This window comes from Streptomyces longisporoflavus (assembly GCF_014649775.1).
Lineage (GTDB): Bacteria > Actinomycetota > Actinomycetes > Streptomycetales > Streptomycetaceae > Streptomyces > Streptomyces longisporoflavus.
Map to the genome: position 1 here is coordinate 1 of NZ_BMTR01000005.1, position 56,145 is coordinate 56,145.

General features: G+C 71.3%; 54 protein-coding genes (1 of these 54 only partly in view). 27 read left to right on the forward strand and 27 right to left on the reverse strand.

Annotated elements, in window-relative coordinates; translation table 11 throughout:
* Positions 1–1,954: 1,954 nt before the first annotated feature.
* Positions 1,955–2,155 carry a DUF397 domain-containing protein gene (locus IE226_RS11460; protein WP_190081022.1) on the reverse strand — a complete coding sequence of 67 codons (201 nt, stop codon included), beginning with the start codon at positions 2,153–2,155 and terminating at the stop codon, positions 1,955–1,957.
* Positions 2,137–2,970 carry a helix-turn-helix domain-containing protein gene (locus IE226_RS11465; protein ID WP_190081023.1) on the reverse strand — a complete coding sequence of 278 codons (834 nt, stop codon included), beginning with the start codon at positions 2,968–2,970 and terminating at the stop codon, positions 2,137–2,139. Before IE226_RS11465 ends, IE226_RS11460 begins: the two co-directional genes overlap by 19 nt.
* A 118-nt stretch (positions 2,971–3,088) precedes the next feature.
* Here IE226_RS11465 and IE226_RS11470 point away from each other — a divergent pair, with 118 nt between their 5' ends.
* Genes IE226_RS11470 through IE226_RS11480 form a run of 3 tightly spaced genes read left to right on the forward strand, consistent with a single transcriptional unit; the run spans position 3,089 to position 4,219 of the window.
* Positions 3,089–3,340, forward strand: a complete 252-nt coding sequence (locus tag IE226_RS11470; RefSeq protein WP_190081024.1) for a hypothetical protein — start codon at positions 3,089–3,091, stop codon at positions 3,338–3,340.
* Positions 3,337–3,573 carry a hypothetical protein gene (locus IE226_RS11475; RefSeq protein ID WP_190081413.1) on the forward strand — a complete coding sequence of 79 codons (237 nt, stop codon included), beginning with the start codon at positions 3,337–3,339 and terminating at the stop codon, positions 3,571–3,573. The genes IE226_RS11470 and IE226_RS11475 overlap by 4 nt, the downstream gene beginning before the upstream one ends.
* A 16-nt stretch (positions 3,574–3,589) precedes the next feature.
* Positions 3,590–4,219, forward strand: coding sequence for a DUF1266 domain-containing protein (locus IE226_RS11480; RefSeq protein ID WP_190081025.1), 630 nt, complete (start codon positions 3,590–3,592; stop codon positions 4,217–4,219).
* Here the strand turns inward: IE226_RS11480 and IE226_RS11485 are convergent.
* Entirely contained in the window at positions 4,216–4,893 is a 678-nt protein-coding gene (locus IE226_RS11485) for an AIM24 family protein (protein ID WP_190081026.1), read from the reverse strand. The genes IE226_RS11480 and IE226_RS11485 overlap by 4 nt on opposite strands.
* 131 nt (positions 4,894–5,024) lie before the next feature.
* Here IE226_RS11485 and recO point away from each other — a divergent pair, with 131 nt between their 5' ends.
* Entirely contained in the window at positions 5,025–5,777 is a 753-nt protein-coding gene (gene recO / locus IE226_RS11490; protein ID WP_190081027.1) for a DNA repair protein RecO, read from the forward strand.
* A 43-nt stretch (positions 5,778–5,820) separates the two neighbouring features.
* A complete protein-coding gene (locus IE226_RS11495) occupies positions 5,821–6,642 on the forward strand; it encodes an isoprenyl transferase (RefSeq protein ID WP_190081028.1) in 822 nt (273 codons plus the stop codon).
* Positions 6,643–6,703: 61 nt separating this feature from the next.
* Here the strand turns inward: IE226_RS11495 and IE226_RS11500 are convergent, their stop codons facing one another.
* The 4 genes from IE226_RS11500 to IE226_RS11515 are packed head-to-tail and all read right to left on the reverse strand — an operon-like array spanning position 6,704 to position 9,976.
* Positions 6,704–7,159 (reverse strand): Fur family transcriptional regulator, encoded by a 456-nt coding sequence (locus IE226_RS11500; protein ID WP_229870779.1) that lies wholly within the window; start codon positions 7,157–7,159, stop codon positions 6,704–6,706.
* 47 nt (positions 7,160–7,206) lie between these two features.
* Positions 7,207–8,124 (reverse strand): metal ABC transporter permease, encoded by a 918-nt coding sequence (locus IE226_RS11505; RefSeq protein WP_190081414.1) that lies wholly within the window; start codon positions 8,122–8,124, stop codon positions 7,207–7,209.
* 5 nt (positions 8,125–8,129) lie between these two features.
* Positions 8,130–8,939 (reverse strand): metal ABC transporter ATP-binding protein, encoded by an 810-nt coding sequence (locus IE226_RS11510; protein WP_190081030.1) that lies wholly within the window; start codon positions 8,937–8,939, stop codon positions 8,130–8,132.
* A gap of 35 nt (positions 8,940–8,974) precedes the next feature.
* Entirely contained in the window at positions 8,975–9,976 is a 1,002-nt protein-coding gene (locus IE226_RS11515) for a metal ABC transporter substrate-binding protein (protein ID WP_190081031.1), read from the reverse strand.
* 144 nt (positions 9,977–10,120) lie between these two features.
* Here IE226_RS11515 and IE226_RS11520 point away from each other — a divergent pair, with 144 nt between their 5' ends.
* Together IE226_RS11520 and IE226_RS11525 are read left to right on the forward strand one after the other, a co-directional pair.
* Positions 10,121–11,500 (forward strand): glycine--tRNA ligase, encoded by a 1,380-nt coding sequence (locus tag IE226_RS11520; RefSeq protein ID WP_190081032.1) that lies wholly within the window; start codon positions 10,121–10,123, stop codon positions 11,498–11,500.
* 97 nt (positions 11,501–11,597) lie between these two features.
* Positions 11,598–11,804: a hypothetical protein gene (locus tag IE226_RS11525; protein ID WP_190081033.1), complete on the forward strand. Its 207-nt coding sequence runs from the start codon at positions 11,598–11,600 to the stop codon at positions 11,802–11,804.
* Positions 11,805–11,857: 53 nt separating this feature from the next.
* On the opposite strand, the gene IE226_RS11530 is transcribed toward IE226_RS11525, so the two are convergent.
* From IE226_RS11530 to IE226_RS11540, 3 genes are all read right to left on the reverse strand, one after another.
* A complete protein-coding gene (locus IE226_RS11530; RefSeq protein WP_190081034.1) occupies positions 11,858–12,286 on the reverse strand; it encodes a protein-tyrosine phosphatase family protein in 429 nt (142 codons plus the stop codon).
* A 19-nt stretch (positions 12,287–12,305) separates the two neighbouring features.
* The gene (locus IE226_RS11535; protein WP_190081035.1) at positions 12,306–13,787 is read right to left on the reverse strand and encodes an MFS transporter; all 1,482 of its coding nucleotides are present in this window, start codon (positions 13,785–13,787) and stop codon (positions 12,306–12,308) included.
* Positions 13,788–13,967: 180 nt separating this feature from the next.
* Entirely contained in the window at positions 13,968–15,440 is a 1,473-nt protein-coding gene (locus tag IE226_RS11540; protein WP_373306929.1) for an MFS transporter, read from the reverse strand.
* Positions 15,441–15,541: 101 nt separating this feature from the next.
* Between IE226_RS11540 and IE226_RS11545 the strand changes: the two genes are divergently transcribed.
* Both IE226_RS11545 and dusB read left to right on the forward strand, forming a co-directional pair.
* A complete protein-coding gene (locus IE226_RS11545) occupies positions 15,542–16,528 on the forward strand; it encodes a helix-turn-helix transcriptional regulator (protein ID WP_190081036.1) in 987 nt (328 codons plus the stop codon).
* A 59-nt stretch (positions 16,529–16,587) separates the two neighbouring features.
* Positions 16,588–17,718, forward strand: coding sequence for a tRNA dihydrouridine synthase DusB (dusB, locus tag IE226_RS11550; RefSeq protein ID WP_190081037.1), 1,131 nt, complete (start codon positions 16,588–16,590; stop codon positions 17,716–17,718).
* 29 nt (positions 17,719–17,747) lie between these two features.
* Here dusB and IE226_RS11555 read toward each other — a convergent pair whose 3' ends face one another.
* Positions 17,748–19,022: a cytochrome P450 gene (locus IE226_RS11555; protein ID WP_190081038.1), complete on the reverse strand. Its 1,275-nt coding sequence runs from the start codon at positions 19,020–19,022 to the stop codon at positions 17,748–17,750.
* Between the two features lie 63 nt (positions 19,023–19,085).
* On the reverse strand, positions 19,086–20,384 hold the full coding sequence (locus tag IE226_RS11560) for a glutamine synthetase family protein (protein ID WP_229870784.1): 1,299 nt from the start codon (positions 20,382–20,384) through the stop codon (positions 19,086–19,088).
* 505 nt (positions 20,385–20,889) lie between these two features.
* Here IE226_RS11560 and IE226_RS11565 point away from each other — a divergent pair.
* Together IE226_RS11565 and IE226_RS11570 are read left to right on the forward strand one after the other, a co-directional pair.
* Positions 20,890–21,681: an acetoacetate decarboxylase family protein gene (locus IE226_RS11565; protein ID WP_190081040.1), complete on the forward strand. Its 792-nt coding sequence runs from the start codon at positions 20,890–20,892 to the stop codon at positions 21,679–21,681.
* A 188-nt stretch (positions 21,682–21,869) separates the two neighbouring features.
* Positions 21,870–22,442, forward strand: coding sequence for a MarR family winged helix-turn-helix transcriptional regulator (locus tag IE226_RS11570; RefSeq protein ID WP_190081041.1), 573 nt, complete (start codon positions 21,870–21,872; stop codon positions 22,440–22,442).
* Between the two features lie 92 nt (positions 22,443–22,534).
* On the opposite strand, the gene IE226_RS11575 is transcribed toward IE226_RS11570, so the two are convergent.
* Together IE226_RS11575 and IE226_RS11580 are read right to left on the reverse strand one after the other, a co-directional pair.
* Positions 22,535–23,362, reverse strand: a complete 828-nt coding sequence (locus tag IE226_RS11575) for a gamma-glutamyl-gamma-aminobutyrate hydrolase family protein (protein ID WP_190081042.1) — start codon at positions 23,360–23,362, stop codon at positions 22,535–22,537.
* The gene (locus IE226_RS11580; protein ID WP_190081043.1) at positions 23,347–24,849 is read right to left on the reverse strand and encodes an aldehyde dehydrogenase; all 1,503 of its coding nucleotides are present in this window, start codon (positions 24,847–24,849) and stop codon (positions 23,347–23,349) included. The genes IE226_RS11575 and IE226_RS11580 overlap by 16 nt, the downstream gene beginning before the upstream one ends.
* 131 nt (positions 24,850–24,980) lie before the next feature.
* Here IE226_RS11580 and IE226_RS11585 point away from each other — a divergent pair, with 131 nt between their 5' ends.
* From IE226_RS11585 to ppdK, 6 genes are all read left to right on the forward strand, one after another.
* Positions 24,981–26,531 carry an aldehyde dehydrogenase gene (locus IE226_RS11585; RefSeq protein WP_190081044.1) on the forward strand — a complete coding sequence of 517 codons (1,551 nt, stop codon included), beginning with the start codon at positions 24,981–24,983 and terminating at the stop codon, positions 26,529–26,531.
* Complete coding sequence (locus IE226_RS11590) at positions 26,524–27,486, forward strand: 3,4-dihydroxyphenylacetate 2,3-dioxygenase (protein ID WP_190081045.1); 963 nt, start codon at positions 26,524–26,526, stop codon at positions 27,484–27,486. The genes IE226_RS11585 and IE226_RS11590 overlap by 8 nt, the downstream gene beginning before the upstream one ends.
* The gene (locus IE226_RS11595) at positions 27,483–28,337 is read left to right on the forward strand and encodes a fumarylacetoacetate hydrolase family protein (RefSeq protein ID WP_190081046.1); all 855 of its coding nucleotides are present in this window, start codon (positions 27,483–27,485) and stop codon (positions 28,335–28,337) included. Before IE226_RS11590 ends, IE226_RS11595 begins: the two co-directional genes overlap by 4 nt.
* 45 nt (positions 28,338–28,382) lie before the next feature.
* Positions 28,383–28,574: a ferredoxin gene (locus IE226_RS11600; protein WP_190081047.1), complete on the forward strand. Its 192-nt coding sequence runs from the start codon at positions 28,383–28,385 to the stop codon at positions 28,572–28,574.
* Positions 28,575–28,580: 6 nt separating this feature from the next.
* A complete protein-coding gene (locus IE226_RS11605) occupies positions 28,581–29,900 on the forward strand; it encodes an NAD(P)/FAD-dependent oxidoreductase (protein ID WP_229870786.1) in 1,320 nt (439 codons plus the stop codon).
* 505 nt (positions 29,901–30,405) lie between these two features.
* Positions 30,406–33,171 carry a pyruvate, phosphate dikinase gene (ppdK, locus tag IE226_RS11610; protein WP_373306930.1) on the forward strand — a complete coding sequence of 922 codons (2,766 nt, stop codon included), beginning with the start codon at positions 30,406–30,408 and terminating at the stop codon, positions 33,169–33,171.
* A 195-nt stretch (positions 33,172–33,366) separates the two neighbouring features.
* Here the strand turns inward: ppdK and IE226_RS11615 are convergent, their stop codons facing one another.
* Positions 33,367–33,729 carry a hypothetical protein gene (locus tag IE226_RS11615; RefSeq protein ID WP_190081048.1) on the reverse strand — a complete coding sequence of 121 codons (363 nt, stop codon included), beginning with the start codon at positions 33,727–33,729 and terminating at the stop codon, positions 33,367–33,369.
* A 122-nt stretch (positions 33,730–33,851) separates the two neighbouring features.
* Positions 33,852–35,099 (reverse strand): helix-turn-helix domain-containing protein, encoded by a 1,248-nt coding sequence (locus tag IE226_RS11620; protein ID WP_190081049.1) that lies wholly within the window; start codon positions 35,097–35,099, stop codon positions 33,852–33,854.
* A gap of 121 nt (positions 35,100–35,220) precedes the next feature.
* Between IE226_RS11620 and IE226_RS11625 the strand changes: the two genes are divergently transcribed.
* Complete coding sequence (locus tag IE226_RS11625; protein WP_190081050.1) at positions 35,221–35,730, forward strand: DinB family protein; 510 nt, start codon at positions 35,221–35,223, stop codon at positions 35,728–35,730.
* Between the two features lie 40 nt (positions 35,731–35,770).
* Here the strand turns inward: IE226_RS11625 and IE226_RS11630 are convergent, their stop codons facing one another.
* A complete protein-coding gene (locus tag IE226_RS11630; RefSeq protein WP_373306948.1) occupies positions 35,771–37,642 on the reverse strand; it encodes an APC family permease in 1,872 nt (623 codons plus the stop codon).
* 315 nt (positions 37,643–37,957) lie between these two features.
* On the opposite strand from IE226_RS11630, the gene IE226_RS11635 reads away from it, so the two are divergent.
* A complete protein-coding gene (locus tag IE226_RS11635; protein ID WP_190081051.1) occupies positions 37,958–38,494 on the forward strand; it encodes a hypothetical protein in 537 nt (178 codons plus the stop codon).
* Between the two features lie 79 nt (positions 38,495–38,573).
* Here the strand turns inward: IE226_RS11635 and IE226_RS11640 are convergent, their stop codons facing one another.
* From IE226_RS11640 to IE226_RS11665, 6 genes are all read right to left on the reverse strand, one after another.
* On the reverse strand, positions 38,574–39,512 hold the full coding sequence (locus IE226_RS11640) for an oxidoreductase (protein ID WP_190081052.1): 939 nt from the start codon (positions 39,510–39,512) through the stop codon (positions 38,574–38,576).
* Positions 39,513–39,616: 104 nt separating this feature from the next.
* Positions 39,617–40,411: an SDR family NAD(P)-dependent oxidoreductase gene (locus IE226_RS11645; RefSeq protein WP_190081053.1), complete on the reverse strand. Its 795-nt coding sequence runs from the start codon at positions 40,409–40,411 to the stop codon at positions 39,617–39,619.
* 84 nt (positions 40,412–40,495) lie between these two features.
* Positions 40,496–41,080, reverse strand: a complete 585-nt coding sequence (locus tag IE226_RS11650) for a TetR/AcrR family transcriptional regulator (protein ID WP_190081054.1) — start codon at positions 41,078–41,080, stop codon at positions 40,496–40,498.
* A 53-nt stretch (positions 41,081–41,133) separates the two neighbouring features.
* Complete coding sequence (gene nirD / locus IE226_RS11655; RefSeq protein WP_190081055.1) at positions 41,134–41,457, reverse strand: nitrite reductase small subunit NirD; 324 nt, start codon at positions 41,455–41,457, stop codon at positions 41,134–41,136.
* Positions 41,454–44,063 carry a nitrite reductase large subunit NirB gene (gene nirB, locus IE226_RS11660; RefSeq protein WP_190081056.1) on the reverse strand — a complete coding sequence of 870 codons (2,610 nt, stop codon included), beginning with the start codon at positions 44,061–44,063 and terminating at the stop codon, positions 41,454–41,456. The genes nirD and nirB overlap by 4 nt, the downstream gene beginning before the upstream one ends.
* 1 nt (position 44,064) lies before the next feature.
* Positions 44,065–45,336, reverse strand: coding sequence for an NAD(P)/FAD-dependent oxidoreductase (locus tag IE226_RS11665; protein WP_190081057.1), 1,272 nt, complete (start codon positions 45,334–45,336; stop codon positions 44,065–44,067).
* A gap of 365 nt (positions 45,337–45,701) precedes the next feature.
* Here IE226_RS11665 and IE226_RS11670 point away from each other — a divergent pair, with 365 nt between their 5' ends.
* The 3 genes from IE226_RS11670 (at position 45,702) to IE226_RS11680 (ending at position 48,298) form a co-directional block, all read left to right on the forward strand.
* Positions 45,702–47,183, forward strand: coding sequence for a ferredoxin reductase family protein (locus IE226_RS11670; RefSeq protein WP_229870787.1), 1,482 nt, complete (start codon positions 45,702–45,704; stop codon positions 47,181–47,183).
* A gap of 16 nt (positions 47,184–47,199) precedes the next feature.
* Complete coding sequence (locus tag IE226_RS11675) at positions 47,200–47,394, forward strand: hypothetical protein (protein ID WP_190081058.1); 195 nt, start codon at positions 47,200–47,202, stop codon at positions 47,392–47,394.
* 121 nt (positions 47,395–47,515) lie between these two features.
* A complete protein-coding gene (locus IE226_RS11680; protein ID WP_190081059.1) occupies positions 47,516–48,298 on the forward strand; it encodes a sulfite exporter TauE/SafE family protein in 783 nt (260 codons plus the stop codon).
* Positions 48,299–48,371: 73 nt separating this feature from the next.
* On the opposite strand, the gene IE226_RS11685 is transcribed toward IE226_RS11680, so the two are convergent.
* Complete coding sequence (locus IE226_RS11685) at positions 48,372–48,974, reverse strand: class F sortase (RefSeq protein WP_229870861.1); 603 nt, start codon at positions 48,972–48,974, stop codon at positions 48,372–48,374.
* A 204-nt stretch (positions 48,975–49,178) separates the two neighbouring features.
* On the reverse strand, positions 49,179–49,736 hold the full coding sequence (locus IE226_RS11690; protein WP_190081060.1) for a GVDTG sorting domain-containing protein: 558 nt from the start codon (positions 49,734–49,736) through the stop codon (positions 49,179–49,181).
* Between the two features lie 463 nt (positions 49,737–50,199).
* Between IE226_RS11690 and IE226_RS11695 the strand changes: the two genes are divergently transcribed.
* From IE226_RS11695 to IE226_RS11710, 4 genes are all read left to right on the forward strand, one after another.
* Positions 50,200–50,835, forward strand: coding sequence for an NADPH-dependent FMN reductase (locus IE226_RS11695; RefSeq protein WP_190081061.1), 636 nt, complete (start codon positions 50,200–50,202; stop codon positions 50,833–50,835).
* A gap of 159 nt (positions 50,836–50,994) precedes the next feature.
* Positions 50,995–51,357 carry a divalent-cation tolerance protein CutA gene (cutA, locus tag IE226_RS11700; protein WP_190081062.1) on the forward strand — a complete coding sequence of 121 codons (363 nt, stop codon included), beginning with the start codon at positions 50,995–50,997 and terminating at the stop codon, positions 51,355–51,357.
* Positions 51,354–51,791 (forward strand): gamma-glutamylcyclotransferase family protein, encoded by a 438-nt coding sequence (locus IE226_RS11705; RefSeq protein WP_190081063.1) that lies wholly within the window; start codon positions 51,354–51,356, stop codon positions 51,789–51,791. Before cutA ends, IE226_RS11705 begins: the two co-directional genes overlap by 4 nt.
* Positions 51,792–51,961: 170 nt before the next feature.
* Positions 51,962–52,258 (forward strand): DUF6355 family natural product biosynthesis protein, encoded by a 297-nt coding sequence (locus IE226_RS11710; protein ID WP_190081064.1) that lies wholly within the window; start codon positions 51,962–51,964, stop codon positions 52,256–52,258.
* A 72-nt stretch (positions 52,259–52,330) separates the two neighbouring features.
* Here the strand turns inward: IE226_RS11710 and IE226_RS11715 are convergent, their stop codons facing one another.
* Positions 52,331–54,457 (reverse strand): molybdopterin oxidoreductase family protein, encoded by a 2,127-nt coding sequence (locus IE226_RS11715; RefSeq protein ID WP_190081065.1) that lies wholly within the window; start codon positions 54,455–54,457, stop codon positions 52,331–52,333.
* A gap of 145 nt (positions 54,458–54,602) precedes the next feature.
* Complete coding sequence (locus tag IE226_RS11720; RefSeq protein ID WP_229870864.1) at positions 54,603–55,214, reverse strand: SanA/YdcF family protein; 612 nt, start codon at positions 55,212–55,214, stop codon at positions 54,603–54,605.
* Positions 55,215–55,557: 343 nt separating this feature from the next.
* On the opposite strand from IE226_RS11720, the gene IE226_RS11725 reads away from it, so the two are divergent.
* A protein-coding gene (locus IE226_RS11725; protein WP_190081066.1) for a sirohydrochlorin chelatase crosses the window boundary here: on the forward strand, positions 55,558–56,145 show its 5' portion. Its footprint extends 363 nt past the window's final position; only the first 588 of its 951 coding nucleotides appear in the window; its start codon is at positions 55,558–55,560; its stop codon lies beyond the right edge, outside the window.

Consider the following 56,145-nt stretch of genomic DNA (forward strand, 5'->3'; position numbering starts at 1 on the left):
GATCGCCCCCACAACCGGAAGCAAAACAGCCGCCGTGACTACACCACCCAGCGGGACATGACCATCGACTGTGTTCCTGCCGGGTGCGGACTGGTTCGTCGGGGCCGACCGGCAGAGGGTGAGGTGCGCGGCTGCTCCGGGAATCGCTGCCGCTCTCGTCAAGCGGGTGCGGACTGGTTCGTCGGGGTGGCCGCCGGGCGCGAAGGGGTAGGGGGCGGCGGTATAGGAACCGGCGATCGGCGCCTGTCCGGGGCAGGGTCGGAGCGGTCCGGCGTCGACCGGAGAGCCGATCGCATCCGATTGCAGGAAAGTCCCACACAACGAGGCGCTGAGGGAGGGGATGGCGGGACTTTCCTGCGATCGGCGAGGAGGCCGGGGGGGGGGTGGGGCACCAACTTTGGCAAAGTTGCGTTCTGGCAGGCTGGGGGCGCGCGGGGTGCGCGATGCGCCCCCTGGGAGTGAGGTGCCGGGCCCTCCGGCAGGCACGTGGCCGGTGAGCGAACGGTTCGTCGCTGGCGGCGGGCAACCGTGGTGCTAGAGGGGCGGCAATCCCGCGACGCTGGGCCCGAGGGCCCAGGTGCCAAGGTGCCCAGGTGTCAGGACGGCAGCCACCAGCAGAGAGCGGCGGCTCGCGCCAGCTGGTGCCCCGGCGGCAGCCGCCAGCGAGACGCGCCAGCCGACGCCTGGGGTGGCAGTCGCCAGCGGAGAGCGGGTCGCCCCAGTCGGTGCCAGGGTCGCCAGCCGCCAGCGGAGAGCGGCTCGGGCCACCTGGGGCCAGGGCCGGCAGCCGCCAACTGAGAGCGAGACGCGCCAGCCGATGCCCGGGGTGGCAGCCGCCAGCTGAGAGCGGGGCGCCCCAGTCGGTGCCCGGGTGGCAGCCGCCAGCCGAAAGTTCGACGCGCCAGCCGAGAGCGCGGCTCGTGCCACCCGGTGCCAGGGCCGGCAGCCGTTAGGCGAGAGCGAGCTGCGTCAGTTGGTGCGTGGGGTGGCAGCCGCCAGCCGAGAGCGCGGCTCGTGCCACCCGGTGCCAGGGCCGGCAGCCGTTAGGCGAGAGCGAGCTGCGTCAGTTGGTGCGTGGGGTGGCAGCCGCCAGCCGAGAGCGCGGCTCGTGCCACCCGGTGCCAGGGCCGGCAGCCGTTAGGCGAGAGCGAGCTGCGTCAGTTGGTGCCTGGGGTGGCGGACGCGAGGCGAGAGTGGGGCGCGTCAGCCGGTGTCCGGGGCGGCAGCCGCCAGCCGAGAGCGAGACGCGCCAGCCGGTGCCGGGGACCGGCACCTGACTCTGACTCTGACTCTGACTCCGAGACGGCGCATCGCGCATCCCGCGCGCCCCCCGCCTGCCAGAACACAACTTTGCCGAAGTTGGTGCCCCACCCCCCGGCCCCACACCGGAATGCAGAAAAGTCCCGCCGTACTCGCCCTCCGCCCGGCGTGGCGTGGGACTTTCCTGCAATCCCCTCCGCAACCGGCCGACTGGCACCCGCCGACAGCGGCTGCCAACCCCGCACGCCCCGCCCTCTGGCGCCCGCCCCGGCAGATACGGTCCACAGGCGCTTGACGAGACCGGCACCCCGACCCAACGGGCTGCGCACCTCACCCTCCGGCGGCCACCCCCGACGAACCAGTCCGCACTCGCTTGACGAGAGCGGCAGGCCAAACTAACCCGCTGCGCAGCTCACCCTCTGCCGGTCGGCCCCGACGAACCAGTCCGCACCCGGCAGGAACACAGTCGATCCCACGGCGCCTGGTCGAGAGTCCCGCTCCCGGGCCGTCCGGTCGTCTTCCCTCGCGCGGTGGAGGGACGGGAGTCAAGGGTGGAGCGCAGCGGAATCGGCGCAGCCGACGCGACGTAGGAGCGCCCTTTACGCCCGGCCCGCAACCGCCAAACTCCGGAGAACCGGACGGCACCGGTAACCCACCCCGTCGCCGGACCAGCACAGCACCCCCCGCCCGGACGTCAGTTGGCCGCGCGGACGTCCGTGACGAAGGCCGACCAGGCCCCGGCGCCGATGAGCAGGGCGGGGCCCTCGGGGTTCTTGCTGTCCCGCACCGGGACGACGCCGGGGACTCCGTCGGCTACCTCGACGCAGTTGTCGCTGTCGCCGCTGCTGTAGGTGCTCTTGCGCCAGCGGGTGTCGCTCAGGTCGTACTCGCGCATCGTCTGTAGTCCTTTGCCACCGACTCGATCAGGGCCAGGGACGCCCTCGGCGACTCCGCGACGGCCCTGAGCAGATCGTAAGCCGCCTGTACGCGCTTCACCACAGCTGGATCGTCCAGCAGATTCGCCGAATTCACGGCCTCTGTATAGACAGTTGGCGGCGCGTCCTCGAACTCCATGAGCTTCATCATCTTGCCCATCTTCGGGTACGCCCCCGCCGCGAACGGGATCACCTGGACCAACACCTTGCGCTCCCGCATCATCGAGGCGAGACGTTCCAGTTGCTCGGCCATGGTGGTGGCCCCACCGACCCGTGTGCGCAGGACGGTCTCGTGGAGGACCACCCAATACTTGGGACGTGTAGCGTCCTTGAGGATCACGGCGCGGTCCATGCGTGCCCTCAGAAACTCTTCGGCGTACTCCTCGGTGGCCAGCGGATTGCTCGCGACGAAGAGAGCGCGTGCGTACTCAGGAGTCTGCAGGAGTCCCGGGATCAGAGCTGGTTCGAACTCGGAGAGCTGTGTCGCCAGCCGCTCAAGCTCCACCACGTGCGCAAAGCACTCCGTATACGGCTGATCCCTAATCAGCTTGCGCCACATCCGCTCGAAAAAGCCGTCGGTTTGTAGGATCTCGTCCAGCCTCTGTGCTACATCCAACTGTGGTTTCCGAATGGCCTGTTCGAATTGGCCGATGTAGCCGCCGGAAACAAATACCTGTACCCCCAGTGCCGACTGGGTGAAACCGGCGTCCTCCCGGCGACGCTTCAGCTCTGCGCCGAAGAACTCCCACGCTGCTTGACGTGAACCATTGGCCATGGCCAACCACCCTTCGCTGCGCCGCAGTTGTAGGGCGCAGACACCTGCCGAGTGTAGGGCTGACCCGTCACCATCGAGACACGAAGCGTGAAATCCGATGGGAAAGGGGAGCCACGTCATGAGTGAAAGCAGGGAGCACTCGGCGCTATGCGTCGAAGAAGCGGAGGACACCGTGAAGGAATTGCGTTCCGCACTCGCGAGGGCCGGAATTATTCTCCCGTCATTGCGGATCGACCCCACATCCCGGGCCCGCGAAGCGCCCTGTCCGCGCATCGAATTGGGCGGATGTTCCGTCGATACGGCCGCACGCCTCGCCGCCGCGCTGCCACACGGCGCCGGCGTCGAAAGCGAGGATCCGAAGTGGACCTGAATCGCGATGCGGGGCCACAAGAACTCCCCGTAGGCGCCTACGCCGTGGATACCCGTACCGGACAAGTCGGCAGGGTCATGGGCAGCGAAGGGCCCTACGTCCAGCTCCGCCCCTTCGGCGGCGGGCGGGAGTGGGACTGTGCGCCGGACGCGCTCAGGACCGCCACCGACTCCGAGCGGATCAGCGCCGCCACCGCCTACGTGAACGCACGGAGCCGGGGTGAAGTCCCGTGACGTAAGGTGCGGGCGCATGGCCATATGGAAGTGGAGCAAGCCGAAGGTCGAGTCCAGATATCCGGCGCCGCTCACCATGCACCAGCTCTGGATGGTGTCGCTGAGCGCGCCGGTCAGCAGGGACAAGGACGCCTCCCGGACGACCCTGTATCCGTTCAGCCGTATCGATGACCGCAAGGCCGAGAAGTGGCTGGCCGAGCAGTGGGAGATCACCGCGCCCGGGCAACTGCTCGGGCGCCTGAACGGGCTCGCGAGCACCGGATATCGCGCCATGGCCCAGCGGCGCCTCGGCGTCGCACCGCTGGCCTGGGACATCGCGCTCTACGTGGACATCTCACGGCGCGGCTTCGCCTGCGGGATGCTGAGCGAGGCCGACACCTGGGCCCGGCTCAAGAACGTCGTACCGACCGTCGCCGGCACGTACTCCTCCTGGCGGGAGTACGCCGACCACTACCTCCTCGGCCGGCAGGTCTGGCGGGACAGCCTCAGCGGCACCGGGGACCAGGACTTTCCCGCGCCCCAAGCTGTTTCCGACGCCCACCTCCAGGCCCTCCTCGACCCGGCGAACCGGACGAGCCCGTGGACCCTCGCCCCCTGGGAGGCCATCAGCCGCCCGGACCACGCCCGCCCCGCCCGCCGGCGTTAGTGCTGCTGCGGCTTCTGCGGGGTCGCCTCGCTCGGGCGCACGATGACGTACCCCTCGCCCCGCAGCATCAGCTGCACCGCCTCCCCGGAACCGCCCCTGAGCATCGAGCCGACGGACTGCGAGCGGTGCAGGGAGGTGTCCAGGTTCGCGGTCCAGCCGACGACCGCGTCCGTGTCGACGTACACCGGCTGCTGGGGCGAGACCGGGATCACCAGCGGGTTGCCGTCGCAGACCAGGCCGAGCTGCCCGGCGCCCGTGAAGACACTGTTGAACAGGCCGCCGCCCGTGACGCCCGCGCCCTTCACCGTCTTGATCTCGTACGAGAGGGTCGCGTCGAAGCACAGGACGTTGCGGCCGTTGACGGTGAGGACGTCGCCCGGCTCGATGTCGACGATGAAGCAGTTCTGCGCCTCGTTCGCGAACCACGCCTCGCCCTGGCCGCGCACCGCCATGAGGGGCAGGCCCTCGCCGGTCATCGCCCGCTTGAGCATGCCGCCCACGCCCTGGCCCTTGCGCTCGAACTGCAGGTCGCCGCGGTAGGCGATCATCGCGCCCTGCCGTGCGTGCATCTCGCCGTTGACCGCGTACTTGATGGACTTGGCGTTCTGCAGGGTCATCCCGGGGGCGACGGCCTGCTGCGCCATGTGCTCGCTGGAGAACAGCTCACTCTTCATGCGGGCATTTTGTCAGGTGTCAGTCATATCGCCAGAGGGTCGGACGCCCCAGTACGGCTGCCGGTGACCCCGGCCCCGGCTGCCGGTGACCCCGGCCCCGGCTGTCCGACCCGTACGCGAGAATGGGGTCCATGAGTCTGTTCCGTGATGACGGCATCGTGCTGCGCACCCAGAAGCTGGGTGAGGCGGACCGCATCATCACGCTGCTCACCCGCAGTCACGGCCGGGTCCGCGCCGTCGCCCGCGGCGTGCGGCGCACGAAATCCAAGTTCGGGGCGCGGCTGGAACCCTTCTCCCACGTCGACGTGCAGTTCTTCGCGCGCGGCAGCGAACTCATCGGGCGCGGACTTCCGTTGTGCACGCAGAGTGAGACCATCGCTCCGTACGGTGGCGGGATCGTCACCGACTACGCCCGCTACACCGCGGGTACGGCCATGCTGGAGACGGCGGAACGGTTCACCGATCATGAGGGCGAGCCCGCCGTGCAGCAGTATCTGCTGCTCGTGGGCGGCCTTCGGACCCTCGCCAACGGCGAGCACGAGCCGCATCTCATCCTCGACGCGTTCCTTCTCCGCTCCCTCGCCGTGAACGGCTACGCGCCCAGCTTCGACTCCTGCGCGAAGTGCGGAATGCCCGGACCGAACCGGTTCTTCTCCGTGGCCGCGGGCGGCTCCGTCTGCGCCGACTGCCGGGTGCCCGGCAGCGTCGTACCCTCGTTGGAAGCCCTCGGCCTGCTCGGCGCGCTGCTCACCGGAGACTGGGAGACGGCGGACGCGTGCGAGGCGCGGCATGTCAGGGAGGGCAGTGGGCTTGTTTCCGCCTATCTGCACTGGCACTTGGAGCGCGGGCTCCGCTCATTGCGGTACGTAGAGAAAACCACGTAAGCACGTCACGTACAGAGAACAGCTAGGTAGGAGAGAGCCCCCCATGGCACGACGCGGAATCCTCGGACGGTCCCGCCGTGAGTACAAGGTCCCCGAGCCGCACCCCTCGGGCGCCCGCCCGCCGAAGATCCCCGGCGAGCTGGTGCCGCAGCATGTGGCGTGCGTCATGGACGGCAACGGACGCTGGGCCAAGGAGCGGGGGCTGCCGCGCACCGAGGGGCACAAGGTGGGCGAGGGCGTCGTCCTCGACGTGCTCAAGGGCTGCCTGGAGATGGGCGTCAAGAACCTCTCGCTCTACGCCTTCTCGACCGAGAACTGGAAGCGCTCGCCCGACGAGGTCCGCTTCCTGATGAACTTCAACCGCGACGTCATCCGGCGCCGGCGCGACGAGATGAACGAGCTGGGCATCCGTATCCGTTGGGTGGGGCGCATGCCCAAGATGTGGAAGTCCGTCGTCCAGGAGCTCCAGATCGCCCAGGAGCAGACCGTCGACAACGACGCGATGACCCTGTACTTCTGCGTCAACTACGGCGGGCGTGCCGAGATCGCGGACGCCGCGCAGGCCATCGCGCGCGACGTGGCCGCGGGCAGGCTCGATCCCTCGAAGGTGAACGAGAAGACCTTCGCCAAGTACATGTACTACCCGGACATGCCGGACGTGGACCTGTTCCTGCGCCCGAGCGGCGAGCAGCGCACGTCCAACTACCTGATCTGGCAGTCCAGTTACGCCGAGATGGTCTTCCAGGACGTCCTGTGGCCCGACTTCGACCGGCGCGACCTGTGGCGCGCCTGCCTGGAGTACGCCGGGCGCGACCGCCGCTTCGGCGGGGCGATCCCGAACGAGGAAGAGATCGCGAACAGCTGACGCGGACGCAGGGTGGGCCCGCACCGAATCCGGTGCGGGCCCACCCTGCGTTCAGCTCACGTCACTTCTGCGCGCACTCCGCGCATGTGCCGAAGATCTCGACCGTGTGCGCCACGTTCACGTACCCGTGCTCGGAGGCGATCGCCTCGGCCCACTTCTCGACCGCCGGGCCCTCGACCTCGACCGCCTTGCCGCACACCCGGCAGACCAGGTGATGGTGGTGGTCGCCGGTGGAGCAGCGGCGGTAGACCGACTCGCCCTCGTCGGTGCGGAGCACGTCGACCTCGCCGGCGTCGGCGAGGGACTGGAGCGTGCGGTAGACCGTGGTCAGGCCCACCGAATCGCCTTTGTGTTTGAGCATGTCGTGCAGGTCCTGCGCACTGCGGAACTCGTCCACCTCGCCCAGGGCCGCCGCCACCGCGGCGCGCTGCCGGGTGGATCGGCCTCGTACCGGGGGTCCCGCAGCTGTTGTCACAGGTGCCTCCTCAACTGATGACTCGCACGATCGCCCGCACATCTTTCATATCCCGTCGGGCCATTGTGCCAGCTCGTGCCAGCTCGCTCTCAGACGGTGACCTCGTCCGCCGGGCGCCGCGCGCCGGGAACGTCCTTGCCGACGTCCTTGCCGGCGTCCGCCGTGCATGTCGCGTCCGCGGCGGCCACGGCCCGTGCCCGGCGCCTGGCCAGGGGGGTCGCGAGCGCCGTCAGGACGACGAAGACGCCGATCGCCATCAGGACGATCGTCGCTCCGGGCGGCACGTCCTGGTAGTACGAGGTGACCGTGCCGGAGAGGGTCACGGCGGTGCCGATGACCACCGACAGGACGAACGTCACCTTGAACGAGCGGGTGATCTGCTGGGCCGCCGCGACCGGCACCACCATGAGCGCGCTCACCAGGAGCAGGCCCACGACGCGCATCGCGACGGTGACCGTGACGGCGGCGGTGACGGCGATGAGCAGGTTGAGCGCACGCACGGGCAGCCCGGTGACCCGCGCGAACTCCTCGTCCTGGCTCACCGCGAACAGCTGCTTGCGCAGGCCGATCGTGACGAGGACCACAAAGGCGGCGAGCAGGCAGATCGCCGTGACGTCGGAGTCCGAGACCGTCGAGAGCGAGCCGAAGAGGTACGAGGAGAGATTGGCGTTCGAGCCGGTGTCCGAGAGGTTGATCAGCAGGACACCGCCCGCCATACCGCCGTAGAAGAGCATCGCGAGGGCGATGTCGCCGCGCGTCTTGCCGTACGCCCTGATCAGCTCCATCGTCACCGCGCCGACGATCGAGACCAGCGTGGCCATCCACACCGGGCTGGAGTTCAGCAGGAAGCCGAGGCCGACGCCCGTCATGGCGATGTGGCCGATGCCGTCGCCCATCAGGGCCTGGCGGCGCTGGACGAGGTAGATGCCGATGGCGGGGGCCGTGATGCCGACGAGGACGGCGGCGATCAGCGCCCGCTGCATGAATTCGGTCTGGAAGATTTCCATCATCATCAGGTCAGCAGTCCCGTGCGGATCGGCTCGTGCTCGTCGGCCGAGTGCGGATGTACGTGGTCGTGGCCGGGCAGGGCGTGCTGGCCGACCGCCTTCGGGGGCGGGCCGTCGTGCGTCACGCAGCCGTCGCGCAGGACGACCGCGCGGTCGATCAGCGGCTCCAGGGCGCCGAGCTCGTGCAGTACGAGCAGGACCGTCGTACCGGCCGCCACCTGCTCGCGCAGCGTCTGCGCGAGGATCTCCTGGCTGGCCAGGTCGACGCCCGCCATCGGCTCGTCCATGATCAGCAGCTCCGGCTCGGAGGCGAGCGCGCGGGCGATGAGGACGCGCTGGTGCTGGCCGCCGGAGAGGGCGCTCACGGAGTCCTTGGCGCGGTCGGCGAGACCGACGAGCCCGATGGCCCGGTCGACCGCCGCGCGGTCGGCCTTCGTCGTCCAGCCCAGCTTCGTGAGCTTCGTGCGCGAGAGGCGGCCCGACGAGACGACCTCGCGGATCGTCGCGGGGACGCCGCTCGCGGCCGTGGTGCGCTGCGGTACGTAGCCGATGCGGGCCCACTGCCTGAAGCGCTTCAGGGGGGTGCCGAAGAGGCTTATGTCACCGCCGGTCAGGGGGACTTGGCCGATCACGGAGCGGACGGCGGTGGACTTGCCCGAGCCGTTCGCGCCGAGCAGGGCGACGACCTCACCGGGCTTGACGGTGAGGTCGATGCCGCGCAGCACGGGGCGCGCGCCGAGGGTGGCCGTGGCCGCCCGCACGGATATGACGGGCGGGGTGGGCCCCGCTGTGTCCGGGGCTTTGTCGGCTCCCATGGCGTGCGCCTCCGATGCTGCTGCCTGCTGTTCGATCACTTCGCGCCGAGGGCCTTCTGCAGCGCGGCGAGGTTGGATTCCATGACCCCGATGTAGTCATCGCCCTTGGACTTGTCCGTAATTCCCTCGAGGGGGTCAAGGACGTCGGTCTTCAGGCCCGCGTCGTTCGCGAGGGTCTTGGCGGTCTTGTCGCTGGCGAGGGTCTCGAAGAACACCGTGGAGACCTTGTCCTCCTCGGCGATGTCCTGGAGCTCCTTGATGCGGGCGGGGCTCGGGTCCGACTCGGGGTCGATGCCGGAGATGCCCTCCTGGTCCAGGCCGTAGCGCTCGGCGAGGTAGCCGAAGGCGGAGTGCGTGGTGATGAAGGTCTTGGTCTTGGTGTCCTTCAGGCCGCCCTCGAACTTCGTGTTCAGGGCGTCCAGCTTCTCGACCAGGGCCTTCGTGTTCTTCTTGTACGCCGCCGCGTGGTCGGGGTCGGCCTTCTCCAGCGCCTTGCCTACGCCCTCGGCGACCTCGGCGTACTTCACCGGGTCGAGCCAGATGTGCGGGTCGGCGCCGGCTTCGCCTTCTTCGTCGTGGCCGTGCTCGTCTTCCTCGTGGCCGTGCTCGTCCTCGGCGTGCTTCTCGCCCTCGTGGCCGTGGTCGTGGCCGACCCCCGTGCCGTGCTTCTCCAGCTTGGTGAGGGTCGCGGCATCCACGGTGTTCTTCACGCCGGACTGGCCGATGGCGTCGTCGACGGCGGGCTGGATGCCCTTGAGGTAGAGGATGACGTCCGATTCGCCGAGGGTGGCGGTCTGCCTCGGGCTGAGCTCCAGGTCGTGCGGCTCGACACCCGGCTTGGTCAGGGTGTCCACGGAGACGTGGTCGCCGCCGATCTCCTGCGCCAGGTACTGCATGGGGTAGAACGACGCCGTCACGTTCAGCTTGCCGTCGTTCTTGTCCGCGGCGCTGGAGGAGGAGCAGGCGGACAGGGCCGTGAGGCCGAGGACCGTGGCGGAGGCGACAGCGGCGGTGGGTATCAGGCGACGTACGTTCATGACACTCATTTTCAACAAATCTGGAAACGATTGTCAACTAGCGGTTGGGACCGGGATGGACCGGTATCCGATTTGATTAGGGGGGTAAGGCCGCCGGTAACCTGAAGCATTCGCTTCGCCCACCGTCGTAATGAAGAGAGCACCGTGGCCGCCGACAAGATCGACAGCATCGTCAGCCTGAGCAAGCGCCGTGGCTTTGTTTACCCGTGCAGTGAGATCTACGGCGGCCAGCGCGCCGCCTGGGATTACGGGCCCCTCGGCGTCGAGCTCAAGGAGAACCTCAAGCGCCAGTGGTGGCGCTACATGGTCACCTCGCGCGAGGACGTAGTCGGCATCGACTCGTCGGTGATCCTGGCCACGGAGGTCTGGCAGGCCTCGGGTCACGTCGCGACGTTCTCCGACCCGCTGACCGAGTGCCTGTCCTGCCACAAGCGTCACCGCGCCGACCACCTGGAAGAGGCGTACGAGGCCAAGCACAACCGTCCGCCCGAGAGCCTGGCCGAGGTCAACTGCCCCAACTGCGGCACCAAGGGCCAGTTCACCGAGCCCAAGCAGTTCTCCGGCATGCTCTCCACGCACCTCGGCCCGACGCAGGACAGCGGCTCCGTCGCCTACCTGCGCCCCGAGACCGCGCAGGGCATCTTCACCAACTTCGGCCAGGTCCAGCAGACTTCGCGCAAGAAGCCGCCGTTCGGCATCGCGCAGATGGGCAAGTCCTTCCGCAACGAGATCACGCCCGGCAACTTCATCTTCCGGACCCGCGAGTTCGAGCAGATGGAGATGGAGTTCTTCGTCAAGCCGGGCGAGGACGAGAAGTGGCAGGAGTACTGGATGGAGCAGCGCTGGAACTGGTACACCGGCCTGGGCCTGCGCGAGGAGAACATGCGGTGGTTCGAGCACCCGAAGGAGAAGCTCTCCCACTACTCCAAGCGCACCGCTGACATCGAGTACCGCTTCCGCTTCGGCGGCAGCGAGTGGGGCGAGCTTGAGGGTGTCGCCAACCGCACGGACTACGACCTCTCCGCGCACTCCAAGGCGTCGGGCCAGGACCTGTCCTACTTCGACCAGGAGGCCGGCGAGCGCTGGACTCCGTACGTCATCGAGCCCGCGGCGGGCGTCGGCCGCACCATGCTCGCCTTCCTCCTCGACTCCTACATCGAGGACGAGGCCCCCAACGCCAAGGGCAAGCTGGAGAAGCGGACGGTCATGCGCTTCGACCACCGCATCGCCCCGGTGAAGGTCGCGGTGCTCCCGCTCTCCCGCAACCCCGAGCTGTCGCCGAAGGCCAAGGGCCTCGCGACCGCCCTGCGGCAGAACTGGAACATCGAGTTCGACGACGCGGGCGCCATCGGCCGCCGCTACCGCCGCCAGGACGAGATCGGCACGCCGTACTGCGTGACGGTCGACTTCGACACCCTGGACGACAACGCGGTCACGGTCCGCGAGCGTGACTCGATGAAGCAGGAGCGGGTCTCCCTCGACCAGATCGAGGGCTACCTCGCCTCGCGCCTGGTGGGTTGCTGACGCCTCCAGCCCTCTCGGCGTCCGCCGCTGAGTGAAGGTTGAAAGAAGCCCCCGGTTCCGACTCGGAACCGGGGGCTTCTGCTGCACACTGTTCGCCATGCCTTCGATGACCACGAGCAAGGTCAGCAGATGGGACCAGCACGGGCGCGAGCATGTCGTGCACGTGCGAAAGGCGGGCGTCCAGCGGCAGTTGCGCTGCGATACGTGCGGCTGGGGGAAACGGGTCCAGTTCCTGCCGTGGCTCAAGGCGGAGGAACATCTCGCCGGGGAGCATCAGGCGACGGTGGATCCCTCGGTGCCGTGAGCGCGGATCGGTGCCGTGGGCGCGGAGGTGAGCGGCCGTATCCGCTCCCGGCGTCAGCCGAACCGCCGCACGAATCTACGCTGCCACGGGGTCTCCACCGCCCGCGGCGCATAGTGCTCCCGCACATACGCGACCGCCTCGGCGCCCGGCACTCCGTCCAGTACCGCGACGCACGCCAGCGCCGTTCCCGTACGCCCCTGTCCGCCGCCGCACGCGACCTCGACCCGCTCGGTCTCCGCGCGCTCCCACGCCTCGCGCAGGGCGGCTGCCGTCGCCGTGCGGTCGGTGGGCAGGCGGAAGTCGGGCCAGCGCAGCCAGCGGGACTCCCAGTCCACGGTGGGCGGCTCCTTGCCGAGGAGGTACAGCGCGTAGTCCGGGGTCGGGCCCTCGGGGAGGGGGTGGCGCAGGCCCCGGCCGCGGATGAGGCGGCCCGAGGGGAGCCGCAGTACGCCTGATGCCGTGGGGTCCCAAGTCGCGGTCATGGCGCGAGAGTAGTCCGGCTCAGGGCCGCGTCGAGTGCTGGTCCGGGTGTGCTGTGTCCGCAGCCGGTCCTTGCGCGTCGGTCGCCAGGCGCTCGGCCGTCCGCCGTGCCGTCTTGCCCGCCCACCGGCCGCTCGTCAGCGCGCCGAGGAGCAGGACCGCGAGACCGCAGCCCGCGATGATCCACCAGGCGGGGCGGCTCGCCTCCGTGAAGGTGGCGGCGTACGACGAGGACCCCACCCCGGAGGCGAGGACCGCGCCGATGACCGCGACGCCCAGGGTCTGGCCGATCTGGCGGCTCGTGGAGGCGACGGCGGCGGCGACGCCTGCCTGGGCGCGGGGCATTCCGGAGACGGCGGTGTTGGTGATGGGGGCGTTCACGAAGCCGAAGCCGAGACCGAAGAGGACGTAGCCGATGAAGAGCGTCGCGTTCTCGGTCTCCGCGTCGAAGGCGGCGAACAGGACCCCCGAGACCGTCATCGAGACCCCCGCGATCAGGAGGGGCAGACGGGGGCCGCGGCTGCCGACCAGGCGGCCCGAGAGCGGGGCGCAGACCAGCGTCATCACGGCCATCGGCAGCATCCACACGCCCGCGTGCAGGGCGTTCAGGCCGCGTACGTTCTGGAGGTACAGCGTGGAGAGGAAGAGGAACCCGCCGAGCGCGGCGAAGGCGCAGACCGCGATCACCGTGGCCCCGCTGAAGGGCGCCGAGCGGAAGAAGCGCAGGTCGATGAGGGGGTCCACGCGGCGCGGCTCGTAGAGGAGCAGACCGACGAGGGCGAGGAGCGCGACACCGGCGAACGCCATGATCAGCGGCGACGTCCAGCCCGCCGTCGGGGCCTCGATGATCGCGTACGTCAGGGCGCCGAGCAGCGCGATGACCAGGAGCTGGCCGACGGGGTCGGGGCGGCGCGGCCTGGGGGCGCGGGACTCGGGGACGTAGCGGATGGTGAGGAGCAGCGCCGCGAGGCCGACCGGCAGGTTGATCCAGAAGATGGAGCGCCAGCCGACGGAGTCCACCAGGAGGCCGCCCACGATCGGGCCCGCGGCCATGGAGATGCCGACCACCCCGCCCCACACGCCGATGGCGCGGGCCCGTTCGCGCGGATCGGTGAAGGTGTTGGTGATGATCGACATCGCGACCGGGTTGAGCATGGAGCCGCCGACGGCCTGCGCCATGCGGAAGGCCACGAGGGACTCGAGATTGGGCGCGAGGGAGCATGCGACGGACGCGACCGTGAAGATCACGAGCCCCACCTTGAAGATCTTCTGCCGCCCGACCCGGTCCGCCGTGGACCCCGCGAGCATGAGGAGCGCGGCGAGTACGAGGGTGTAGGCGTCGATCGTCCACTGCATCCCCGAGATGCTGGTCCCGAACTCCCGCGCCATGGTCGGCAGGGCGACGTTCAGAACGGTGTTGTCGAGGCTGACGATGAGCAGGCTCATGCAGCAGATGGCGAGAACGAGCATGCGTCGGCGGTGCGTCAGCTCTTGCGGGGACATGTATTCGACGGTATCCCGCCCCCTCGGCATCCCGCCCGCGGGCAACCACGACGGACCCGCACCGTGCCGAGGACCGTCCGGGGGCGCCCCGTGAGGGGCGCGGGGAACGGCGCGAGCAACCACGACGGGCCCGCACCGCACCCAGAGGCACCCGCACCCGCCCCGCACCGAGAGGCCCCCTCAGGCCAGCCGCCGAGGCAACCGCAGGCTAAGGAGTGCCAAGCCGATCAGCCCGATCAGTTGTGCCCCAAGGACGATCGCGAACGCGTCCCGCATGCCCGCGCCCGGCACCAGGGCCAGGAACAGGGAGCCCAGGGTGGCGACGCCGAGGGCCAGGCAGGACTGCTGGACCGTCGCCGCGAGCCCACTGCCCGCGCCCGCCTTCGCCGCCGGTACCGCGGCGAGCACGATGCGGTAGTAGAGGGCGAGCTGCACGCCCTGGCCGAGTCCGCACAGGGCCAGGCCGGGCGCCAGAACGAGCGGGGTCAGCGAGGCGTACGGCGTCCACAGCACCGTAAGGGCGATCAGCGCGAGCCCGGCGCCGTGCACCAGCGCGCACAGCGTCAGCGCGCGACTGCCGACGCGCGTCACCAGGCGCGGCGCCAGCATCGACGCCGCGAATTGCGCGACGCCCATGGGGATCAGGGTCAGGCCGGCCTTGAGAGGGCTGAAGCCCAGCCACTGCTGGAGCGCGACCGCGCTGACGAACATCCAGCCGGCGAAGCCGGTGAAGATGGGCAGCCCGAGGACCAGCCCCCTGCGCACGCCGGGCTCGCGAAGAAGCGAGGGAGGCAGCAGCGGGCTCCCGCCGGTGCGCTCGGCACGCAGCTCGACGCGGGCGAAGCACCAGGCGAGGAGCGGCGACGCGGCCAGGAACAGTACCGACCACAGGGGCCAGCCCGCGGCCCTGCCCTCGGTCAGCGGCAGCAGCAGCGCGATCAGCGTCGCGGCGAGCAGCAACGTGCCGCCGATGTCGCTCCGGGTGGGCTGCCCGGCACGGCTGTCCGGCACCGAGCGCACCGCGCAGAGCAGCGCGGCGACCGCCACCGGCGCGTTCACCAGGAACACCGCGCGCCAGCCGCTGCCGGCCAGATCGGCGGAGACCAGGACGCCGCCGAGCACCTGGCCGAGGATGACGGAGATGCCGCCCACCGAGCCGTAGAGGGCGACCGCCTTCGAGCGCCGCTCGCCCCGCGTCGTCGCGTGGATGGTGGCGAGCACCTGCGGCAGCATCAGCGCGGACGCCGCGCCCTGGGCGACGCGCGCCCCCACCAGCCACCAGGCGCCGGGGGCGAGCCCGCAGGCCAGCGAGGTCACGCCGAAGGCGGCGACACCCCAGAGGAAGAGCCTGCGGCGCCCGTACGTGTCGCCGAGCCGCCCGCCGAGCACGAGCAGCACGGCGTACGCGACGGCGTAGCCCGCGACGACCATCTCCAGGGTGGCGGGGGAGGCGTGCAGGTCGTGTTCGATGCTGGGCAGGGCGACGTTGACGATGAAGAAGTCGATCATCGGGAGCGCGGCGCCGAGCAGGATGGTGACGAGGCCGAGCGGGGTCAGGGCGGGGGAAGCGGCTGCGGCGTGCGCGGTGGCCGGGGCGTGCGCGGTGGCCGGGGCGGGCTTCAGGACGCGTGCCGTGGAGTTCGTCAGGTTCACGAGTACGACGCTCGTCGAACATTCAGCCTGGTACCAGAGTCTCTTTATCCTGGTACCTGCACTACCTGGAAACAGGGTCGGAGTGCGGGCAAGCTGTCCCCATGCCCGTTCCCGCGTCCCTTCCCGCGCCCGTTCACACGGACACCGCGGCGCCTGCCCCGCAGGGCGACCGCATCCGCCGCAGCGAGCTCGCCGACTTCCTCCGCAGCCGCCGCGAGCGCATCACGCCCGAGCAGGCGGGCCTGCCGCGCGGCAAGCGCCGCCGCACGCCGGGCCTGCGCCGCGAGGAGGTCGCGCATCTCTCCACGGTCGGCGTCACCTGGTACACGTGGCTGGAGCAGGGCCGCGCCATCCACGTGTCGGCCCAGGTGCTCGACGCGCTGTCCCGCGCCCTGATGCTGGACGCCGGTGAGCGCGCCCACCTCTTCCAGCTCGCGGGCACGGCCGACCCCTCGCCGGCCGCCGAGATCGCGTCGGTCCCGCAGGGCCTGCTGCGGATCGTCACGCAGCTGGAGCCGTACCCCGCCTGCGTCCAGAACGCCCGCTACGACATCCTCGCCTACAACGCCACGTACGGAAATCTCCTCGCCGACCTCGACGTGCTGCCGCCCGAGGACCGCAACTGCATGTGGCTGACCTTCACGCATCCCGCCTGGCAGGCCGCCATGGAGGACCGGGACGAGACGATGCGCCGGATGGTCGCGCGCTTCCGGGCGCGGATGGCCGGGCACCTCGCGGACCCGGCGTGGAAGACGCTGCTCAGGAGGATGCGCAAGGCGTCACCGGTCTTCTGCGAACTGTGGGAGCGGCACGAGGTGATGCAGGCCGTCGACCAGTCGAAACGGTTCAACAACTCCGCGGTGGGCCCGCTGCACTTCACGTACCACGGCCTGTGGCTCGGCCCGGCCGAGGGACCGCGCCTGGGCACGTACGTCCCGGCGGACGCCCGCTCGCAGACGGCCACGGAGGAGCTGTACCGCCTGGTGAAGGAGGGCCGCGTGGGCAGCCGCGCGAGCGGCGGCGCCGGCAGCGGTACGGGCGGTCCCGCGGGCGGCCGTACGGGCAGTCCCGCGGATGAGGGACAATGAGAGGTCTGCCCCGGCTTTCCACGCCGCACCGAACAGTCTGCCCCGGAGGAACCCGCGCCATGGAGCCCCAGCTTCAGATCGGCCCGCACGCCGTGCGGCCGCCCGTCGTGCTCGCGCCCATGGCGGGCATCACGAACGCGCCGTTCCGGACGCTGTGCCGTGAGTTCAGCGGGGGCAAGGGTCTCTTCGTCAGCGAGATGATCACGACGCGCGCCCTGGTCGAGCGCAACGAGAAGACCATGCAGCTGATCCACTTCGACGAGACCGAGAAGCCGCGGTCCATCCAGCTGTACGGCGTCGACCCCGCGACGGTCGGCAAGGCGGTCCGCATGATCGCCGAGGAGAACCTCGCCGACCACATCGACCTGAACTTCGGCTGCCCCGTCCCCAAGGTCACCCGCAAGGGCGGCGGCTCCGCCCTCCCGTACAAGAGGCCGCTCCTTCGCGCGATCCTCCGCGAGGCGGTCGCAGGGGCAGGTGACCTGCCGGTCACGATGAAGATGCGCAAGGGCATCAACGACGAGCACATCACCTTCCTCGACGCGGGCCGCATCGCCGTCGAGGAGGGCGTCACGGCGATCGCCCTGCACGGCCGCACCGCCGCCCAGCACTACGGCGGCACCGCCGACTGGGACGCCATCGCCCGCCTCAAGGAGCACGTCCCCGAGATCCCCGTCCTCGGCAACGGCGACATCTGGTCCGCCGCCGACGCGCAGCGGATGATGAGGGAGACCGGCTGCGACGGCGTCGTGGTGGGCCGCGGCTGTCTCGGCCGCCCCTGGCTCTTCGGCGACCTGGTGGCCGCCTTCGAGGGCACGGGCGCGCCCAAGGCCCCGGACCTGCGCGAGGTCTCGAAGGTCATGATCCGCCACGCGACCCTGCTCGGCGAGTGGATCGGCGACGAGGCGCGCGGCGTCATCGACTTCCGCAAGCACGTGGCCTGGTATCTCAAGGGCTTCGCCGTCGGCTCGGAGATGCGCAAGCGCCTCGCGATCACCTCGTCCCTCGCCGAACTCGAAGACGGGCTCGGCGAGTTGGACCTCGACCAGCCGTGGCCCACGGGCGCGGACGGCCCGCGCGGCCGTACGTCGGGCAACAACCGCGTGGTCCTGCCGGACGGCTGGCTGAAGGACCCGTACGACTGCGCAGGCATCAGCGAGGACGCGGAGCTGGACACGTCCGGCGGCTGACGCGTCTACGCGCCTGAGCGTCTACGCGCCTACGCCAGGGCGACCGTGACGGGAAGCTCCTTGATCCCGTTCACGAAGTTCGACCGCACCCGCCGCACCTCGCCCGCGACCCGGATGTCCGCGAGCCGCGGCAGCAGCTCCTCGAACATGATCCGCATCTCCAGGCGGGCCAGGGAGTTGCCCAGGCAGAAGTGCGGGCTGCCCTTGCCGAAGGTGAGGTGGTCGATGTTCTCGCGGGTGACGTCGAAGCGGTACGGGTCGGGGAAGACGTCCGCGTCACGGTTCCCCGACGCGAACCAGAGCACCACCTTGTCGCCCTCCCTGATCAGCTTGCCGCCGAGCTCCACGTCCCGGGTCGCCGTGCGCCGGAAGTGATAGACGGGCGAGGCCCAGCGCAGGCACTCCTCGACGCCGCCCGGGATGAGCGAGGGGTCGGCGGTGAGCCTGGCGCGCTCCCGCGGGTGGTCGATCAGCGCGAGCATGGAGTGCGAGATGGCGTGCCGCGTCGTCTCGTTGCCCGCGACGACGAGCAGCAGGAAGTAGTTGTCGAAGTCGGTGTCGGAGAGCGGGATGCCGTCTTTGGGCGAGTTGTTGACCAGCGTGCTCACCAGATCCGTGCCGCTCCCGCCGCGCCGCTCGGCGGCCAGCTTCCGCCCGTACTCGAAGACTTCGAGCGCGGCGGGTGAGCGGAAGGGCAGATCGCGGTACTGCTCGCTCTCCGCGCTCTCCAGGAGCACGTCGGCGTAGTCGGGGTCCGTGTTGCCGATGATGCGGTTGCCCCAGTCGATGAGCTGCTGGGTGTCCTCCCCAGGAACGTCGAGCATCCGCGCGAGCACGTTGATGGGGAAGTCGGCGGAGACCTCCTTCACGAAGTCGAAGGTCCCTTTGGGGAGCGCCGCGTCGAGGGTGCGGGCGGTGAGGCCGCGCAGGAACGACTCGTACGTGGCGACCGCGCGCGGCGTGAACTGTTTCTGCAGGATCAGCCGCATCGCGCGGTGCCGCATGCCGTCCGTCTCCAGGAGGGAGCGGCGCAGGGCGATCTGGTCCTCGTCGACCTCTTCGAGGTTGGTGAACCGCATCGAGGTGAAGGTCTCCGGATCGCGGTCCACGCGCACGATGTCCTCGTGCCGGGTGACGGCCCAGAAGCCGGAGTTGGGCGCGGGCTCGGGCTGCCAGTGGACGGGGTCCTCCCGGCGCAGCACGTCGAACATCCGCCAGGGCAGCGTGCCGTCGGTGAACTTGTCGTTGTCGGAGAGGTCGACGTCGGACAGGGCAAGGGGCGCGGACCCCGTGACCGTACTCATGGACGTACTCCTTCGGTGCTCGAATCGCGGTTCTCGGGCCGGGCACGCCGCGGCGCGGCGCGGTCAGATGAGGAAGGCGTACTCCGTGAACTCCCATTCCGTGACGTGCTGCCGGAAGCGCTCGATCTCATTGCGCTTGTACGTGAGGAAGGCGCCGGTGAACTCCGCGCCCAGGAGCCCGGTCAGTGCCGCGTCGGACTCCAGGGCGTCGAGCGCGGCGCCGAGCGTGCCGGGGAGGCCGGGCGCGGAATCCTCCTGGTAGCCGTAGCCCTCCAGAGGCGCCGGCGGCTCCGGCTTGTCGCGGATGCCGAGGAGGAGGGCGGCGACGGCGCCCGCCACGGCGAGGTAGGGATTGGCCGACGCGTCGCCGAGCCGGAGTTCGAGGCGGGTCCCCGCGCCTCTCTCGGGCGGTATGCGGAGCATGGCGCTGCGGTTGTCGAGGCCCCAGTCGATCAGCCAGGGGGCGAGGGTGTCGGGGCCGAAGCGTTTGTACGAGTTGATGGTGGGGTTGAGCAGGGCGCTGAGCGCGGGGGCGTGGCGGAGAAGTCCGGCGATGGCGTGCCGGGCGGTGGCGGAGAGGCCGTCGGGGGATCGCGCGTCCGCGAAGACGTTGTGCCCCGCCGCGTCGGTGAGGGAGAGGTGCAGATGGAAGCCGTTGCCGCCGAGGCCGTTGAACGGCTTGGCCATGAAGGTCGCGAGCCGTCCCTCGCGGCGGGCCGTCTCCTTGACGGCGGCCTTGAAGCGGAAGGCGCGGTCGGCGGCGTCCAGGGCTTCGGAGTGGTCGAGGTTGATCTCGAACTGCCCGCCGTCGAACTCGTGGTTGCCCGCGATGACGCCGATGCCGAGGTCGGCGAGGGTGCGCAGGGTACGCAGGAGGTGGCCGTCGGGGTCGCCGCGGCGGCCCGCGCTGTATACGTTGCCCGTGGCGCCGCCGTAGACGGTCCACCCGGAGGGGGCTGCGGGGTCGGCCTCGCACAGGAAGTACTCCAGCTCGGGGCCGACGATCGGGGTCACGGCGCCGTCGGCGTACTCCTCCGCGCTCTCCAGCACGCGGCGCAGCAGGGCGCGCGGGGCTTCGGGGGCGGGTTCGCCGGTCGCGGGGTCGAAGGTGTCGCCCAGGCACCAGGCGACGCCGGGCTCCCAGGGCAGCGGCTGGAGCGTGGACAGGTCGGGTCGTACGGCGACGTCCGGCAGGCCGGCGTCGAGGCCGCCCGCTACGGGGACGACGTCTCCGCGGGGGGTGGTGTGGTAGACGGCGCGGCAGAAGGAGAGCCCGTGCTCGCATGCGCTCGGCAGGTGCCCTACGAGGATGTCGCGGCCGCGGTCGGCGCCGAGGAGGTCCGGGTAGACGACGCGGATCACGTCGGTGCCTTGTGCGCGGAGCGCTTCTACCGTTTCTGCTACTCGGGGGGCTTCTGCTTCTGGTTCTGTTACTGCTTCTGTTTCTGCTTCTGTTTCTGTTTCTGCTGCTTGGGTGGCCTCTGTCCTTGGGGTTGCGCTTGCTTCACTCACCCGGATTCCAGCCTTTCTGCGAGGTGGAACGGGGTTATCGTTTGAGACCAAACGATAGGAAGCGGTGCGGGTGTGCGCAAGCCCCTTCGGGGGGATTGGGCGGGGGGTTGGGGGTTCGGGGGGTGCTCTCCCGCCCACCCGCCCGACTCGCTGCGATCTACGGGTGCCGTAGGGGCCCTCCCGCCCACCCGCCCGACTCGCCGGGTCTCGTCCGGCCCGTCGGGGGTCGCTGGTCGTGGGGGTGGTTCGGTGGGTTGTCCCCATGGCGCGCTTGCCGTGGGGGGCCTATCGTACGGCTCCAAACGATGTCCCGCCCCGAACCCTCCTCGCCCCATCCCGCCGAAGGAGCAAGCTCATGGCCGGAGTTCATGGATTCTTTCCGCCCAAGTCCGCGACGGGCCGCTCCTCGCTCATTCCGGCCCCGCCCTGGCGCTACTCGGGAGACCTCCTCACCGTCGAGTACCGGACCGACCCCGCCAGGGTCCGCGAACTCCTCCCCGCGCCGCTCGACCTGGCCGCCGACGACCCCGGCGCCGTCGCCCTGATCTGGGCCGACTGGCAGTCCTGCGGGGACGACAGGGCGGAGCTGCTGGACCCCGTGCGGGCCCAGTACAAGGAGTGCTTCGCCGTCGTGCGCTGTGGCCACCGCGGCCGTACCTACTCGCGCTGCGTCTACATCTGGGTCGACAAGGACTTCGCCATCGCCCGCGGCAACCACCAGGGCTACCCGAAGAAGCTCGGCTCGATCCACCTCACCCGGCCCCACCCTTTCGGCCCCGCTCCCCGTATAGAGGCGGGCGCCGCCTTCGGGGCCACCCTTGCCGCCGCCGACCGGCGTATCGCCCAGGCGGTGGTCACCCTGCGAGAGCCCGCCGAGACGAACGGCTTCGTCAACGCCCACCCCATGGCCCATCACCGCCAACTCCCCGCCATCGAGGGGAAGGGCCTTGCGCTCGATGAACTCGTCGCGTCCGGCGCCGCGTCCTTCGAGGGAGGTCAGCCCTGGTCGGGCGAGGCCGAACTCGACCTCTTCGACGCACCCACGGAGGAACTGGCCGCGCTGACGATCGAGGAGCCGATCGGCGCGTACTACCGACAGGTGGGAGTGGTCTGGAACGGCGGGACGCTGTTGGAGAGGAGTCTGTAGGGGGGAGCGGTGCGTCGCGCCTGTTTCAGCTGCGCCGAAACGGCCCCGTGGCCCCCCGCGTCCCCGTGCCGACCGAAACGCGTTAGCGTTTGAGCCCGTACGAATGCGCGTGGTGCTGATGGACGCGCCAGGTGCAGGCGACACACGGGTGACGCGCAGGCGACGACCGAGGACGAGGAGATACGGACGTGACGGGCTACCGCACCATCCGCGAGACCGAGAAGGCGGTCCGTGCCAAACTCGGCGGCACCCCCGTCAAGTACGAGCAGATGGCCGCCGTATCGAACATCTACCGCGCGGCGTCGGCCGTCCGGCAGCACTTCGAGAACTCCGTGCTGCGGGGGGCCGAGCTGACGTGGACGTCGTTCGTGGTGCTTTACGTGGTCTGGATCTGGGGCGAGATGGAGACGCGGTACGTCGCCGAGGAGGCGGGCATCTCCAAGGGCACGCTCACCGGCGTCGCCCGCACCCTGGCGGGGCGCGGCCTGCTCGAACGCCGGGGGCACCCGGACGACGGACGGCTCGCCCTGCTGCGGCTCACGGAGGAGGGGGAGCGGCTGATGGAGAAGGTGTTCCCCGCCTTCAACGCGGAGGAGGCCTTTGTCGCCGACGGTCTGACGGACGAGGAGTGCAGGACCCTGGCGGATCTGCTGCGGAAGATCGTGGTGCAGACGGAGGAGCGGGGGGAGGAGCGGCGGTTGGAGCTCCTGGACGGCGAGGAGCCGGCTCCCCGCCGCAGCGGGCGGCGCCCCCGAGGGTGATTACCGAGAGGTTTCAGCCCGTACGGGTTCCGAGAGGTTTCAGCCCGTCCGGCGTTTGAGGACGAGCTCGGCGGAGCTGGTGATGACGGTACCTACAAGGCCCCTGCGCCGAGCGGGTTTTCGGGAAGGGGCGGGGTTGGGGAAGAAGACGCCGCTCGAATCAACGCCCCGAACAACCCCTGCTGGGCCGCGTCCGACGCGGCGGTGTCTTCGGGGTGCCACTGGATCGCCGCGAACCACCCCTCCCCACCGGGAAGTTCAAGCGCCTCCACCGTCCCGTCCGCCGCCCACGCACTAGGCACAAGCCCTCGCCCCACCACCTCCACGCACTGGTGGTGAAAGCACGACACGGGCACCGACTCCACCCCGCCCATCGCACGCGCCACCGCAGAGCCCGACGCGACCCGCACGGAATGCACCCGGTGCCGGTGCGCCCCCGCCCCCGCCCCCAGCCCCAGCCCCAGCCCCGAGCCTGCCCCCACCCCACCCATGTCCTGCCGAAGCGTCCCCCCAAGCGCGACATTCACCACCTGCAACCCCCGGCACACCGCCAGCAAAGGCAGCCCGCAGGCCAGCGCGCACCGCGCGAGGGCGAGGTCGAACGCGTCCTGGGCGTCATCCACGTCGTACACGGACCCGTGCACCCGGACCCGCTCCCCGGAACCGGCCCCGCCCTCCACGTACCGCCAAGGCGCCAAGTCGCCGCCCCCCGGCAGCAGCAGCCCGTCGCAGCGGGCGAGCCGTGCCGCCGCTTCGTCCGGCGGGCCCGGCAGCATCATGAACGGCTCGCCGCCCGCACGGAACACCGCCTCCGCCAACGCCCGTGCCGTCACCACGGCCTCGTACCGGAGAGCGGAAGTCGACGCCGCGTAGCGCTGCGGCAGGGCGATCAGCGGGCGTGGCCTCAAAGCTGGATCCATGTGGTCTTCAGCTCGGTGTACTTCTCCACGGCGTGCACCGACTTGTCCCGCCCGTTCCCCGACTGCTTGTAGCCGCCGAACGGCACCGCCATGTCGCCCCGCTCATAGCAGTTGACCCACACCGAACCGGCCCGCAGGCGGCGCGCCACCGTGTGCGCGGTCGACAGGTCCGAGGTCCACAGGCCGGCCGCGAGCCCGTACTCCGTGTCGTTGGCGAGCGCGACCGCCTCGTCGAGCGAGCCGAACGTGAGGACGGAAAGGACCGGACCGAAGATCTCCTCGCGGGCGAGCGGCATGTCCGGGGTGACCTGGTCGAAGACCGTCGGTGCGAAGTAGCTGCCGCCGGGCAGGACTTCACGCCGTACGCCACCGGCCCGCAGCCGCGCGCCGCTCTCCGCGCCCCGCCGTACGTGCTCCCGGACGGAGTCGGCCCTGGCCGCTCCCGCGAGCGCGCCCATCTCGGTGGCGGGGTCGAGGGGATCGCCCACCCGCAGGGTCCCGGCCCGTTCGACGACCGCCGCCGTCACTTCCTCCGCCACCGACTCGTGGACGAGGAGCCGCGAGGGCGCCGTGCACATCTCGCCCTGGTTGAAGAAGATGCCCCAGGCGGCGGTGGCCGAGGCAGTCGCGAGGTCGGGGGCGTCGGGCAGGATGATGTTGGGGGACTTGCCGCCGAGCTCCAGCCATACGCGCTTGAGGTTGGAGTCGGCCGCGTAGTGGAGGAAGCGGCGGCCCACCGCAGTGGAGCCGGTGAAGGCCAGTACGTCCACGTCCGGATGGCTGCCGAGCGCGCGGCCCGTGGTCGGGCCGTCGCCCGCGACGACGTTCAGGACGCCGGGCGGCAGGCCCGCCTCGTCGGCTATCCGGCCGAGCAACAGGGCGGACAGAGGCGTGAGTTCGGAGGGTTTCAGGACCACCGTGCAGCCGACCGCGAGCGCGGGGGCAATCTTCCGGGCCGCCAGGGTCAGCGGGAAGTTCCACGGGACCACCGCGCCGACGACGCCGGACGGTTCGCGTGTGACGAGCGCGAGCGCGCCGGGCTCGGAGTGCGGGGCGGTGTCGGTCAGCTTGTCGGCGAGCTGGCCGTACCAGCGGAACGTGTACGCGAGGGCGCCCAGTTCGATGTCGTACGACTCCGTGATGGGTTTGCCGTTCTCCAGGGTGATCGTGAGGGCCAGTTCAGAGCGGTGCTCTTCGACGAGAGCGGCGATCCGCAGCAGGACCCGGCCCCGGTCCTCGGGGGAGAGGCGCGGCCAAGGGCCCGTGTCGAAGGCGCGGCGGGCGGCGGAGACCGCCTGGTCCACCTCCTTCTCGCCCGCGTCCGCGACCAGTGCGAGCGTGCGCCCGTCGCGCGGGGAGATGACCGGGAACGTGCTTCCGGAACCGTCCGCGTCGGCGCCCGCGATGCGGTGCCGGGTGGGGAACGTGAGCGCTTCGGCCCGGTGCGTCCAGTCCTGGTGGCTGACGGCCAGGGCGTCGTCCGGCATGGAGGCCTCCCGGATATCTCGTTTGAGTTCAAACGATAGCTGAATAGGGCTCCTCCATCGAGGGGTTGACCCCGTCGCGTGGCCGCTCCTAATGTTGTTTGGGTTCAAACGAACTGGAACTGGAGGAAGTCATGGCTCCCCCCGCTCCCGTACCGCCCGTGAATCCGTCGGGTTCCCCGCACTCCCCGCCTCCCTCGCACACGGCGACCGTCGCCGGCGTCCCCGTCGACACCCGGCACTGGATCGGCGGAGAGCGCCTCGCCTCCGCTTCCGCCACTGCCCCGGCCACCTTCACCGACCACTCGCCCATCGACGGCGCCCCGCTCGCCGAGATCGCCCGCGGGGGTGTCGCGGAGGCGCGGGCGGCCGTGGTCGCCGCCCGCGATGCCTTTCCCGCCTGGGCCGCCACCCCGCCCGCCGAGCGCGCCCGGCTCCTGCACGCCGTCGCCGACGGAGTCGAGGCCCGTGCCGAGGACCTCGCCGCCGTCGAGACCGCCGACAACGGCGCGCTCCTGCGTTCCCATCGCCGCGGCGTCATGCCCCGAGTCGCCCACAACCTCCGCTACTTCGCCGACCGCCTCCTCGCCCTCGCCCACGACGACTTCGAGACCAGGGGCCACACCAACCACGTGAGCTGGGACCCGGCGGGCCCGGCCGTGCTCATCACGCCGTGGAACGCGCCGCTGATGCTCGCCAGTTGGAAGATCGCGCCCGCGCTCGCCGCCGGGAACACCGTCGTCCTCAAGCCCGCCGAGTGGACCCCGCTGACCGCCTCGCTCTTCGCGGACATCGCGCACGAGGCGGGGCTGCCGGCCGGGGTCCTCAATGTGGTGCAGGGGTACGGCGCGGAGGTGGGCGAGCCCCTTGTCGCCGACCCCGACGTGCGCCGGATCAGCTTCACCGGGTCCGTGCCCACCGCGCGGCGGATCGCAGCGGCTTCGGCCGCGCACCTCGTGCCGTGCAGCTTCGAGCTGGGAGGCAAGTCCCCGCTGCTCGTCTTCGCCGACGCTGATCTGGAGCTCGCGGCCGACCTCGCCGTCGAGCAGTTCGACAACGCGGGGCAGATCTGCCTGGCCGCCACCCGCATCCTGGTCGAGGAGTCCGTACGGGATGCGTTCCTCGGTCACTTTCTTGACCGGGTCACGAAGTTGACCCAGGGAGATCCGCGCGACGAGACCACCGACATCGGGCCCAACATCCACCCCCGGCACGTCGAGCGCGTCGACGGATTCGTGCGGCGCGCCCTGGACGCGGGCGCGAAGGCGGTCACCGGCGGCGGCCGCAACACCGCCCTCGGCGGGAACTATTACCTCCCCACCCTCCTCACCGACGTCGCGCAGCACTCCGAGATCGTGCAGGAAGAGGTCTTCGGGCCCGTCCTCACCCTCCAGACCTTCCCCGACGGCGACGAGGACGAGGCCGTGCGCCTCGCCAACGGCACCCGCTTCGGCCTCGCCGCCACCCTCGCCACCGGCGACCGCGAGCGCGCCGGCCGGGTCAGCGCGCGGTTCGTCGCCGGGACGGTCTGGGTCAACTGCTTCTTCGTACGCGATCTCTCCGCGCCCTTCGGCGGCTCCCGCGATTCGGGCATCGGGCGCGAGGGCGGCGACTGGTCCTTCGACTTCTACTGCGACCTCAAGAACACCGTCACTGCTCCGAAGGGGTGGGCCCGCCATGGGTGAGATCGTCGGGGCGGGGCTTCTCGCCCATGTGCCCACCATCGTGCTGCCCGAGGCGACCCGCAAGGAGCTCAACGGAGGCCGCGAGATCAGCCTCGTTCCCGGACTGCGGCGGCTGCGCGAAGAGGTCTTCGAGACCCTCGACCACGACACCGTCGTCGTCCTCGACTCGCACTGGGCCACCACGGTCGAGTTCGTCGTCTCCGCGCACGCCCGCCGCGCCGGTCTCTTCACCTCGGAGGAGCTGCCGCGCGGCATGTGCAGGATGCCGTACGACTATCCGGGTGACCCCGAACTCGCCGCGTCCATAGCGGAGTTCGCCGACCGGCACGAAACCTGGATCACCCCGGTCGACGATCCGTTCCTGCCGGTCCACTACGCCACGATCAATCTCTGGAAGTACCTCGGCGAAGGCCTCCCGGACAAGAGATGGCTCTCGATCGGCGTCTGCCAGACCGGCGACACCGAGGACCACCTGCGGCTCGGCCGCGCCCTCGCCGACGGCATCGCCGCGCTGCCCGGCCGCAAGGTCCTGCTCATCGCGTCCGGCGCCCTCTCGCACACCTTCTGGCCGCTGCGGCAGCTGCGCGCCCACGAGTCGAGCGAGCCGACCCACATCCGCACACCGGAGGCGCGGGCCGCCGACGAGCGGCGCATCGAGTGGCTGGAGCGCGGTGACCACGCCACGGTCCTGCGCACCATGCCCGAGTTCCTCGCCCACAAGCCCGAGGCGCGCTTCGGCCACTACCTGATGATGATCGGTGCTCTCGGAGAAGAGCAGTGCTCCGCGCCCGGGCGCCCCTTCAGCGAGTACGAGAACTCGGTCGGCACCGGCCAGATGCACCTCTGGTTCGACCGCCCCGCCGACGGCTGGACCGGCACCCCGGCCCACCGAGCTCAGCAAGCCCCGCACGCCCCGCGCGCCCGGCACGCCGAGAGCGAGGTCTTTTCCGTATGACCAAAACCGTCGAATACCGCCGCATCCTCCTCGAAGGCGCGGCAGCCAGGGTCGTACGGGAGGGGGACGAGCTGGTCGCGGCCGACGGCCGCCGCGTGAAGGCGTCGGAGGCACACCACCTCCCTCCCGTACGCCCCTCCAAGGTGATCGCCGTCCACCTCAACCACCGCAGCCGCGTCGAGGAGTTCGGCGTCAGCCTGCCGCCCGCGCCCACCTACTTCCACAAGCCCGTGTCGGCGCTGAACGCGCACGGCGGCGCGGTCGTCCGGCCCGAGGGCTGCAAGTACCTCAACTACGAGGGCGAGATCGGCATCGTCATCGGCCGGACCTGCCGCAACGTCGCCCCCGCCGACGTGGGCGCGTACATCGCGGGCTACACCGTCGCCAACGACTACGGCCTGCACGACTTCCGCGACACCGACGCCGGTTCGATGCTCAGGGTGAAGGGCTCCGACACGCTCTGCCCGCTGGGCCCCGGCCTCGTCACCGGGTGGGACTTCCGCTCCAAGTACCTGCGGACCTACGTCAACGGCGAGCTCGTGCAGGACGGCTCGACCGACGAGATGCAGTGGGACATGCACTACCTCGTCGCCGACATCGCCCGCACGATCACCCTCGAGCCGGACGACGTGCTCCTGTCCGGCACCCCGGCGGGCTCCCGTCCCGTCCGGCCCGGAGACGTGGTCGAGGTCGAGGCCGAGGGCCTCGGCCGGCTCGCCAACCGCATCGTCACCGGCCCCACCGCCATCCGCACCGACGTCGGCGCGCAGCCCACGGAGTCCGAGGAGGTCGTGTCGACGGCCTTCGGAGGCGACTGGGAGTTTCGCGGCCGGCGGCCTCCGCGCCGCTGAAACCCCCACTGCTTGCCGCTGCCCCCCACTGCTGAAGGAGTTCACATGCTCAAGGTGACCGTTGACCTGGACGTCTGCCAGGACCACGGACAGTGCGTCTTCGCCGCGCCGGACGTCTTCGAGCTCGACGATGACGGCCGTCTCGCCTACGTCGGGACGCCCGACGAAAGCCTGCGCGCCGACGTCGAGGACGCCGCCGACGTCTGCCCGCTCCAGGCCATCCGGATAGAGGGCTGACCCGCCGTGGCACCGGCGGGGATAGCCGTCGTGGGCGCGTCGCTCGGGGGCCTGCGGGCGGCCGAACAGCTCCGTGCGGCGGGGTGGAGAGGGGCGATCACGGTGTACGGGGACGAGCCGCACCTCCCGTACAACCGGCCGCCGCTCTCCAAGGAGGTCCTCGCGGGCGAGGCCCCCGCCGCCGTCACGACGCTGCGCCGGCGCCCCAGCGTCGACGACGTGGAATGGCGGCTCGGCACGGCGGTCGCGTCCGCCGACCTGGCCGCGCGCACGCTCACCCTGGCCGACGGTTCGGTCCACGGGTACGAGGGCCTGGTGGCCGCTACAGGGGTGCGGCCACGCAGGCTTCCGTTGAGCGGGGGCCCGCCACGGCATGTCGTACGGACGCTGGAGGACTCGGCGGCGCTGCGTACCGAACTGGCGGAGGGCGTACGGGTCCTTGTGGTCGGCGCCGGGTTCATCGGCTGCGAGGTGGCGGCCACGGCTCGCAAGGCGGGCTGCGAGGTGACGGTCGTCGCGCCGGAGGCCGAGCCGATGATGCTCGCGGTGGGCGAGGAGCCCGGCAGGGTGCTGCGCCGGCGGCACGAGGCGCGCGGGGTGCGGTTCCGGATGGGGCGGCTCGTCGCGGGGCTGACTGCCGGGGGCGCGGTGCTCGACGACGGCAGCGAGTGCGCGGCCGATGTCGTGATCGAGGCGATCGGTTCGCTGCCGAACGTGGAGTGGCTGGGGGCGGGGGCAGTCCCGGGGCAGGGGGCGGGGGCGGGCCCGGGGGTCGGGGGCCTCGATCTGACGGACGGCATCCTCTGTGACGCTCATCTGCGGATCGGGGGACTTCCGTACGCGGTGGCCGTGGGGGACGTGGCGCGTTTCCCGAACCCGCGCTACGGGGCGCTCGCGCGGCGGGTCGAGCACTGGTCGATGCCGTCGGACTGCGCGCGGCACGCGGCGCGGGTGCTGGTGGCGGGGCTCGGGAGCGGCGGCGGAGGCGGGGGCCGAGACGGTGGCGGAGCCGGTGGCGGTGACGGAGGCGGGGAGCACGGTCTGGCGCCGTTCGCGCCGCTGCCGTCCTTCTGGAGCGACCAGTTCGATGTGCGGGTGCAGTCGTTCGGGCTGCCGGGGGCGGGCGACGAGGTCCGGCTCCTCGCGGGGGAGCCCGATGCGGGGGACGGCGGCGGTGGCGGGGACGTGGTGTACGGCTACTACCGGGGTGACCGGCTGGTGGGGGTGGTCGCGCTGGGCGGGACCAGGGCGGCGGCCCTGGCGGGCGGCTATCGGGGGGAGCTCATGGCGCTGCCCGACGAGGTCCGCAAATCACCGGTGCTCTGATGACCGCCGCAGATCTGGCCGGAACACCGTCACCCGTCCTCGGCACGCGATCGGCTCTGCTCGCGGCCCGTGCCCCGCTCCACCGCTCAAGTGGAGGTCGTGGCCTCGCGGGCGTCTCGGATCGCGTCCGGATGCTGACATCCGGCCGCTTCAAACGGCGTGATTCTCGCCACCCCTGATAGGGGTTGCGCTCAGATGAGCGGATCTTGGGCGGCTGCACTTCTCCAAGGGGTGGCACTCAGTGCCACTGCTCGATCATTCATGAGGTGAACTCACATCTGAGAATTTGACGCTCATCTGAGCGAATTGCAGGTTCTACGGGGGTGGACCCTTCAAGAGTTGAACAAATACTCGCTGGCTCAGCTACTGCTCAGTCACTTTCGATCTACTGGCGGACGGGTGGTTACGGCCGTATGACGCGCAAGTGGACGTACCCAGGTGCCTTCGATCTGGGTATGTTCCTCGCCGTCAGGGCAGCCACCGAGTCCTCGAGGAGTCGAGACCCGTGTCGGAAAACAAAGATCCCCACGTAGCGCAGAACGACGCGAGCGACGCGAGCGATGCGAGCCAAGCGGCCGTGAAGTTCGTTTACGACTTCACCGAGGGCAACAGGAACCTCAAGGACCTTCTCGGCGGCAAGGGCGCGAACCTCGCCGAGATGACCAACCTCGGGCTGCCCGTCCCTCCGGGCTTCACGATCACCACAGAGGCCTGCAAGACCTACCTCGCAAGCGGCGAGGAGCCGGTCGAGCTGCGCGACGAGGTGAGCGCGCACCTCGATGCCCTCGAGCAGAAGATGGGCAAGAAGCTCGGTCAGTCCGATGACCCGCTGCTCGTCTCGGTCCGCTCGGGCGCCAAGTTCTCGATGCCCGGCATGATGGACACCGTCCTGAACATCGGTCTCTCCGACAAGTCGGTGTCGGGCCTGGCCAAGCAGTCCGGCGACGACCGCTTCGCGTGGGACTCCTACCGCCGCCTCATCCAGATGTTCGGCAAGACCGTCCTGGACGTCGACGGCGAGCTCTTCGAGGACGCCCTGGAGGCCGCCAAGGCCGCCAAGAAGGTCACGGTCGACACCGACCTGGAGGCCGCGGACCTGAAGAAGCTGGTCACGAAGTTCAAGAAGATCGTAAAGACCGAGGCCGGGCGCGACTTCCCGCAGGACCCGCGCGAGCAGATGGACCTCGCGATCCGCTCGGTCTTCGAGTCGTGGAACACCGACCGCGCCAAGCTCTACCGCCGCCAGGAGCGCATCCCCGGCGACCTCGGCACCGCCGTCAACATCTGCTCCATGGTCTTCGGCAACCTCGGCCCCGACTCCGGTACGGGCGTCGCGTTCACCCGCGACCCGGCCAGCGGCCACCAGGGCGTGTACGGCGACTACCTGCAGAACGCGCAGGGCGAGGACGTCGTGGCGGGCATCCGCAACACGGTCCCGCTCGCCGATCTGGAGCAGATCGACAAGAAGTCGTACGACCAGCTCATGCAGATCATGGAGACCCTCGAAACGCACTACAAGGACCTGTGCGACATCGAGTTCACCATCGAGCGCGGCCAGCTGTGGATGCTCCAGACCCGCGTCGGCAAGCGCACCGCCGGTGCCGCCTTCCGCATCGCGACGCAGCTCGTCGACCAGGGCCTGATCGACGAGGCCGAGGCGCTGCAGCGCGTCAACGGCGCCCAGCTCGCCCAGCTGATGTTCCCGCGCTTCGACGAGACCGCGAAGGTCGAGCAGCTCGGCCGGGGTATCGCCGCGTCACCCGGTGCCGCGGTCGGCAAGGCGGTCTTCGACTCGTACACCGCCATCAAGTGGTCGCGTTCGGGCGAGAAGGTCATCCTGATCCGCCGTGAGACCAACCCCGACGACCTCGACGGCATGATCGCGGCCGAGGGCATCCTCACCTCGCGCGGCGGCAAGACCTCGCACGCCGCCGTCGTCGCCCGCGGCATGGGCAAGACGTGCGTCTGCGGCGCCGAGGAGATCGAGGTCGACACCAAGCGGCGGCGCCTGACCGCGGCCGGCGGTGTGGTCGTCGAGGAGGGCGACGTCGTCTCCATCGACGGCTCGACGGGCAAGGTCTACCTGGGCGAGGTGCCCGTGGTGCCCTCGCCGGTCGTCGAGTACTTCGAGGGCCGGATGCACGCGGGTGCCGACGACGCCGACGAGCTGGTCGGCGCCGTGCACCGGATCATGGCGTACGCGGACCGGGTGCGCCGCCTGCGGGTCCGTGCCAACGCCGACAACGCGGAAGACGCCCTCCGCGCCCGCCGCTTCGGTGCCCAGGGCATCGGCCTGTGCCGCACCGAGCACATGTTCCTCGGCGAGCGCCGCGAGATGGTCGAGCGGCTGATCCTCGCCGACGCGGACGAGGAGCGCGAGAAGGCCCTGGAGGAGCTTCTGCCGCTCCAGAAGCGCGACTTCGTGGAGCTCTTCGAGGCGATGGACGGCCTTCCGGTCACCGTCCGCCTCCTCGACCCGCCCCTGCACGAGTTCCTGCCGGACATCACGGAGCTCTCGGTCCGTGTGGCCCTCGCGGAATCCCGCAAGGACAGCAACGAGAACGACCTGCGCCTGCTCCAGGCCGTGCACCGCCTGCACGAGCAGAACCCGATGCTGGGCCTGCGCGGCGTACGCCTCGGCCTCGTCATCCCCGGCCTGTTCACCATGCAGGTACGCGCCATCGCCGAGGCCGCGGCCGAGCGCAAGAGCGCCAAGGGCGACCCGCGTGCGGAGATCATGATTCCGCTCGTCGGCACGGTCCAGGAGCTGGAGATCGTCCGCGAGGAGGCCGAGCTGGTCATCGCGGAGGTCGAGGAGACGACCGGCGTGGAGCTGAAGCTCTCGCTCGGCACCATGATCGAGCTGCCGCGGGCCGCGCTCACGGCGGACCAGATCGCGGAGGCCGCCGAGTTCTTCTCCTTCGGCACGAACGACCTCACGCAGACCGTATGGGGCTTCTCGCGCGACGACGTGGAGGCGAGCTTCTTCACGGCGTACCTGGAGAAGGGCATCTTCGGGGTCTCCCCGTTCGAGACCATCGACAAGGACGGCGTGGGCAAGCTGGTACGGGACGCCGTGGCCGCCGGCCGGGCCACCCGCCCCGACCTGAAGCTCGGCGTCTGCGGCGAGCACGGCGGCGACCCGGAGTCCGTCCACTTCTTCCACGAGGTGGGCCTGGACTACGTCTCCTGCTCCCCGTTCCGCATCCCGGTGGCCCGCCTTGAGGCGGGGCGCGCCGCGTCGGAGTCGGCGGGCAGCGACCACCGGTAGCCCTTCCCGGGCCACCGGTAAAACTCCGGAGCCGACGCCGTGTCCCCGACCCTCACCGATACGGCGCCGGCTCCGGTCCACCAGGAAGGGGCAGCTCCCTGTGCGGGGGAGCTGCCCCTTCGGCATGAGCAAGCCCTCGCGGCCCGCGCATGAGCAGCGGCACGGGCCGCACCCTCCCCTCATCCCCTCATCTCCTCATCGCCGAACCCCCTTGAGCGTCTGCCGCAGCGCCTTGCCTTCCGTGCAGTGGCCCGTCTCGTCTGCGCACTGCTCGCAGCTCTGGACGTGGTCGAGGACCACCCGGCACGCATGCGGCTCCGTGCAGAGTCGGCAGCCGCGGGGGAACCAGACGAAGTCGGTGTCGAACCTTCGCTCGCAGCGGGGGCCGAGCTCGACGGCGTTCTCTGTGGTGAGGACGACGGCACACCAGACACAGGCCCGGCCGCACGTCTGCGCCACGGACAACGCCGCGGGGTCGGGCACTTCGATCAGCAGCCGGGTGTGAAGGGTGCCCGGTCTGCTTCCCGGGCCAGGTCCTGGGCCCGTGCTCTCGCCCATGTCGACTCCATTCCGGTCGGCCGTGCCCCGGGCCGTCCACGCGGTCGCCGAGGCGTCGTACGACTCATGGAATCGGTTCGCTACACACGGTGACAGGGACGTGGCGTCCTAGTTTCGTGACGCTATTCGCCGATGCCGGTCCCGATGCCGACCCCGGTCCCGTTCTCGATCCCGAGGAACTCCGCCAACGGCCGCAGGCCCGCCGGGTGCTTGGGGAGCGCCCATAGATCGCGCACGATGGCTACCGCCAATGTGTGGTGCTGCATCCACGTCGGCGCCACACGGCGAAGCGACTCAAGTGCCCTCACCGCTCCCGTCGCGTCCCCCAGATCCGTATGGGCCCGGGCCACGTCCAACAGCAGCCACGTCCGCCAGGACGGGGGGACGTCCTTGGCCAGTCGCATGCCCTTCGCCAGGGTCAAGGCGTCCTCGGGACGGCCGTACTGGACAGCCAGGCGGACGCGTTCGATGCGTACCGATGACGGGCTGAACACGCTGACCATGCGGCTGTCGCTGCCCTGAGGCAGGTGCGCCACACGGGCGGCCTCCTTCTCGGCGTGCGCCATCAACGCGGCAGCTCGCTCGTAGTCGTTGCTGCGCGCGGCCGATGTGGCGGCCGACATGGTCAGCGCGCCCCAGACCTTCAGACCGTCTGCCGTGGCCGTGTGCCCGCCGTCCTTGGTGTCGCCGGCGGCGTGCAGGGCGATGCTCAGGGCGTCGCCGAGTCGCCCTTGCCGCTGGTAGGTCCACGCAACGGAGTTGACGATCATGGGGCGTAGCAGGGGGTCGGACGATCGCCCCGCAGCGTCTATGGCGCGCTCCAGGCCGATGAGCGCGAGGTCCGTCTTCCCCATGCGTACGGCGACGTGCCCGGCAAGTTGGAGGGCCTTGGCCAGCGCTGCGAAACCGGCTCTCCGGTCGTCGTCGGCCGAGACCGTGGCCGCGTGCGCGTCCGAGATCATGTCGGGCAGCGCCTTCATCACCGTGTCGAACTCGGCCGCGTGGTACTGCGTCCAGCCGTCCGCGATCTGATCGCGCAGGCCGGGCAGGGAGAAATCGGGCCCCGGCGGCTCCGGTTCCGGCCCCCAGAGGGCAGGCATGACGGCGCGCCGGACCGCCACGAAGCGCGGCCCGTCGTTCTCTCCCGTCGAGGAGACGGCCGGCGGATCCCCGAGGAGTGTCGTCAGCTCCACGCCGAGACCGTTCGCCAGGGCATGAAGCGTGGGCAAGCGCGCCGAGTGTTTCCGCCGTTGCTCGAGCTGCCGGATCACGTCCACCGATACGCCGGACCGCTCGGCCAACTCCTCCTGCGTCAGGGAGGCCAGGCGGCGCAGGCGGCGGAGAGTTCGCCCCAGGTCGTCGTTTGCCACGCCGTCACGGTACGCCGCTGTCACGGTAGGCCGACCCCGGCCGTGCTGACCTGCGGCCTCCAGGAGCTACTTCGGGTCGCGATACTGGCGGCCCCAGCAGGCACGGACCAGGAGACGGCAAGTGACCGGCGACACCCGCATAGACCCGCCCCGCTTCGGCAGTGAACGTGAAACGCTGCGGGCCTTTCTCGACTACCACCGCGCCACGCTCGCCATGAAGTGCGAAGGGCTCACCGACGAGGAGTTGCGGCAGCAGTCCATGCCGCCGTCCACGCTCTCGCTGCTCGGTCTCGTGCGGCACATGGCGGAGGTGGAGCGTGCCTGGTTCCGGCGGGTGTTCGAGGACCATGACGTGCCCCTGGTCTGGTCCGACGAGATCGATTTCCAGGCGGCCTACGACGCGAGCGACTCGACCAGGAGCGAGGCGTTCACCGCCTGGGAGGCCGAGGTGGAGAACTCGCGCCGCGTCGAGCGTGCGGCCGAGTCGCTCGACCGGAGCGGGTACCAGCCGCGGTGGGGCGAGGACGTGTCGCTGCGGATGGTGATGGTGCACGTGCTCCTGGAGTACGGCCGTCATAACGGGCACGCGGACTTCCTGCGGGAGGGTGTGGACGGGGCGGTCGGGGCCTGAGGGCGTGGCGTAAGCATCGAGCGATCCGCGCGCGGCGGCGCTAGCAGCGGTTCCTGCCCGCCGTGACGCGGAAACGAAGGCGGCAGATCACCGCGTCCGTGTCCCTGCGGACGGCATGTGCGAGGACCGAGCCGCGCTGGTTCTGCAGGAGTCGCTGCCAGACGTGGGCCGGCTCCACCTCCGGAATCAGGACGGTGACGCGCGTGGCGGGGTGGTACGTGTAGATCTTCTGTACGTACGCCGACACCGGCCGCCCCACCGCGCGCGTCAGCGAGGACAGTTCCACCAGGTCGACCCCCGGGTTCCACAACTCCCAGTCGCGCCGCAGTGCCTCCGTGGCGCGCCGGTCCTCGTCGCCGGGTTGGGTGACCGTGACCGCGCGCACCTCGTCGCCCAGCGACACCGCGGCGTTCAGGGCCTCGCAGGTCAGGCGGGACAGGTTCGAGACGGGGACGATGACCAGGGAGTGGTCGCGGTGCGGGGCCTCCGGGACGCGACCGAGGTCCAGGTCCTCGCCGATCCTGCGGTAGGCGCGGTGCACGGCCTCGAAGCAGAGCACGATCGCGGGCAGCGCGAGGACGATCAGCCAGGCGCCCTCGGTGAACTTGGTGGCCGTCACGACCACCGCCGAGACGCCGGTCAGTACGGCGCCGAAGCCGTTGAGCAGCGCCTTCGCGGGCCTGCCCGCGGCACGCCAGTGCAGGACCATCCCGGTCTGGCAGAGCGTGAAGCCGACGAAGACACCGATGGCGAAGAGCGGCACGAGGGTGTTGGTGTCGCCGCCCGAGAAGACGAGCAGCCCGGCCGATACGACGGCGAGCGCGAGGACGCCGTGCCGGTGGACCTGACGGTCGGCCTTGAGGGCGAAGACGTGCGGGAGGTAGTTGTCGCGGGCGAGCAGGCTCATCAGGACCGGCAGACCGCCGAAGGACGTGTTGGCCGAGAGGGCGAGCAGGATCATCGTGGCGAACTGAACCACGTAGAAAGCCCAGTTGTGACCGAGTGAGGCGTCCGCGAGCTGCGCGAGGACCGTCACGCCCTCGACCGGCTGGAGCCCGAAGCGGGAGATCAGCACGGACAGGCCTATCAGCATCACGCCGAGCAGCGCGCCGAGCGCGACCTCCGCGTGCTGGGCGCGCCTGACGCGCGGGGCGCGGAAGGACGGCACGGCGTTGGCGATGGCCTCGACGCCGGTGAGTGCCGAGCAGCCCGACGCGAACGCTTTCAGGAGGAGCAGCGCGCCGACGGCCGTGGCGTTGTCCGCGAGGACCGAGGCGTGGCCCTCGGCAGCCGCCGTGCTGACCGGCCCTCCGCGGAACAGGCCGACCACGATCATGGTGAGGATCGCGCCCACGAACACGGCGGTCGGGGCGATGAAGACGCGCGCCGAGTCGACGATGCCGCGCAGGTTGACCGCCGTGACGACGACGAGGACGGCCAGGCATATCCACACCCGGTCGCCGTACAGCTCCGGGAAGGCGGAGGTGAGTGCCGCGACGCCCGCGGTGACGGCGACGGCGACGTTCAGGACGTAGTCGAGTACCAGCGACGCCGCGGCGACCAGGCCCGCCCGGCGGCCCAGACGGGCCTTGGCCGCGGCGTAACTGCCGCCGCCGTCGGGGAAGGCGGCGATGACCTGACGGTAGGAGGCGACGAGAACGGCGAGCAGCGAGGCGATGCCAAGGGTCACCGGCAGCGTGAAGCCGAGGCCGTACCCGCCCGCCGCCGCCAGGACCAGGACGATGGCCTCGGGCCCGTAAGCCACCGAGGCCATCGCGTCCAGCGAGAGCGCGGCGAGCCCCTGCACGGCGGTCAGCCGGTGCCGCTCCTCTGCGCTCGCCCTGGCGCCGGCGTCCGGCGGGCGGGCGGTGCCCACCGGACGGCGGTCCGGGGTCTCGGAAACGGCGGACACAGCGGACACGGCGGACACGGCAGACACGGCAGACACGGTGGAGTCAGTGGAGTCGGTGGTCATGGGCGGGCCTCTCCGGGCGGGTTCGTTCGGTCGAGCGATGCCCAGCGTGGGCGGGCTCCGGACGGCTCGCGCGCCCCCTTGCCGACTCCTTGGCGCGTACGAGGTGGATCTTCACGTCCCTTTGACGGGCGGGGGATGCGGGGCTCGCGGGGGTCGCCGCGGCGTCAGCGGTACGTCAAGGAAGGCCCGCGCGGAGTAACCGGGACGTCAACGCCGGTGACGCGTCGGGGATGCCGTCCTACGGTGCCGCACATGGAAGACGACAGGGGCGGGGACGTGCGGTACGCGGCGGGGGCCGTGGGCGACCGGCGCTGGGCGGCCGACGTACGGGCCGCCGTATTCTGCGCCCTCGCGCTCTTCGTGCTGATCGACCTCGTCGACTGGGCGAACGGCACGTGGGACACGCTGCGGTCCGGGCTGTGGGCGGGGATTTCGGGGCTGCTCTATCTGGCCCTGCATCCGGTGCGGGTGACGGCGGGGCCGGGATGGCTCGGAGTGCGGGGGGTACTGCGGCGGCGGCATGTGTGTACGGGTCTTTTGACCGCCGTGCGGTACAGCGAGGGAGTCGCCGCGCGGCTCGTGCTGTGCGACTCGCTCGGGAATCGGGTGGAGGTCGATCCCCGGGTGCTCGCGGAGAACCCGTTGTTGTTGCACCGGCTCGACTCGGGAGCGCGGGACGCGCGGACATGCGGGCTGCTGCGGACCGGCTCCGATGTGCTCGGGAGCCTGGTGGCCCGGCTTGACGGGGATGCGGCGAAGAGGGTTTTTGAGGTGTCCGGGCTGCGGTGAGGCCGCACGCCCGAGCCGGGCGGCTTCCCGTGAACTCGCTGAGCCGCCTGAACGTCAGCCCCGTCAGCCCTTCACGCCCTCACCTCCGCAACGCCCCGTACTCCACCCCCGTCAACCCCACCGAAGCCGACCAGAGTCGTTCGCTCGCCGTGTCGTTCAGGGTCCACCTCGCTCGCCATGACTTGCCCGGCGCCCCCTGCCAGCCCAGCACGCGCGGCCCGGTGAAGGAGTCCGGGCGGACGCCCCGTGCCGTGGCCGCGTACAGCGTCGGCAGTGCGCCCGTGGCCGCGGGCTGGGCCACGACGCGGTTGCCGAGCCGCATCACGCGCTCGACGATCTTGCGGCCCTCCATCTTGGGCGCGGCGGCCTGGAGGTTCGTCTCCGCGTAACCGGGGTGGGCCGCGGCGGCCACGATGCCGGAGCCGCGGGCCGCAAGACGCCGCGCCAGTTCGTGGACGAAGAGGAGGTTCGCCGACTTGGAGCGGGCGTAGGCGATCCAACGGCGGTAGCTGCGCGCGCTGTTGAGGTCGCCCATGTCGATGTTGGCCAGGACGTGGACCGCGCTGGAGACGGTCACGATCCGCGCCCCCGGCGTCCGGAGCAGTCGGGGCAGCAGCAGCCCGGTGAGCGCGAAGTGGCCCAGGTGGTTGACGCCGAACTGCGTCTCGAAGCCGTCCGCCGTCTGCCGGTAGGGCAGCGCCATCACGCCCGCGTTGTTGATGAGCAGATCGAGGCCCTCACCGTGGCCGTCCCGGTCGTACGACGCCGCGAACTCCCGCACCGAGCTCAGATCCCCGAGGTCGAGTCGTCTGAACTCCGCCACGGCGGAGGGGACATCGGACCGCAGCTCTTCGAGCGCCCGCGTCCCCCTCTCCACGCTGCGGCAGGCGAGCACCACGCGCGCGCCACGGCGGGCGAGTTCGCGTGCCGTGACATAGCCGATGCCGCTGTTGGCGCCGGTGACCACGGCCGTACGGCCGCTCTGGTCGGGTATGTCGCTCGCGTTCCAGCCCGTCATGGCAGCTCCCTCTGTTTGGGCGGCGCACGCTGTTCCTGCCCGAGAGTAGGCCCTGAGCAGGCCGCGGAGGAGGGAGCGTCAGGCCCCGGAGGAGGGAGCGGGCGTCAGGCCGCCGCGCCCCCGTCGATCACCAGGTCCGCCCCGACCACCGACGCCGCTTCGTCCGACGCGAGGTAGAGCACGGCGGCGGCCACCTCCTCGGTCGACGAGACACGGCCGAGCGGTGTCGCCGTCTTCATGCGCTCCGTGCGCTCGGCCTCGCTCTCGCCGCCCTGCAACGACATGCTCGTGTCCGACGCGCCGGGGCTCACGGCGTTGATCCGTATCCCGTCCCGGATGTACTCGGCCGCCGCGCCCTTGGTGAGCGCGGAGACCGCGGCCTTGGTGGCGCCGTACGCGGTGGTCCCGGGGACGCGCACGTGGGCGCCGAGGTTGGAGCCGACGTTGACGATCGCCCCGCCGCCGGGCTGCGTACGCATCTGCCGCACCTCGGCCTGGAGCGCGAGCAGTACGCCGGTGACGTTGATGTCGAGCATCGTGCGCCACTCCTCCTCGGGCAGCTCGGCGACCGGCTGACCCGCGCGCAGGACGCCCGCGTTGTTGACGGCCACGTCCAGGGAGCCGAACCGTTCCACGGTGGCGTCGACGAGCGCCGCGAGGTCGGCGGAGCGCGAGACGTCGGCGGTGACGGCGATCGCCGTGCCGCCCGCGTCCTCGACGAGGCCCACGGTCTCCTTGAGCGGGCCCTCGGTCCGCCCGGCGACCACGACGTTCGCGCCCTCGGCGGCGAAGGCGAGTGCCATGGCGCGGCCGAGGCCGGAGCCGCCGCCGGTGACGAGGGCCGTGCGGCCGGCGAAACGGGTGCGCGCCGCCGTGGTCGTTGAATTTGTTGCAGTCATGACAGGTCTCTTTTCTTGAACGATCGGTTCAGTATCAGGGCATAAAAAAGAGAGGCCGGGGTGGGCGGCCGTAAAAGGTGAGTGTCAGTCGAGCAGGCTCAGTGCCTGCTCCGTCGCGTCCCGCAGGCGTGCTCCGTCCCGCGACGCCTTGCCGATCACGCGCAACCCCTGCATCAGGGTCAGGAGCACGCGCGCGAGCGCCAGGGGGTCGCGGTCCTGCGGGAGCTCGCCCTGCGCCTGCGCGCGGACGAGCGCGGAGTGCAGCAGCGTCTCGATGTGCTCCCAGCTGCGTTCGACGCAGCGGGCCGCCGCGTCGTCGTGCGGGCCGAGCTCGGCCGCCGTATTGGTGATGAAGCAGCCGTTCAGGCGTGCTTCGGCGGAGGCGGCCTCGGCCCCGAAGCGGCGCACCACCGCGCGGACGGCGGGCAGCGCGGGGCCCGGCTGCGAGAGCTCGGCGAGCAGGCGCGGATTCTGGAGGGTCGCGTACCGGTCGAGGGCCTTCAGGTACAGCTCGTGCTTGTTGCCGAACGTCGCGTAGATGCTGGCGCGTCCGATGCCGAGCTCCGCCACGAGGTCCGCCATCGACGTCGCCTCGTAGCCGCGCCGCCAGAACAGCTCTAGGGCCGACTGGAGCGCGGCGTCCGGATCGAATTCCTTGGTCCTGGCCACGAGGAGAGCTTAAGTAATACTGGAACGGACGGTCAAGTAATAAGGAGTCCCCGTCAGGCCAGGCGGACCGTGTGCGTCTCCACCGTCACCGAGTCGTCGTCCAGGCACCGGCCCGTCTCCAGGTCGAACCGCTGCTTCAGGAGCGGCGACGCCACGAACGTACGGCCGCCCGCCGCGCCGAGCAGCCCGCGCGAGAGCACCGCCGCTCCCGTGAACGGATCGCGGTTGTCGATCGCGTAGGCGCGGCCCTCGCGGTCGATGAAGAGCGCGGCCTGGCGGCCGTCGGGGAGCAGGGCCGCGATGCCGCGGCCCGGCTGGAGCTGAGCGCGGTCGCAGACCTCGAACCAGTCGTCCTTCAGACGGAGTTGAACGCTCATCGGGATGCAGCACCTTCCAGGTCGCGGGGGCGGGAGCCGATGGTGAGGAGGGGCAGGTCCGGCTTGATCTGGTCCCGTTCCGGGACGAAGCTCACGGTCGGGTCCGGGACGTCCGGCGCGTTCACGAAGGACACGAACCGCGCCAGGCGCTCGGGGTCGTTGATGGTCTCGGACCACTCGTCGCGGTAGTGCGCGACATGGTCGGCCATCAGGGCCTCCAGCTCGTCGCAGAGACCGAGCGAGTCATGGACGACCACGTCACGCACGTGGTCCAGGCTGCCCTCGATCCGCTCAAGCCAGGTCGACGTGCGCTCCAGGCGGTCCGCCGTACGGATGTAGAACATCAGGAACCGGTCGATGAGGCGCACCAGTTCGGCGTCGGACAGGTCCTGTGCGAGCAGGTCCGCGTGGCGCGGAGTGGCGCCGCCGTTCCCGCCCACGTACAGGTTCCAGCCGCTCGACGTGGCGATCACGCCGAAGTCCTTGGACTGGGCCTCCGCGCACTCGCGGGCACAGCCGGAGACGGCCGACTTCAGCTTGTGCGGGGAGCGCAGGCCCCGGTAGCGAAGCTCCAGGTCGATCGCCATCCGGACCGAGTCCTGCACGCCGTAACGGCACCAGGTCTGCCCGACGCACGACTTCACCGTACGAAGGGACTTGCCGTACGCGTGACCCGACTCGAAGCCGGCGTCCACCAACCGCGTCCAGATCAGCGGCAGTTGCTCCACACGCGCGCCGAACATGTCGATGCGCTGCCCGCCGGTGATCTTCGTGTAGAGCCCGAAGTCCCGCGCCACCTCGCCGATCACGATCAGCTTGTCCGGAGTGATCTCGCCGCCGGGGATGCGCGGCACCACCGAATAGGAGCCGTTCTTCTGGAGGTTGGCGAGGAAGTGGTCGTTCGTGTCCTGGAGAGCGGCCTGCTCGCCTTCGAGGACATAGCCGTCGGCGCCGATCGTCGGTGCCAGCGAGGCGATGATCGAGCCGACCGTCGGCTTGCAGGTCTCGCAGCCCTCGGTGCCGCGCGCCGCCTCCCGGCCGTGCGTGTCCAGGAGCTGCCGGTAGGAGGTGATCCGCAGGGTGTGGACGATCTCGTACAGCTCCTGGCGCGTCTGGCCGAAGCAGCCGCACAGGCCCTTGTCGACCTCGACGCCAGACGCCTCCAGCTCGTCGTTGACCAGCTGGCCGAGCACCTTCACGCAACTGCCGCAGCCCGTACCGGCCTTGGTGCACTTCTTGACCTCGGGCACCGTCGTGCAGCTGTGCTCGGTGACGGCGCCGCGGATCGTGCCCTTGGTGACGTTGTGGCAGGAGCAGATGACCGCCGAGTCCGGCAGCGAGGACGGACCGATCGCCACCGGGGCGCCCGCGCCGGCGGGCAGCACCAGCTGCTCGGGCGAGACCGGCGGCACGCTGCCGGTCAGCGGGCGCAGTACGCCGTACGCCTCCGCGTCGCCGACCAGGACGCCGCCGAGGAGCTCGCCGCCCGCGCCGATGACCAGCTTCTTGTACGTGCCCGAGCGCGAGTCGGAGTAGACGACGTCCAGGCAGTCCGGGGTGGCGCCGTGCGCGTCGCCGAAGGAGGCGACGTCCACGCCGAGGAGCTTCAGCTTGGTGGAGAGGTCGGCGCCGGTGAAGCTCGACTCCTCCGCGGCGATCGAGCCCGCGACGGTCTCGGCCATCTCGTAGCCCGGCGCGACCAGGCCGTAGACCCGGCCGTCCGACGCCAGGGCGCACTCGCCGATCGCGTACACGGCCGGGTCGCTGGTGCGGCACTGCTCGTCGACGGTGATGCCGCCGCGCTCGCCCACCGTCAGGCCGCAGTCGCGGGCGAGCTGGTCGCGGGGCCGGACACCGGCGGAGAACACGACCAGATCGGTGGCGAGTTCCTGGCCGTCCGACAGCTTCATCCCGCTCACGGCGCCCTGTGTGCCGATGATCTCCTGGGTGCCGACGCCCGTGTGGACGGTCAGGCCCATGCCGGTGATGGTGCGCAGGAGCGCCGCGCCGCCGCCCTCGTCCACCTGCACGGGCATGAGGCGGGGCGCGAACTCCACGACGTGCGTGTCGAGTCCGAGTCCGCGCAGCGCCCCCGCGGCCTCCAGGCCGAGCAGACCGCCGCCGACCACGGCACCGGTCTTGGCGTACGTCTTCGCGTACTCCTCGATGGCGAGCAGGTCCTCGATGGTGCGGTAGACGAAGCAGCCGGTGATGTCCTTGCCCGGCACCGGCGGCACGAAGGGGAAGGAGCCGGTCGCGAGGACCAGGGTGTCGTAGGCGAAGGTCTGCCCGGAGCGCGCGGTGACGGTCTTCGCCTCGCGGTCGACGGACTCGGCCGGATCGCCGACGTACAGCTCGATCCCGTGCTGCTCGATGAACTCCGGGTCGGTGAGGGAGAGTTCGTCGGGCGTGCGGCCGGAGAAGTACGAGGTGAGCTGCACGCGGTCGTACGCGGGACGCGGCTCCTCGCACAGGACGACCACGCGGTGCGTGGCGGTGAGGCCGCGGGCGGCGATGGCCTCCAGGAAGCGCTGGCCGACCATGCCGTGCCCGACCAGCACGATGGTGTTGTCGTGCGCGCTGTGGCGGGGGGTGTCCGTGGGCATCTCAGAGGCCTCCGTCGTGTGTGAGCAGGTGGAGCAGGGGGCTGCCGTCGTCGGGCAGCGGGTCGTCGGCCTCCCAGGCGCGGGCGAGAGCGCCGACGGCGGTGAGCTCGCCGAGCAGTACGCCGCCGACGAGCCGGTCACCGCGCACGATGACTTTGCGGTACGTGCCACGGGTGGCGTCCGCGAGCTGGACGACGTCGTCGTCGGGCCGGTGCTCGGGGTCGCCGAAGGCAGCCAGGTCCAGTGGTGCGGAGCCGGGACGGCCGGTGTGCAGGGTGAGGCGGGTGAGGGCGCGGGTGCCGGAGTAGGGGCGCGCGTCCCCGGGGGAGAGCAGACAGTCCGCGAGGGCGTCGGCCTGTTCGAGCGCCGGCGCGGCGAGGCAGCGGGCCTCGCCGGAGTGCTCGGCGCAGTCGCCGATGGCGCGGATGTGCGGGTCGGAGGTGCGCAGCTCGTCGTCGACGACGATGCCGCGGCGTACGTCGAGGCCCGCGGCCTGCGCGAGCCCCGTACGGGGGCGGACGCCGCAGGCGAGGACGGTGAGGTCGGTGCCGAGCACGTAGCCGTCGGCGAGCTCCACCGACTTCACGGCCCCGTCGGACTGCCGCACACCGCGCACCCGGCACTCGGTGTGCACCTCCACGCCGAGCTCGGTGAGATGCCGGTGCACCAGCGCGCTGGCGGCCGGGTCGAGCTGGCGCTCCATGAGCCGGTCGCCCTGCTGGGTGAGGACGACCTGGGCGCCCCTGGCGGCGAGCGCGCGGGCGGCCGATACGCCGAGGAGGCCGCCGCCGATGACGACGACGCGGGTGCCGGGTACGACTGCCTCGGACAGGGCGAGGCAGTCGTCCATCGTCCTGAAGGCGTGCACGCCGCCGGGCAGTTCGGTGGCGCCGGGTTCGAAGAGGCCGCGCAGGGGCGGCAGGACCGGGTTCGAGCCGGTGGCCAGGACGAGGGTGCCGTACGGTACGACGCTGCCGTCCGCGCAGTGCACGATCCGGTCCGCGCGGTCCACGCGGACGGCGCGGGTGCGAAGGTGCTCGCCGGGCGTCGGGGGCAGTGTGATGACCTCGGGGCCGTAGCGTCCGGCGAGGACGTCCGCGAGGAGGACGCGGTTGTACGGTGCGTGCGGCTCGTCGCCGATGAGTACGGGGCCGGGGCCGCTGTCGCCGTCGCCTGCCCCGAGCCGCTGGGCGAGGCGGACGCCGGCGAGGCCGCTGCCGATCACCACCACGCGGTCGTGCGAGCTCTTGGGGCCCGGGGTCGAAGAGGTCATGTACGGCAGCGTGCGGGGGCGGTGTTACCCGGCCGCATCCTGACTGTTTCCCTCGGGGAACGCTGCCCTCAGCGGGCGCCGGGGCGGGATGTGAGGGTCCGCCCCGTCCGGCCCTGCCCCGGCTGGTCCTGCCCCGGCCGGACAAGCCTCTCCCACCCACCCGCCCGATCACCCCGCATCCATCCTGGACGAACGAGCCTTCCCGCCCACCCGCCCGATTGCCCCGCGTCGACACCTGCTCCCGGGGGGGGCGTCGGGGCGTGGGGCTTAACGCCCCTTGAGCCGATCCTCAAGTCCGCCTTAAGGATCAGCGGTAACCCCCTGACCAGCCACTTTCACCGGCGCCCCGCGCCTAGTCTGCGGCGGTGACCAGCGATGCAGCCGACTCCCGACTTGCCGCGTATCCCGCGCTGTCCGCGTATCTGCGGCAGACGGAGGGGATGGAAGTTCCGCCGATGCCTGTGATGCCTCCGCGGACGATGCCGGTGATGCCTCCGCGGATTCCCCGCAGGGGCCGAGCCGCCGCCACCCCCGTCCCGCCGGTCCGCGTCACCCCGGCCGCCCTGCGCAACGCGATCGCCGCCGGAGCCGTCGCCGTCACCGCCCTGTGGGCCGCGCAGATGGAACCCTCGGCGCGGCTCGACGTGCTCTTCGCGACCGGCGCCCACCTCACCGGGCTGCTCGCGGGGTACGGCGTGCTCGTCATGCTCTTCCTGATGGCCCGCGTCCCTGCGGTCGAGCACGGCGTCGGCGCCGACCGGCTCGCGCGGCTGCACGCCCTCGGCGGTCGTCACGTACTCACCCTGTGTCTGGCGCACGTCCTGCTCGCCCTGTGCGCGTACGCCGCCCACGCCGGCACCGACCTCCTCTCGGCCACCCTCGACCTGCTCGGCTATCCGGGGCTCGCCCTCGCCGCCGTCGGGACCGCGCTGCTCATGGCCGTCGGCGTCACGTCGGCGCGTGCGATGCGGCGCCGCGTCTCGCACGAGGCGTGGCGGGCCGTGCATCTGCTCACCTACCTCGGCGCTGCGCTCGGCTTCGTGCACCAGCTCGCCGGTCCCGATGTGGCCGGCGGCATCCTGACCGTGTGGATGTGGTCGATGCTGCACGCCACGGTGGCGGTGCTGCTCGTCTGGTACCGGGTCGTCGTGCCCGTGCGGCAGGCGCTGCGGCACAGCCTGCGCGTCATCGACGTACGCGACGAGGGGCCCGGCGTCGTGTCCGTCCTCATGCAGGGCATCGGGCTCGACGAGCTGCGGGCCGAACCCGGGCAGTTCTTCCGCTGGCGCTTCCTGCACCGCAGGCTCTGGCGCACCGCGCTGCCGTTCTCGCTCTCCGCGCCCGTGCGCGACGACACTCTCCGGATCACCGTGAAGGCCCTCGGGGATCACACCCGGCGGATGCGGCGCCTGAAGCCGGGGACCAGGGTGCTGGCCACGGGGCCCTTCGGGGCGCTCACCGCTCACCGGCGTACGCGGCGGAAGGTGCTGCTGCTCGCGGGCGGCGTGGGGATCACCCCGATGCGGGCCCTGTTCGAGACGCTGCCCGGCGGCCCCGGGGACATCACCCTGCTCTACCGGGCGGGCAGCGCGGAGCAGCTCGTGCTGCGCGAGGAGTTGGAGAGGATCGCCCGGACGAGGGGAGCGGGGCTGCACTTCCTGCTCGGACGGTCCGACGCAGCCTTCGACCCCATCGCCCCGCAGGCCCTGGGCAACCTGGTCCCGGATCTCACCGAGCACGACGTCTATCTCTGCGGGCCGCCCGGCATGACCGCGTTCGCCACCGCCGCCCTCGAACGGGCCGGGGTGCCGCGGAACCGCATCCACGCCGAGTGCTTCACCTTCTGAGAGGGACCGAGCTGACATGGGACGTCACCGCAGACCGGCGGGCCCGGCGCCCGGCCCCACCCTGGAGGCCCGGCGCAAGCTGACGGCGGGCCTCGCCGGAGCGAGCGCGCTGATCGCCACGGTCCTCGCGCTGACGATCGACCCGGCGGCGCCCCCGGCCCCCGACCGCACCCCGGCGGAAGCTCCGGCGGCGCCTCGGGCGGCGCCCTAGGCCGTAAGGGGGAGGCGCCGGGTGGCGCCTTGGGCCGGAAGGGCAGGTCCCGGCGAGGCGGGTGATCACGGCCGCCACCCCTCCACAGGGCCCTGATCACGCTCGCCATAAGGTCCTGACCATGCCCGACATATCTCTGACCACCGTCGTCGTCCTCTGCGTCGCCGCCCTCGCGGCCGGGTGGATCGACGCCGTGGTCGGCGGAGGCGGTCTTCTGCTGCTGCCCGCGCTGCTCCTCGGCCTGCCGGGTTCGACCCCGGCCGCGCATGCCCTCGGTACGAACAAGGCCGTCGCCATCGTCGGGACGACCGGCGCCGCGGTGACGTACGTCAGGAAGACGCGCGTCGATGTGCGCACCGCCGTACGGATCGGGCTCGCCGCGCTCGCCGGGTCCATGGGCGGCGCCTTCTTCGCCGCCGGTATGAGCACCGAGGTGCTCAAGCCCGTGATCATGGTGGTGCTGCTCGCCGTCGGGGCCTTCGTCATCTTCAGGCCCGCCTTCGGCACCGCGCCCCCGGCCCGGCCCGCCTCGCCCCAGCGCATCCTCGCCGCCATCGGCCTCGCGGGCCTCGGCATCGGGTTCTACGACGGACTCATCGGGCCAGGCACCGGCACCTTCCTCGTGCTCGCGCTGACCGCCGTGCTCCACCTCGACCTGGTCTCCGCGTCCGCCACCGCCAAGATCGTCAACTGCTGCACCAACGCGGGCGCCCTCGCGATGTTCGCCTGGCAGGGCGCGGTCCTGTGGCAACTCGCCGCCCTGATGGCCGTCTTCAACCTCGCGGGCGGCATGTTCGGCGCCCACACCGCGCTGAAGAGGGGCAGCGGCTTCGTCCGTGTCGTGCTGCTCACCACGGTGTTCGCTCTGGTGGCCAAGATGGCGTACGAACAGTGGCTCGCCTAGGCCGGCGCGGCATTGCGCTGCATTGCGCGGCCCGGCGCGGTCCGGTGCCGCGTCCGCCCGCCGCCCCCGGGCGTCAGCGCACGCTCGTCAGGTGCGCGAAGACCACCACATTGCCCTGGTAGCCCGTCTTCTTCGAATAGCTGCCGCCGCACGTGATCACGCGCAGCTCCGGACGGTCCGCCGCCCCATACACCTTCTCGTCCGGGAACTTCTCCGCTTCGTAGACCTCGTTCGCGTCGACCGTGAACACCGCGACGCTGCCGTCCCTGCGTTCGAGCTCGATGGTGCTGCCCCTGGTCAGGCGGCCCAGGTCGTAGAAGACGGAGGGTCCGTCGTCGTTGTCGACGTGCCCCGCCACGATCGCCGTGCCCGTCTCGCCGGGCGTCGTCCCCGACTCGTACCAGCCCGCCAGGTTCGTCTTCTTCGGAGGCGGTACGTCGAGGCTGCCCTGCCGCGTGAGCCCGAGACCCATGAGGGGCGCGTCGACCCGGATCGACGGGATCCGGATCCGGTCGGGCGGGGACGGGGGAAGCGCCGCGGCGGCCGGGAGCCGGTCGGTGCGGGGGTGGGCCGACGCGGCCTGCGCCGCGGACGGCTGGGGCGGCGTACGGGACTCCGTGCCGTTGTGCAGCAGCCAGGCCCCCGCGCACAGGGCCAGGACGGTGACCGCGCCTATCGCGGAGTTGAGGCGCTTTCGGCCGGCGCCGAAGGGTCTGCCGGCGGAGCTCTCGCTTCCCGGGGCTCCCAGGGGTCTCACTCGACTCGTCCCCCTCAGGGTTCGGGAAGGCCGTTCCCCGCGTCCCTCTCCGGGTCCGCGAGGGACATGCGGACCCGGAGAGGGCGGGGGGTTGCGGTACCGGTGGACAGCGGAGGGTGTCCGTCAGATCCTGTCGCCTCTCGCCCGGCGGTGCAGGAGCCAGGTACCGCCCGCGGCGGCGACGGCGAGCGCCGCCACACCCGCCGCGGTCTGCACGGGATCGGGGCCAAGAGCGCCGCCGACCCCCGTCTTCACGTATCCCTTCGGGGCCACCGGCTGCTCCTCGCGGGCGGCGGCCGTGGAGGTGATCGTCACGATCAGATCGCCCGCAAGTTCCTTGCCGTCGGCGCCGGCGCCGGAGCACTTCGCGACGATCTCGTAGGTGCCCGGCTGAGCCGACGGCGGCACCTCGAACTCGCCGGCCGCCTTCTCCTTCTGTGCGCCGGGCGTCAGCGTGAACGTGCCGGCGCCGACCGCGCTGGCATCGCCCGAAGCGGCGCCCTCGCTGCCGCACGCGGTGGTGCTCACGGTGACCGAGGAGCCCGGCATGACGGTGCCGGGCCGGACTTCGAGGCCACCCCCGGCGGCGTCTGCGGCGGCGGCCACGGCGGTTGACGGGGCGAGGAGGCTCGCCGATGCGACGGCGAGCGCGGCAGTGGTCAGCAGTCGGGCTTTACGCATCGTGCTTGATCCTCCGAGAAGCCATCAGAGGGCACGGCCCGCGGCACCTCCGAGTGCCGCTGCGTCGGTCGAACCCCGCTCTACCGAGGTAAGTGGCACTCGGCGGCGCACGCCTCCTGAAGGCTCGTCAGAAATGCGGCGATGGAGCGGCTTCTGACGTTTCGACGGCAACATTCCAGCAGGTCATCAGGCGTGTCGCCGTGAACTGCCCGAAGAGGGCCCGGGGCGCCTGTGAATGGGTGACCCGGGGCGGCGCGGCGGCGGTGGCCCGGGGTCGCCGCGACGGGCTCCGCCATGACTGTGCCAGGAACCTGACCCTGCCTCAGGAGGTGTCCCGCGGGGTATCGGCACGGACCTCCGCCGGCGTCCCCGTCAGCTTCTCGGCGGCCGCGAAATCCGTGGCGTCGAACTTTCCGCGGGAGCCCCTTGACCTCAACCTAGGTTGAGCAACGAGGCTCCTCTCATGACCACGAACACGACCGCCACTGATTCCTCGTCCACCTCGACGTCCCCCGCGCCGGCCGCGCCCCTCCGCGTCGCCGTCATCATCGGAAGCAACCGCGAGGGCCGTTTCGGGCCGATCGTCGCCGATTGGCTGCTGGCCCGGATCCGCGAGCACGCGGACTTCGAGGCGGACGTCATCGACCTGGCCGATTCGCACCTGCCCACCGCGCTCTCGTACAACCCGTCCCCCGAGACCCTCGCCGAGCTCGGCAAGGTCACCCCGAAGCTGGCCGCCGCCGACGCCTTCGTCGTCCTGACCCCCGAGTACAACCACTCCTACCCCGCGTCCCTCAAGAGCCTCATCGACTGGCACAACGCCGAATGGCAGGCCAAGCCCCTCGCCTTCGTCTCCTACGGAGGGCTCTCCGGCGGCCTGCGCGCGGTCGAGCACCTGCGTCCGGTCTTCGCCGAGCTGCACACCATGACGATTCGCGACACCGTCTCCTTCCACAACGCGGGCGCCCTCTTCGCCGACGACGGCACCCACAAGGACCCGGAGGCCGCGAACGCCGCCGCCAAGTCGATGCTCGACCAGCTCCACTGGTGGGCGTGGGCACTGCGCAGCGCCAAGGAGGCCCGCCCGTACGGCAGGTGAGCCACCGGGGGTCAGGCCTCCGGCAGGCGCACCGCCGCCACCGCGCCGCCCTCCTCCGCGTTGCGCAGTTCCCTCCGCGCCTGACTGCCCGGCCGTTCAACCCGGCCGACCGCCCGGGCCGGCTCCCGGCGCGGCACTCGACCCGGCGAGAATCGGTGCATGACGTCGACGAACGAAGCCGGATCTCGGTCCGGGCCCGGACAAGCAGCGGTGCTCACCGTGCTCACCACGACCGACGCGGCCCAGAAGGCGCAGGACCTCGCGTCCGGCGCGGTGGCGGCGCGCGTCGCCGCCTGCGCGCAGATCGCGGGGCCCGTCGTCTCCGTATACCGGTGGGAGGGAGCCGTGGAGACCGCGCAGGAATGGCAGGTGCTGTTCAAGACGACCGCCGCGCGGTACGACGCGCTTGAGTCCTGGCTGGCCGAGGCCCACGACTACGACACCCCCGAGATCATCGCGACGCCGGTCGTGCGGGGGAGTGCGGCGTACCTGGAGTGGGTGGCGCGGGAGACGGCCGAGTGACCTCGGCCGACGCCCGGCTGCCGTTCTTCGTGTACGGAACGCTGCGGCCGGGGGAGCCGAACCACGACGCCTGTCTCCGCGGCCGGGTGGCGGCGGAGGTGCCCGCCCGGCTCGCGGGGGCGCTCCTCTACGAGGGGCCCGGCTACCCGTACGTGGTGAAGGACCCCGGAGGCGGCCCGGTGCGCGGCGAGTTGATCACCGCCATGCCGTCCGCGTACGAGCGGCTCCTCGCCGATCTCGACGTGCTGGAGGTCTACACGCCGGGCGACCCCCGCAACCTGTACGAGCGCGTGCGGCGCGAGGTGACCCTCCTGGACGGTGCGACCGCGCGTGCCTGGGTGTACGTGGCGGCCCCGCGGGTGGCGGCGCGGCTGCGGGCTTCGGGGACGGTGATCGGGGGAGGGGACTGGGCGTCGTTCCGGGCCCGTCGGTGAGGGGATCTTCGCAGTTCAGGCGGGCTGCGCACTCGATCCGGTGGACTCCGTGACCCGTGCGAGTGACGCACCGGAAAGATGTGATCACACAGGGTGATGAGTGTGACAGTCTCCGGTCACGCGCCAGTCGGGCCGGTGCGTGAGCACCGCCCTCAAGCAGGAGTTGCCCCATGAGCCTTCGCCGTTCGCTGCCGGCCCTCGTCGGCGCCGTAGCCCTCACCCTCGGCCTCCCCGTGGCGGCCGCCGCGTCCGCTCACGCCCCGGCCGCCGTCATGAACCCCTGCGGTTTCTACGAGACCGGCAGCGACGCGTTCTACAACCACTGCACGGGCGACGGCTCGAACGTCGTCATCAAGGTGAGGGTCGCGTGGGGGCCCGACTACGAGCGCTGCGTGGGCCCTGGCAAGAGCTGGCTGGGCTCGGCGGACAAGATCCAGGGCGCGCACTACCTCGGCCGCACCTGCTGACACCCGGCCGTACCCGCTGATGTCCGTACGCGGATGACCGCGGGCCGGGGCGGCCACCGCCCCGGCCCGTTGCTATGCCCGCTCCAATCGCACCGCGCACACCTTGAACTCCGGCATCCGTGACACCGGGTCGAGTGCCGGGTTGGTGAGGGAGTTGGCGCGGCCCTCGCCCGGCCAGTGGAACGGCATGAAGACGGTGTCGGCGCGGATGGCGCTCGTGATCCGCGCCGGGGCGACGGCCCGCCCCCGCCTCGACACGACGGTCACCGGCTCGCCGTCGCCGACCTGGAGCCGCGCCGCCAGCCGCGGATGCAGCTCGACGAACGGGCCGGGAGCGGCGGAGTTGAGCTCGTCGACGCGGCGCGTCTGGGCCCCCGACTGGTACTGCGAGAGAACCCGCCCGGTGGTCAGGAGCACGGGGAACTCCGCGTCCGGCTCCTCGGCGGCGTCCCGATGCACCACCGGCACGAAACGCGCCCGCCCGTCGTCGGTGGCGAACCGCGTGAGAAAGAGCCGGGGAGTACCGGCATGCACGGCCCGATCCGCTCCCGCCCCGTCCTCCCCGGGGCCCGCGTCCCCGGACTCCTGCGCGGGGCACGGCCAGAAGACCCCCTCCCCGTCTCCCTCCCGCAGGCGCGCGTACGAGATGCCGGAGTAGTCCGCCGGTCCGCCCGCGCTCGCCCGGCGCAGTTCGTCGAAGACCTCCTCCGGGTCCGTGGGGAAGCCCTTCTCGTGGCCGAGGCGGGCGGCGAGGCCGTGCAGTACGTCCAGGTCGCTGCGTACACCGGCGGGCGCACTCACCGCGCGGCGGCGCAGCAGGACCCGGCCCTCCAGGTTCGTCACCGTCCCCGTCTCCTCGGCCCACTGCGTCACCGGCAGGACGACATCCGCCAGTCGCGCCGTCTCGGAGAGCACGACATCGGCCACCGCGAGGAAGTCGAGCGAGCGGAGGCGCTCCTCCACGTGTGCGGCCCGCGGCGCCGAGACGACCGGGTTCGAGCCCATCAGGAGCAGGGCCTTGATGTCCCCGCCGAGCGCGTCGAGCAGCTCGTACGCGGAGCGGCCGGGGCCCGGCAGCGAATCCGGGTCGACGCCCCACACCTCCGCCACATGCGCCCGCGCCGCGGGGTCCGTCAGCTTGCGGTAGCCGGGCAGCTGGTCGGCCTTCTGGCCGTGTTCCCGCCCGCCCTGGCCGTTGCCCTGCCCGGTCAGACAGCCGTACCCGGCAAGGGGGCGGCCCGCGTTGCCCGTGGCGAGGCAGAGGTTGATCCACGCGCCCACCGTGTCCGTCCCCTTGGACTGCTGCTCGGGCCCGCGCGCGGTGAGCACCATCGCGGCCTCGGCGTCGCAGAACATCCGCACCGCGTCCCGCAGTTCGGGCACGGACACGCCGCTGATCCGCTCCACGTGCTCCGGCCAGTGCGCCATCGCCGCCGCCCGCGCCTCCTCCCAGCCGCTGGTCCGCTCCTCGATGAACGCCTCGTCCGTCCGTCCCTCGGCCACCACCAGGTGCAGCAGGCCGAGCGCGAGGGCGAGGTCCGTGCCGGGGCGGGGCGCCAGATGGAGGTCGGCCTGTTCGGCGGTGCGGGTCCTGCGCGGGTCGACGACGATCAGCTTCCCGCCGTTCGCCTTCAGCTCCGTCAGATACCGCAGCGCGGGCGGCATCGTCTCGGCGAGGTTCGAGCCGACGAGGATCACGCAGCCGGTGCGCGGGATGTCGGCGAGCGGGAACGGCAGGCCCCGGTCGAGCCCGAAAGCCCGCTGGCCCGCCGCTGCCGCCGAGGACATGCAGAACCGGCCGTTGTAGTCGATCTGCGACGTGCCAAGCGCCACCCGCGCGAACTTCCCGAGGGCGTACGCCTTCTCGTTGGTCAGCCCGCCGCCGCCGAACACCCCGCACGCGTCCGCTCCGTGCTCCGTACGCGTGCGGGAGAGCCCCTCGGCGACGCGGGCGATCGCCTCCTCCCAGGTGGCAGCCTCGAGCCGGCCCGTGGCGTGGGATCGGACGAGTGGCTCGGTCAGGCGCACCCGGGAGGAGAGCACAGCGGGTGCCGTGCGGCCCTTGCCGCACAGCGCGCCCTGGTTCACGGGGAACTCCGGACGCTCCACGACCTCCACCTCGCCGGGGCCGCCGGCCAGGCTCATCCCGCATTGCAGCGCGCAGTACGGACAGTGGGTCGGTGTCGCCTCGGTGTGCATGCCGACCAGCGTCCGTGGCGCGTGTTACACCCCCCGCCCCGCCGCGTTACACCGCCGGTACGCCCGCCTCAGCCGGCGCCACGCCCCACTGTGAGGCCCCCTTTACCCCGGGCTGACCTGCGCCGACACCCCGCGGCGGCGCTCCTCAGCGCCGCGCCGCGAGTGCCTTGCGCACACCCGGCTCCTCGGGGCCAAGGAAGCGCGGATCGGGCCGCAGCGTCGCGTCGAGCGCCGCCTTGCCCGCGGCGATGACCTCCCTCGCGCCGCCGTAGTACCAGGTCGCGTCGTGTTTGGCGTCGACCCCGACGCCGTACGACGTGACGCCCGCCGCGCGGCAGAGCGCGACGGCCCTGCGTATGTGGAAACCCTGGCTGATCAGCACCGCCCGGTCGACGCCGAACACCTTCTTGGCGCGCACGCAGCTGTCCCAGGTGTCGAAGCCGGCGTAATCACTGACGATCCGCCGCCCCGGCACACCGCGCTCGGTCAGATACGCGCGCATGGCGTCCGGTTCGTCGTACTCCTCGCGGCTGTTGTCACCGGTGACGAGCATGACCTCTATCCGTCCCGCCTCGTACAGCTCGGCGGCCGCGTCGAGGCGGTGCGCGAGATAGGGCGAGGGCTCGCCGTTCCACAGCCCGGCGCCGAAGACGACCGCGACCCGGGTGCGCGGCACGTCGGCCGTCGTGTGCAGGCGCCCCTCCGCCGTCACGAACAGCCAGGTCGCGGGCAGCAGCGCGAGGACGCAGACGGCCATGAAGGCCTGCACGGCCCGCCGCTGTCCCTGACGCGTTCGCGGCAGCCGCAGCCGAGATCGCAGCCGCAGTCGCGATCGCAACCGCAGACGGCCCGGCCGGGCCGCCCATCCGCGTGCCCGGACCCGCGCCCCGGACGGCTCTCGCGCCCCCGACCGCCGCATCCGTCCCGGCAGCTCCATCGCGTTCCCCCATGCCCCGATGCCGGATCCCCCCGATCCGATCACTGTGCACAACGGTAAGCGACCGCACTGACAATGCCGCGGCGCCGCCGGTGAGCCAGGCCGAAAGGACCCGTCACCGGCGCGCAACGCGACCGAAACGCGGCACGGCCATCCTCGGTCCATGACGCCGTCGAACCTTCTTCGCGACGAGTCCGGCAGCACCCCTCTCGAAAGTACGGCGCAGATCATGGACCGGATCACCAGTCAGCTCGGCAGCCAGCTCAACCTCGTCTCCCTCGACGGCAGACGCCGCACGGAACCACCCGCGGCGTCCCCCCTCGCACCACGCACCGCACCACGCACCGCACCGGCGCCGGAACTCGTCGTGGTCGCCCACGGCAGCCGCGACCCCCGCGCCCTCGCCACCGTCACGGCGCTCCTCGACCGGGTCCGTGCGCTGCGGCCGGGGCTCACCGTGCGCCTCGGCCACATCGAGCTGAACGAGCCGCTGCTCACCGACACCCTCGCCGCGTCGCCCGGCGGCGCCGCCGTCCTCGTACCGCTGCTGCTCAGCCGCGGCTACCACGTCAAGCACGACATACCCGGGGCCGCCGCGAGCGCCCGGCATCTCGACACCCGGGTCGCCGCCCCGCTCGGCCCGCACCCCCTGCTCGTCGACGCGCTGCACGACCGGCTCGTGGAAGCGGGCTGGCCCGCCGGGCCCGGCCGCCGCACCGACGCGGTGATCCTGGCCGCCGCCGGTTCCCGC

Coding starts and splice junctions, on each gene's coding strand:
- IE226_RS11460 (WP_190081022.1), bottom strand. CDS start 2,155: ATGCGCGAGTACGACCTGAGCGACACCCGCTGGCGCAAGAGCACCTAC.
- IE226_RS11465 (WP_190081023.1), bottom strand. CDS start 2,970: ATGGCCAATGGTTCACGTCAAGCAGCGTGGGAGTTCTTCGGCGCAGAG.
- IE226_RS11470 (WP_190081024.1), top strand. CDS start 3,089: ATGAGTGAAAGCAGGGAGCACTCGGCGCTATGCGTCGAAGAAGCGGAG.
- IE226_RS11480 (WP_190081025.1), top strand. CDS start 3,590: ATGGCCATATGGAAGTGGAGCAAGCCGAAGGTCGAGTCCAGATATCCG.
- IE226_RS11485 (WP_190081026.1), bottom strand. CDS start 4,893: ATGAAGAGTGAGCTGTTCTCCAGCGAGCACATGGCGCAGCAGGCCGTC.
- recO (WP_190081027.1), top strand. CDS start 5,025: ATGAGTCTGTTCCGTGATGACGGCATCGTGCTGCGCACCCAGAAGCTG.
- IE226_RS11495 (WP_190081028.1), top strand. CDS start 5,821: ATGGCACGACGCGGAATCCTCGGACGGTCCCGCCGTGAGTACAAGGTC.
- IE226_RS11500 (WP_229870779.1), bottom strand. CDS start 7,159: ATGTGCGGGCGATCGTGCGAGTCATCAGTTGAGGAGGCACCTGTGACA.
- IE226_RS11505 (WP_190081414.1), bottom strand. CDS start 8,124: ATGGAAATCTTCCAGACCGAATTCATGCAGCGGGCGCTGATCGCCGCC.
- IE226_RS11510 (WP_190081030.1), bottom strand. CDS start 8,939: ATGGGAGCCGACAAAGCCCCGGACACAGCGGGGCCCACCCCGCCCGTC.
- IE226_RS11515 (WP_190081031.1), bottom strand. CDS start 9,976: ATGAACGTACGTCGCCTGATACCCACCGCCGCTGTCGCCTCCGCCACG.
- IE226_RS11525 (WP_190081033.1), top strand. CDS start 11,598: ATGCCTTCGATGACCACGAGCAAGGTCAGCAGATGGGACCAGCACGGG.
- IE226_RS11530 (WP_190081034.1), bottom strand. CDS start 12,286: ATGACCGCGACTTGGGACCCCACGGCATCAGGCGTACTGCGGCTCCCC.
- IE226_RS11535 (WP_190081035.1), bottom strand. CDS start 13,787: ATGTCCCCGCAAGAGCTGACGCACCGCCGACGCATGCTCGTTCTCGCC.
- IE226_RS11545 (WP_190081036.1), top strand. CDS start 15,542: ATGCCCGTTCCCGCGTCCCTTCCCGCGCCCGTTCACACGGACACCGCG.
- dusB (WP_190081037.1), top strand. CDS start 16,588: ATGGAGCCCCAGCTTCAGATCGGCCCGCACGCCGTGCGGCCGCCCGTC.
- IE226_RS11555 (WP_190081038.1), bottom strand. CDS start 19,022: ATGAGTACGGTCACGGGGTCCGCGCCCCTTGCCCTGTCCGACGTCGAC.
- IE226_RS11565 (WP_190081040.1), top strand. CDS start 20,890: ATGGCCGGAGTTCATGGATTCTTTCCGCCCAAGTCCGCGACGGGCCGC.
- IE226_RS11575 (WP_190081042.1), bottom strand. CDS start 23,362: ATGGATCCAGCTTTGAGGCCACGCCCGCTGATCGCCCTGCCGCAGCGC.
- IE226_RS11580 (WP_190081043.1), bottom strand. CDS start 24,849: ATGCCGGACGACGCCCTGGCCGTCAGCCACCAGGACTGGACGCACCGG.
- IE226_RS11585 (WP_190081044.1), top strand. CDS start 24,981: ATGGCTCCCCCCGCTCCCGTACCGCCCGTGAATCCGTCGGGTTCCCCG.
- IE226_RS11590 (WP_190081045.1), top strand. CDS start 26,524: ATGGGTGAGATCGTCGGGGCGGGGCTTCTCGCCCATGTGCCCACCATC.
- IE226_RS11595 (WP_190081046.1), top strand. CDS start 27,483: ATGACCAAAACCGTCGAATACCGCCGCATCCTCCTCGAAGGCGCGGCA.
- IE226_RS11600 (WP_190081047.1), top strand. CDS start 28,383: ATGCTCAAGGTGACCGTTGACCTGGACGTCTGCCAGGACCACGGACAG.
- IE226_RS11615 (WP_190081048.1), bottom strand. CDS start 33,729: ATGGGCGAGAGCACGGGCCCAGGACCTGGCCCGGGAAGCAGACCGGGC.
- IE226_RS11635 (WP_190081051.1), top strand. CDS start 37,958: ATGGAAGACGACAGGGGCGGGGACGTGCGGTACGCGGCGGGGGCCGTG.
- IE226_RS11640 (WP_190081052.1), bottom strand. CDS start 39,512: ATGACGGGCTGGAACGCGAGCGACATACCCGACCAGAGCGGCCGTACG.
- IE226_RS11645 (WP_190081053.1), bottom strand. CDS start 40,411: ATGACTGCAACAAATTCAACGACCACGGCGGCGCGCACCCGTTTCGCC.
- nirD (WP_190081055.1), bottom strand. CDS start 41,457: ATGAGCGTTCAACTCCGTCTGAAGGACGACTGGTTCGAGGTCTGCGAC.
- nirB (WP_190081056.1), bottom strand. CDS start 44,063: ATGCCCACGGACACCCCCCGCCACAGCGCGCACGACAACACCATCGTG.
- IE226_RS11665 (WP_190081057.1), bottom strand. CDS start 45,336: ATGACCTCTTCGACCCCGGGCCCCAAGAGCTCGCACGACCGCGTGGTG.
- IE226_RS11675 (WP_190081058.1), top strand. CDS start 47,200: ATGGGACGTCACCGCAGACCGGCGGGCCCGGCGCCCGGCCCCACCCTG.
- IE226_RS11680 (WP_190081059.1), top strand. CDS start 47,516: ATGCCCGACATATCTCTGACCACCGTCGTCGTCCTCTGCGTCGCCGCC.
- IE226_RS11690 (WP_190081060.1), bottom strand. CDS start 49,736: ATGCGTAAAGCCCGACTGCTGACCACTGCCGCGCTCGCCGTCGCATCG.
- IE226_RS11695 (WP_190081061.1), top strand. CDS start 50,200: ATGACCACGAACACGACCGCCACTGATTCCTCGTCCACCTCGACGTCC.
- cutA (WP_190081062.1), top strand. CDS start 50,995: ATGACGTCGACGAACGAAGCCGGATCTCGGTCCGGGCCCGGACAAGCA.
- IE226_RS11710 (WP_190081064.1), top strand. CDS start 51,962: ATGAGCCTTCGCCGTTCGCTGCCGGCCCTCGTCGGCGCCGTAGCCCTC.
- IE226_RS11715 (WP_190081065.1), bottom strand. CDS start 54,457: ATGCACACCGAGGCGACACCGACCCACTGTCCGTACTGCGCGCTGCAA.
- IE226_RS11720 (WP_229870864.1), bottom strand. CDS start 55,214: ATGGCCGTCTGCGTCCTCGCGCTGCTGCCCGCGACCTGGCTGTTCGTG.